The organism is Corynebacterium casei LMG S-19264 (assembly GCF_000550785.1).
GTDB lineage: Bacteria > Actinomycetota > Actinomycetes > Mycobacteriales > Mycobacteriaceae > Corynebacterium > Corynebacterium casei.
Genome location: NZ_CP004350.1, coordinates 1,726,226 through 1,781,880, shown reverse-complemented (window position 1 = coordinate 1,781,880; position 55,655 = coordinate 1,726,226). Strand labels below are relative to the sequence as shown.

Annotated in this window: 59 protein-coding genes and 2 tRNA genes (2 of these 61 running past the window's edge); 33 read left to right on the top strand and 28 right to left on the bottom strand. The window is 55.5% G+C overall.

Going from position 1 to position 55,655, the window contains the following annotated elements:
* The 4 genes from CCASEI_RS08205 to CCASEI_RS08190 all read left to right on the top strand — a co-directional run.
* Positions 1-91: the 3' portion of a type I restriction endonuclease subunit R gene (locus tag CCASEI_RS08205; RefSeq protein ID WP_025387660.1), read on the top strand. 2,996 nt of this gene lie to the left of the window's left edge; 91 of the gene's 3,087 nt are visible here — the last part of the coding sequence; its start codon lies beyond the left edge, outside the window; its stop codon occupies positions 89-91.
* Positions 75-803, top strand: a complete 729-nt coding sequence (locus CCASEI_RS08200) for a M48 family metallopeptidase (RefSeq protein ID WP_006823304.1) — start codon at positions 75-77, stop codon at positions 801-803. The genes CCASEI_RS08205 and CCASEI_RS08200 overlap by 17 nt, the downstream gene beginning before the upstream one ends.
* 81 nt (positions 804-884) lie before the next feature.
* Positions 885-2,606: an ATP-dependent nuclease gene (locus tag CCASEI_RS08195; protein WP_025387658.1), complete on the top strand. Its 1,722-nt coding sequence runs from the start codon at positions 885-887 to the stop codon at positions 2,604-2,606.
* Between the two features lie 2 nt (positions 2,607-2,608).
* Complete coding sequence (locus CCASEI_RS08190) at positions 2,609-4,042, top strand: UvrD-helicase domain-containing protein (RefSeq protein WP_025387657.1); 1,434 nt, start codon at positions 2,609-2,611, stop codon at positions 4,040-4,042.
* Positions 4,043-4,175: 133 nt separating this feature from the next.
* On the opposite strand, the gene CCASEI_RS08185 is transcribed toward CCASEI_RS08190, so the two are convergent.
* Complete coding sequence (locus CCASEI_RS08185; protein WP_025387656.1) at positions 4,176-4,388, bottom strand: hypothetical protein; 213 nt, start codon at positions 4,386-4,388, stop codon at positions 4,176-4,178.
* 609 nt (positions 4,389-4,997) lie between these two features.
* Between CCASEI_RS08185 and CCASEI_RS08180 the strand changes: the two genes are divergently transcribed.
* Positions 4,998-5,861 (top strand): cutinase family protein, encoded by an 864-nt coding sequence (locus CCASEI_RS08180; protein ID WP_038574559.1) that lies wholly within the window; start codon positions 4,998-5,000, stop codon positions 5,859-5,861.
* A gap of 98 nt (positions 5,862-5,959) precedes the next feature.
* Here the strand turns inward: CCASEI_RS08180 and CCASEI_RS08175 are convergent, their stop codons facing one another.
* The gene (locus tag CCASEI_RS08175) at positions 5,960-7,174 is read right to left on the bottom strand and encodes an alpha/beta hydrolase (protein ID WP_025387654.1); all 1,215 of its coding nucleotides are present in this window, start codon (positions 7,172-7,174) and stop codon (positions 5,960-5,962) included.
* A 176-nt stretch (positions 7,175-7,350) separates the two neighbouring features.
* On the opposite strand from CCASEI_RS08175, the gene CCASEI_RS14435 reads away from it, so the two are divergent.
* Genes CCASEI_RS14435 through CCASEI_RS08160 form a run of 3 tightly spaced genes read left to right on the top strand, consistent with a single transcriptional unit; the run spans position 7,351 to position 10,531 of the window.
* On the top strand, positions 7,351-8,622 hold the full coding sequence (locus CCASEI_RS14435) for a plasmid pRiA4b ORF-3 family protein (protein ID WP_025387653.1): 1,272 nt from the start codon (positions 7,351-7,353) through the stop codon (positions 8,620-8,622).
* A 9-nt stretch (positions 8,623-8,631) separates the two neighbouring features.
* Positions 8,632-9,261, top strand: coding sequence for a class I SAM-dependent DNA methyltransferase (locus CCASEI_RS08165; RefSeq protein ID WP_025387652.1), 630 nt, complete (start codon positions 8,632-8,634; stop codon positions 9,259-9,261).
* 40 nt (positions 9,262-9,301) lie between these two features.
* Positions 9,302-10,531, top strand: coding sequence for a benzoate/H(+) symporter BenE family transporter (locus CCASEI_RS08160; RefSeq protein ID WP_025387651.1), 1,230 nt, complete (start codon positions 9,302-9,304; stop codon positions 10,529-10,531).
* A 149-nt stretch (positions 10,532-10,680) separates the two neighbouring features.
* On the opposite strand, the gene CCASEI_RS08155 is transcribed toward CCASEI_RS08160, so the two are convergent.
* Positions 10,681-11,112 (bottom strand): DUF6508 domain-containing protein, encoded by a 432-nt coding sequence (locus CCASEI_RS08155; RefSeq protein ID WP_155894826.1) that lies wholly within the window; start codon positions 11,110-11,112, stop codon positions 10,681-10,683.
* Positions 11,113-11,224: 112 nt separating this feature from the next.
* On the opposite strand from CCASEI_RS08155, the gene CCASEI_RS08150 reads away from it, so the two are divergent.
* Together CCASEI_RS08150 and CCASEI_RS08145 are read left to right on the top strand one after the other, a co-directional pair.
* Complete coding sequence (locus CCASEI_RS08150; RefSeq protein ID WP_025387649.1) at positions 11,225-12,001, top strand: thioesterase family protein; 777 nt, start codon at positions 11,225-11,227, stop codon at positions 11,999-12,001.
* A gap of 633 nt (positions 12,002-12,634) precedes the next feature.
* A tRNA-Glu gene (locus CCASEI_RS08145) sits at positions 12,635-12,707 on the top strand.
* A gap of 119 nt (positions 12,708-12,826) precedes the next feature.
* Here the strand turns inward: CCASEI_RS08145 and CCASEI_RS08140 are convergent.
* Positions 12,827-14,017 carry an HIRAN domain-containing protein gene (locus tag CCASEI_RS08140; protein WP_025387648.1) on the bottom strand — a complete coding sequence of 397 codons (1,191 nt, stop codon included), beginning with the start codon at positions 14,015-14,017 and terminating at the stop codon, positions 12,827-12,829.
* A 480-nt stretch (positions 14,018-14,497) separates the two neighbouring features.
* On the opposite strand from CCASEI_RS08140, the gene CCASEI_RS08135 reads away from it, so the two are divergent.
* Positions 14,498-14,755: a helix-turn-helix domain-containing protein gene (locus CCASEI_RS08135; RefSeq protein ID WP_025387647.1), complete on the top strand. Its 258-nt coding sequence runs from the start codon at positions 14,498-14,500 to the stop codon at positions 14,753-14,755.
* Here CCASEI_RS08135 and CCASEI_RS08130 read toward each other — a convergent pair.
* Entirely contained in the window at positions 14,752-15,192 is a 441-nt protein-coding gene (locus tag CCASEI_RS08130) for a GNAT family N-acetyltransferase (protein WP_025387646.1), read from the bottom strand. The genes CCASEI_RS08135 and CCASEI_RS08130 overlap by 4 nt on opposite strands.
* 377 nt (positions 15,193-15,569) lie before the next feature.
* On the opposite strand from CCASEI_RS08130, the gene CCASEI_RS08125 reads away from it, so the two are divergent.
* Entirely contained in the window at positions 15,570-15,875 is a 306-nt protein-coding gene (locus CCASEI_RS08125) for an META domain-containing protein (RefSeq protein ID WP_025387645.1), read from the top strand.
* Here CCASEI_RS08125 and CCASEI_RS08120 read toward each other — a convergent pair.
* Positions 15,872-16,765, bottom strand: coding sequence for a cation diffusion facilitator family transporter (locus tag CCASEI_RS08120; RefSeq protein ID WP_025387644.1), 894 nt, complete (start codon positions 16,763-16,765; stop codon positions 15,872-15,874). The genes CCASEI_RS08125 and CCASEI_RS08120 overlap by 4 nt on opposite strands.
* Positions 16,766-17,007: 242 nt before the next feature.
* Here CCASEI_RS08120 and CCASEI_RS08115 point away from each other — a divergent pair, with 242 nt between their 5' ends.
* Together CCASEI_RS08115 and CCASEI_RS08110 are read left to right on the top strand one after the other, a co-directional pair.
* Positions 17,008-17,391 (top strand): cupin domain-containing protein, encoded by a 384-nt coding sequence (locus tag CCASEI_RS08115; RefSeq protein ID WP_006823104.1) that lies wholly within the window; start codon positions 17,008-17,010, stop codon positions 17,389-17,391.
* Positions 17,392-17,417: 26 nt separating this feature from the next.
* Positions 17,418-18,587, top strand: coding sequence for a winged helix DNA-binding domain-containing protein (locus CCASEI_RS08110; RefSeq protein ID WP_025387643.1), 1,170 nt, complete (start codon positions 17,418-17,420; stop codon positions 18,585-18,587).
* A 6-nt stretch (positions 18,588-18,593) separates the two neighbouring features.
* On the opposite strand, the gene CCASEI_RS08105 is transcribed toward CCASEI_RS08110, so the two are convergent.
* The 3 genes from CCASEI_RS08105 to CCASEI_RS14425 form a co-directional block, all read right to left on the bottom strand.
* Entirely contained in the window at positions 18,594-19,067 is a 474-nt protein-coding gene (locus CCASEI_RS08105) for a hypothetical protein (RefSeq protein WP_025387642.1), read from the bottom strand.
* Between the two features lie 158 nt (positions 19,068-19,225).
* Positions 19,226-19,558, bottom strand: a complete 333-nt coding sequence (locus tag CCASEI_RS14430) for a hypothetical protein (protein ID WP_025387641.1) — start codon at positions 19,556-19,558, stop codon at positions 19,226-19,228.
* A 466-nt stretch (positions 19,559-20,024) separates the two neighbouring features.
* Positions 20,025-20,675, bottom strand: coding sequence for a hypothetical protein (locus CCASEI_RS14425; protein ID WP_025387640.1), 651 nt, complete (start codon positions 20,673-20,675; stop codon positions 20,025-20,027).
* A 261-nt stretch (positions 20,676-20,936) separates the two neighbouring features.
* Here CCASEI_RS14425 and CCASEI_RS08090 point away from each other — a divergent pair, with 261 nt between their 5' ends.
* Entirely contained in the window at positions 20,937-21,533 is a 597-nt protein-coding gene (locus CCASEI_RS08090; protein ID WP_025387639.1) for an HD domain-containing protein, read from the top strand.
* A 352-nt stretch (positions 21,534-21,885) separates the two neighbouring features.
* Positions 21,886-23,136 (top strand): GntP family permease, encoded by a 1,251-nt coding sequence (locus tag CCASEI_RS08085; protein WP_025387638.1) that lies wholly within the window; start codon positions 21,886-21,888, stop codon positions 23,134-23,136.
* Here CCASEI_RS08085 and CCASEI_RS08080 read toward each other — a convergent pair.
* The gene (locus CCASEI_RS08080) at positions 23,131-24,474 is read right to left on the bottom strand and encodes an IS256 family transposase (protein ID WP_025386927.1); all 1,344 of its coding nucleotides are present in this window, start codon (positions 24,472-24,474) and stop codon (positions 23,131-23,133) included. The two genes, CCASEI_RS08085 and CCASEI_RS08080, sit on opposite strands and share 6 nt — an antisense overlap.
* A 1-nt stretch (position 24,475) precedes the next feature.
* Here CCASEI_RS08080 and CCASEI_RS15035 point away from each other — a divergent pair, with 1 nt between their 5' ends.
* Entirely contained in the window at positions 24,476-24,805 is a 330-nt protein-coding gene (locus CCASEI_RS15035; protein WP_025387637.1) for a GntT/GntP/DsdX family permease, read from the top strand.
* A 100-nt stretch (positions 24,806-24,905) separates the two neighbouring features.
* On the opposite strand, the gene CCASEI_RS08070 is transcribed toward CCASEI_RS15035, so the two are convergent.
* The 4 genes from CCASEI_RS08070 to CCASEI_RS08055 are packed head-to-tail and all read right to left on the bottom strand — an operon-like array spanning position 24,906 to position 28,187.
* The gene (locus tag CCASEI_RS08070; RefSeq protein WP_038574555.1) at positions 24,906-25,694 is read right to left on the bottom strand and encodes an ABC transporter ATP-binding protein; all 789 of its coding nucleotides are present in this window, start codon (positions 25,692-25,694) and stop codon (positions 24,906-24,908) included.
* Complete coding sequence (locus tag CCASEI_RS08065; protein WP_025387636.1) at positions 25,691-26,716, bottom strand: FecCD family ABC transporter permease; 1,026 nt, start codon at positions 26,714-26,716, stop codon at positions 25,691-25,693. The genes CCASEI_RS08070 and CCASEI_RS08065 overlap by 4 nt, the downstream gene beginning before the upstream one ends.
* Before the next feature lie 12 nt (positions 26,717-26,728).
* Positions 26,729-27,823, bottom strand: coding sequence for an ABC transporter substrate-binding protein (locus CCASEI_RS08060; RefSeq protein WP_025387635.1), 1,095 nt, complete (start codon positions 27,821-27,823; stop codon positions 26,729-26,731).
* A gap of 19 nt (positions 27,824-27,842) precedes the next feature.
* Complete coding sequence (locus CCASEI_RS08055; protein WP_025387634.1) at positions 27,843-28,187, bottom strand: cupin domain-containing protein; 345 nt, start codon at positions 28,185-28,187, stop codon at positions 27,843-27,845.
* Positions 28,188-28,323: 136 nt separating this feature from the next.
* On the opposite strand from CCASEI_RS08055, the gene CCASEI_RS08050 reads away from it, so the two are divergent.
* On the top strand, positions 28,324-29,055 hold the full coding sequence (locus tag CCASEI_RS08050) for a Crp/Fnr family transcriptional regulator (protein WP_025387633.1): 732 nt from the start codon (positions 28,324-28,326) through the stop codon (positions 29,053-29,055).
* A 21-nt stretch (positions 29,056-29,076) separates the two neighbouring features.
* Here CCASEI_RS08050 and CCASEI_RS15460 read toward each other — a convergent pair whose 3' ends face one another.
* The 3 genes from CCASEI_RS15460 to CCASEI_RS08040 all read right to left on the bottom strand — a co-directional run bounded on the left by CCASEI_RS15460 (position 29,077) and on the right by CCASEI_RS08040 (position 30,589).
* Positions 29,077-29,250 (bottom strand): hypothetical protein, encoded by a 174-nt coding sequence (locus CCASEI_RS15460; RefSeq protein ID WP_225868389.1) that lies wholly within the window; start codon positions 29,248-29,250, stop codon positions 29,077-29,079.
* Positions 29,251-29,279: 29 nt separating this feature from the next.
* A complete protein-coding gene (locus CCASEI_RS08045) occupies positions 29,280-29,813 on the bottom strand; it encodes an alpha/beta fold hydrolase (protein ID WP_225868388.1) in 534 nt (177 codons plus the stop codon).
* A gap of 92 nt (positions 29,814-29,905) precedes the next feature.
* On the bottom strand, positions 29,906-30,589 hold the full coding sequence (locus CCASEI_RS08040; protein ID WP_025387632.1) for an IclR family transcriptional regulator: 684 nt from the start codon (positions 30,587-30,589) through the stop codon (positions 29,906-29,908).
* A 49-nt stretch (positions 30,590-30,638) separates the two neighbouring features.
* On the opposite strand from CCASEI_RS08040, the gene leuC reads away from it, so the two are divergent.
* The 3 genes from leuC to CCASEI_RS08025 all read left to right on the top strand — a co-directional run bounded on the left by leuC (position 30,639) and on the right by CCASEI_RS08025 (position 33,767).
* A complete protein-coding gene (gene leuC, locus CCASEI_RS08035; RefSeq protein WP_025387631.1) occupies positions 30,639-32,120 on the top strand; it encodes a 3-isopropylmalate dehydratase large subunit in 1,482 nt (493 codons plus the stop codon).
* Positions 32,121-32,154: 34 nt separating this feature from the next.
* On the top strand, positions 32,155-32,766 hold the full coding sequence (gene leuD, locus CCASEI_RS08030; protein WP_006823095.1) for a 3-isopropylmalate dehydratase small subunit: 612 nt from the start codon (positions 32,155-32,157) through the stop codon (positions 32,764-32,766).
* 92 nt (positions 32,767-32,858) lie between these two features.
* On the top strand, positions 32,859-33,767 hold the full coding sequence (locus tag CCASEI_RS08025) for an SLAC1 family transporter (protein ID WP_081748513.1): 909 nt from the start codon (positions 32,859-32,861) through the stop codon (positions 33,765-33,767).
* Here CCASEI_RS08025 and CCASEI_RS08020 read toward each other — a convergent pair.
* Positions 33,764-34,738, bottom strand: coding sequence for an NUDIX hydrolase (locus tag CCASEI_RS08020; protein WP_038575071.1), 975 nt, complete (start codon positions 34,736-34,738; stop codon positions 33,764-33,766). The genes CCASEI_RS08025 and CCASEI_RS08020 overlap by 4 nt on opposite strands.
* Before the next feature lie 151 nt (positions 34,739-34,889).
* On the opposite strand from CCASEI_RS08020, the gene CCASEI_RS08015 reads away from it, so the two are divergent.
* Both CCASEI_RS08015 and CCASEI_RS08010 read left to right on the top strand, forming a co-directional pair.
* Positions 34,890-35,891 carry an NAD(P)H-dependent glycerol-3-phosphate dehydrogenase gene (locus CCASEI_RS08015; RefSeq protein ID WP_006823092.1) on the top strand — a complete coding sequence of 334 codons (1,002 nt, stop codon included), beginning with the start codon at positions 34,890-34,892 and terminating at the stop codon, positions 35,889-35,891.
* Between the two features lie 12 nt (positions 35,892-35,903).
* The gene (locus CCASEI_RS08010) at positions 35,904-36,983 is read left to right on the top strand and encodes a D-alanine--D-alanine ligase family protein (RefSeq protein ID WP_404825303.1); all 1,080 of its coding nucleotides are present in this window, start codon (positions 35,904-35,906) and stop codon (positions 36,981-36,983) included.
* Between the two features lie 95 nt (positions 36,984-37,078).
* On the opposite strand, the gene CCASEI_RS08005 is transcribed toward CCASEI_RS08010, so the two are convergent.
* Genes CCASEI_RS08005 through CCASEI_RS08000 form a run of 3 tightly spaced genes read right to left on the bottom strand, consistent with a single transcriptional unit; the run spans position 37,079 to position 38,880 of the window.
* Positions 37,079-37,651: an EamA family transporter gene (locus CCASEI_RS08005; RefSeq protein ID WP_225868387.1), complete on the bottom strand. Its 573-nt coding sequence runs from the start codon at positions 37,649-37,651 to the stop codon at positions 37,079-37,081.
* Between the two features lie 50 nt (positions 37,652-37,701).
* A complete protein-coding gene (locus CCASEI_RS15455) occupies positions 37,702-37,914 on the bottom strand; it encodes a hypothetical protein (protein ID WP_225868386.1) in 213 nt (70 codons plus the stop codon).
* A 33-nt stretch (positions 37,915-37,947) separates the two neighbouring features.
* Positions 37,948-38,880: a DUF3515 domain-containing protein gene (locus CCASEI_RS08000; RefSeq protein ID WP_025387627.1), complete on the bottom strand. Its 933-nt coding sequence runs from the start codon at positions 38,878-38,880 to the stop codon at positions 37,948-37,950.
* Between the two features lie 28 nt (positions 38,881-38,908).
* On the opposite strand from CCASEI_RS08000, the gene CCASEI_RS07995 reads away from it, so the two are divergent.
* From CCASEI_RS07995 to CCASEI_RS07965, 7 genes are read left to right on the top strand one after another with little or no spacing between them, the layout of a single operon-like run.
* A complete protein-coding gene (locus CCASEI_RS07995; protein ID WP_025387626.1) occupies positions 38,909-39,880 on the top strand; it encodes a thiamine-phosphate kinase in 972 nt (323 codons plus the stop codon).
* Between the two features lie 44 nt (positions 39,881-39,924).
* Positions 39,925-40,551, top strand: a complete 627-nt coding sequence (locus CCASEI_RS07990; protein WP_025387625.1) for a uracil-DNA glycosylase — start codon at positions 39,925-39,927, stop codon at positions 40,549-40,551.
* Between the two features lie 11 nt (positions 40,552-40,562).
* Positions 40,563-41,885, top strand: a complete 1,323-nt coding sequence (locus CCASEI_RS07985) for a DAK2 domain-containing protein (RefSeq protein ID WP_025387624.1) — start codon at positions 40,563-40,565, stop codon at positions 41,883-41,885.
* A gap of 6 nt (positions 41,886-41,891) precedes the next feature.
* Entirely contained in the window at positions 41,892-43,988 is a 2,097-nt protein-coding gene (locus tag CCASEI_RS07980; protein ID WP_006823085.1) for an ATP-dependent DNA helicase RecG, read from the top strand.
* A complete protein-coding gene (gene rsmD / locus CCASEI_RS07975) occupies positions 43,982-44,587 on the top strand; it encodes a 16S rRNA (guanine(966)-N(2))-methyltransferase RsmD (RefSeq protein WP_225868465.1) in 606 nt (201 codons plus the stop codon). Before CCASEI_RS07980 ends, rsmD begins: the two co-directional genes overlap by 7 nt.
* Positions 44,580-45,056 carry a pantetheine-phosphate adenylyltransferase gene (coaD, locus tag CCASEI_RS07970; RefSeq protein ID WP_006823083.1) on the top strand — a complete coding sequence of 159 codons (477 nt, stop codon included), beginning with the start codon at positions 44,580-44,582 and terminating at the stop codon, positions 45,054-45,056. The genes rsmD and coaD overlap by 8 nt, the downstream gene beginning before the upstream one ends.
* Positions 45,053-45,793, top strand: a complete 741-nt coding sequence (locus CCASEI_RS07965) for a sulfite exporter TauE/SafE family protein (protein ID WP_006823082.1) — start codon at positions 45,053-45,055, stop codon at positions 45,791-45,793. The genes coaD and CCASEI_RS07965 overlap by 4 nt, the downstream gene beginning before the upstream one ends.
* Here CCASEI_RS07965 and CCASEI_RS07960 read toward each other — a convergent pair.
* From CCASEI_RS07960 to CCASEI_RS07940, 5 genes are all read right to left on the bottom strand, one after another.
* Positions 45,785-46,552 (bottom strand): amino acid ABC transporter ATP-binding protein, encoded by a 768-nt coding sequence (locus CCASEI_RS07960; protein ID WP_006823081.1) that lies wholly within the window; start codon positions 46,550-46,552, stop codon positions 45,785-45,787. The two genes, CCASEI_RS07965 and CCASEI_RS07960, sit on opposite strands and share 9 nt — an antisense overlap.
* Entirely contained in the window at positions 46,545-47,462 is a 918-nt protein-coding gene (locus tag CCASEI_RS07955) for an amino acid ABC transporter permease (protein WP_006823080.1), read from the bottom strand. The genes CCASEI_RS07960 and CCASEI_RS07955 overlap by 8 nt, the downstream gene beginning before the upstream one ends.
* On the bottom strand, positions 47,459-48,325 hold the full coding sequence (locus tag CCASEI_RS07950; RefSeq protein ID WP_025387622.1) for an ABC transporter substrate-binding protein: 867 nt from the start codon (positions 48,323-48,325) through the stop codon (positions 47,459-47,461). The genes CCASEI_RS07955 and CCASEI_RS07950 overlap by 4 nt, the downstream gene beginning before the upstream one ends.
* Positions 48,326-49,150, bottom strand: coding sequence for a DUF368 domain-containing protein (locus CCASEI_RS07945; RefSeq protein ID WP_025387621.1), 825 nt, complete (start codon positions 49,148-49,150; stop codon positions 48,326-48,328).
* Between the two features lie 62 nt (positions 49,151-49,212).
* Complete coding sequence (locus CCASEI_RS07940; RefSeq protein ID WP_006823077.1) at positions 49,213-49,566, bottom strand: hypothetical protein; 354 nt, start codon at positions 49,564-49,566, stop codon at positions 49,213-49,215.
* Between the two features lie 91 nt (positions 49,567-49,657).
* Here CCASEI_RS07940 and CCASEI_RS07935 point away from each other — a divergent pair, with 91 nt between their 5' ends.
* Both CCASEI_RS07935 and CCASEI_RS07930 read left to right on the top strand, forming a co-directional pair.
* Complete coding sequence (locus CCASEI_RS07935) at positions 49,658-50,860, top strand: amidohydrolase (protein WP_025387620.1); 1,203 nt, start codon at positions 49,658-49,660, stop codon at positions 50,858-50,860.
* 89 nt (positions 50,861-50,949) lie between these two features.
* Positions 50,950-51,759, top strand: coding sequence for a siderophore-interacting protein (locus CCASEI_RS07930; protein ID WP_006823075.1), 810 nt, complete (start codon positions 50,950-50,952; stop codon positions 51,757-51,759).
* A 197-nt stretch (positions 51,760-51,956) separates the two neighbouring features.
* Here the strand turns inward: CCASEI_RS07930 and CCASEI_RS07925 are convergent.
* Positions 51,957-52,030: transfer RNA gene (locus CCASEI_RS07925), tRNA-Leu, on the bottom strand.
* 100 nt (positions 52,031-52,130) lie between these two features.
* Here CCASEI_RS07925 and polA point away from each other — a divergent pair.
* Complete coding sequence (polA, locus tag CCASEI_RS07920; protein ID WP_025387619.1) at positions 52,131-54,725, top strand: DNA polymerase I; 2,595 nt, start codon at positions 52,131-52,133, stop codon at positions 54,723-54,725.
* Here the strand turns inward: polA and CCASEI_RS07915 are convergent.
* Positions 54,722-55,655: the 3' portion of a hypothetical protein gene (locus CCASEI_RS07915; protein WP_025387618.1), read on the bottom strand. Its footprint extends 215 nt past the window's final position; only the last 934 of its 1,149 coding nucleotides appear in the window; its start codon lies beyond the right edge, outside the window — the gene reads right to left on this strand; the stop codon is at positions 54,722-54,724. The genes polA and CCASEI_RS07915 overlap by 4 nt on opposite strands.

The window sequence follows — 55,655 nt, the reverse complement described above, 5'->3', positions numbered from 1 at the left end:
TACTCTCGCGCTCAACTTTCCTGGTGTATTGCAACCCTCTGACATGAAGGAGCTTCTTAACCTATTGGCGATGCATGATGAATTCCGCTAGTTCCTACCTCACTGTTTCCGGTTTTGATGTTGAGCTGGTCTACAAAGACATCAAGAACATGCACCTGTCGGTATACCCGCCGATGGGGCGTATCCGCGTGGCTGCACCCGCCCGGCTCGATGAGGACACGATCCGCCGGGCCGTTGTACAGCGCTTGCCGTGGATCCGGCGGGAGCGTGAGCGGTTGCAGAGTGCGAACCGCCAGTCTGAGCGGCAGATGGTCTCAGGGGAAAGCCACTACGTGTGGGGCAAGCGCTATCGTCTAGATGTTTCGAAGCACAGCGGCAACCCGAAGGTAGTCGTCTCGGGCGACACTCTCTGGCTCTACTCCCCGGAAGGATCGACACCCGAGGATCGGTTCGGGATACTCGATCGCTGGTACCGCCGGGAGCTGAAAGCTGCGCTCCCACTTCTGATCGAGAAGTGGGAGACTGCGATAGGCGTCAAGGTGAACCAGGTGTCTGTCAAACGTATGAAGACAAAGTGGGGCTCCTGCAATCCGGACAGTCGGAATATCTGGTTTAACCCAGAGCTGGCGAAGAAGAACCCACGGAGCTTGGAGTACCTAGTGGTCCACGAGCTTGCCCATCTGATTGAGCGATCTCACAATGCGAAGTTTGTGGCGGTTATGGATCAGTACTTACCGGACTGGACAGCTCGACGTGATGAACTGAATGAAGCACCGCTGGCAGCTGAGGAATGGAATCTTTAGACCAACAGTCCGGCGACAACGCCGATCGCGTCGCATGAGTTCGATCAATAGAATCTGTATATATAAAAAAGGAGAAGCGCGTTGCAGGTACGCCGATTGCTAATAGAAAACTTTCGTGGGATTAAACATCTTGACTGGATTATGCCTATCCACCAAAAACTCATCACCCTGGTTGGGCCTGGGGACAGTGGGAAATCTACGACACTTGTAGCTTTAAACTTCCTGCTGGGAGATCGATGGAACATCCCCTTCTCTGATACAGACTTCTTTGAAGTCGATACATCCCAGAACATTAGAATCGCTGCCATCTTGACAGGAATTCCGAAGCCCCTTTTAAAGGAGTCTGCACTCGGACTTTGGCTTCGGGGATTACAGGAGGACGGCAATATAACCGAAGACCCTGAAGATGGAACGGAGCCGGCACTCACAATCCAACTAGTAGTAGGTGATGACCTGGAACCTAGCTGGGAGGTTTATAAGTCGGGCCGAAGCCAGCGTCTAACCTCTAGCCAGCGCAGAGAATTTTCCACCTTCTTAGTGGATGAGCGTACTGATGCTCAGCTGCGCTGGAGCAGAACTTCGGCTCTGGGACGACTATCTGCCAAGGATGGCGCTGATCGCTCAGTTCTCGCGGAAGCTAGCCGGGCCGCTCAAACCGCGCTCCAAGAATCTGAAAACTCATCACTGCTTAATATCTCCAATAAAGTGCAGGAGCGGGTAAACAGGATAGGTGGTGGAGTATTTCAGGATATTAAACCTGGGCTCGATACCTCCCGATCTTCACTAGGAGCTGGACTTGCCCTTTACGATGGCTCCCTACCCTTGGCGAGCTATGGTCTTGGAAGTAGGCGCTTAGCAAGCCTGGCGATCCAGCAGATGGCTGCAGGTGATAGGTCCATCGCAATCATGGACGAGATCGAATCGGGGCTCGAACCTCATCGCGCAGTAAATCTATTGCGCTATCTGCAAAATGATCAAGGCTATTCTCAAATTTTCGTCACCACACATGCTCCGATAATAGTCGAACAAGCTGACCTGGAGAGCCTGTCTGTAGCCCAAAATGATAAAGGACAGCTAAGAATTAAGTCGTTGGCTGGATCGCGTAGTCGCCTCCGGGCCTTGCGCCGTTCGAGACCCTCCTCATTTCTTGGAAGGAAGATCTTGATCTGCGAGGGAAAAACAGAGTACGGATTAGTGCAAGCCTGTCTTGATTATTGGGATGAGGCTCAGAACCTACTGGGTGAACCTGTGGCCGTTGGCCACGGCTTCGTTCTGCAGGATGGTGCTGGTGGTTCCGAAGTAGCTTTACGATGCCAGGAAATGATGAATCTTGGTTTTCAGGTTGCGGGACTCCTCGATCATGATGACAACTCAGTGCAGAAAGCTGTTGATAAGGCGCGGGGTGCAGGAGTTCCTATCCTTCAGTGGGACCAAGGGAATAACACCGAGTCTCAAATTTGCTCATCTCTCTCGTGGAGCATGCTAGAGGAATTCATAAAGATTGGAGTTGATTGTCGATCCGGTGAAACTACTGTACTTACGGACCTTCATAAAGCCGGACTTCCAGGGGGGCAGAAGTCTCTTGAAATGGAATCCTGGCGGAAATCAGGCCTTACAATTGAAACTGCTCGAAGCATCGTCGCTCAGGCCGCGAACAAGTCGGAGTGGTTCAAAAATATTGACTCCGGAAAGATCCTCGGGGAATGGCTAACTGCCCGATCAAAATCTTCAGAGCTAGGCGGCGTTTGGACAGTATTGAATCGGGTCCAGGAGTTTATATACTCTGATATCGAGGAGGGCTAGCTTTGGACGCCCAGCTATCAACCGACGCATCTACGCTCCTTCGATCCGCTCCCTGCTCAGTTGAACTTCCGGCTGGAGCCGGGAAGACGCACCTGCTTTGTGCTTCAGCTTTTCTTGCAGGCAGTCAAGGTTCACGATCTCTTATTCTCACACATACAAACGCCGGGGTCGATGCAATCCGCAAGCGCTTGGTCGAGTTTCGAATACCTCAAGATATGGTGAGAGTAGAGACCCTCACCAGCTGGGCATTTACACTGGTTAAGTCATACTCTCATCTGGCTGGAGTTCAGATTGGAGATCATCCTGACTGGTCGAAGTCTGATAGCTACCTGTCTGGGGCAGAGAAAGTGGTCAGCGCGGAGGCAGTGCAAACAGTACTGAGATCTAGTTTCGACTACTTGATAGTGGATGAGTATCAAGACTGCACGCTACAACTGCATGGCTTCGTTCTAGCACTAGCAGAATCGATTCCGAAGACAATCGTTTTAGGGGATCGAATGCAAGCGATTTTTGGATTTACGGGTCCGCTAGTCGATTGGAATGATGACGTCCAGCGAAGTTTTCCTGCGGTCAACGTTAACTGGTCTCCTCATCGATGGCAGAAACACAATCAGGCACTGGGAGCCTGGACTTTGTCTGTTCGTGAAGATCTACTACCGGGGAATCTTTTTGACATACGGAAATACTCCGTTCCTGGAGTCAGCTTTCTTCCAAAGCAAAACGGCATGGGTCTAAGAAACTCCGCGTTTATGAACCGACCTACCGGGGAGAGTATTTTAATTCTCGGCAATTTCCCGAATGATGATGGGGTGATCGCCAGTAGCTTAGGTGGTGCGTTTCATGTCCTTGAGGACATCCAGGGTCGATTTATTAGGACGCACCTAAACAAGATTCCTGCCGAAGGCGATTTTCTGCTAGCCTCGTGGATTGTCGATTTCATCAAAGAATGTGCAAACGGTGTTGCCGACCTGGACTCTACTATCCGACGCAAACTTCTAGACAATAAGCCGATCGCTCACCTGAAGAGAAGTTCGATCCAAGACGTGGTGACTAGCTTAGACGGTCTGCGACAACAGCCATCATATCAAAACCTACTTCAGGCCGCTAATATCATCTCTCGAAATCCTTCGGTGCGCATCTACCGGAGAGAAGCATGGCAAGACGGCCTCCGGGCAATTAAAGAGTGCCTCGAGTCTGCTGAGGAATCTCCCGTAGATAATCTCGCAAAGGTTCGGGGTCGACTAAGGAATTCTAGTAGAAAAATATCGCAGCGCGTAGTTTCTCGAACTCTATTGGTGAAAGGACTTGAGTTTGACCACGTGATCATTTCAGATCTGCAGAAGATGAACAGTCATAATCATCTATACGTGGCGATATCGCGGGCTAAGAAGTCTGTTACGTTGATCGGTAGTAACCCCTTTGTGAAGCTGGAATAGTTAGCTTTATATCAAATGTTGCGCACGACGCACAGTGGGGCGCGACTCAATGCGTGCCGACTACTGCTGTCAGTTCCCTTCACCCCGTGCCCGCCCTCGCGCAATTAGCTCGGTTCTCGGACTAGAGAGAAAATTAGAGCTCCACACCATCTTCCTTACGCTGCTGACGCGCTTCATTAACGCTCAATATAATTTCCTGGATCTCGCTCCGACGAAGATCCCAGAATTTTCCAAGTACTTCGTAAACTTGGCGCTCATCGACATTTGCTTCGAACAGTGCGTCAGCGGTTCGGCACATATGTTCGACAAATGTTACGTTGTTCATGTCTTCGCGGAAGTAGGCCATCGGTCTCCTCGGGGTAGTTTATGTGTATTCTAGATGATCTAAGATGCTGGGCGTCTATTTTGAAGGGGTTTCGGTCACCAGCCTATTCTTTTGGTATAAGTACCACCCTCTATGCTCGTCTCGTGACGAGAATGTCTCCAATATGATCTAATCTGAACTCGGAAGTTGTCTAGGTTTTCGACTGAGATATTTATTTCATTAACCCTGGTAGATTGGCCGTTTTGAATAGTTCGGCCGCACTTGACAGCACCTCGTATATGTTGTGCGATGCTTGGCGTACAAATTAAGAACGCAGTCTGGTTATAAACCGGCTGCGTTTTCTGCATTTTTACCAGAGGACCCATCTAAAATTTGTAGTTTAGAGGAGCTCTTTCTTCTTCGGGTTAGTCCGAACTTCTGAAATGTATCAGTGTGAAAGTGATAATCTCCTTTTATGAATGGCAAACAGGTTCGGCTATTTCTAGTTGACGGGACCGTAGGAAGTCTAATGACCGCGGAGATCCTGAATTGGACAGGGCACATGCTTCGAGCTCGACGTAAGGATCTGGGACGACTTAAAACCCGTGCTGTTAGCTTGCTGGCAGTTGCCTGTTGTCGTAGATTTAATGCATGAGTATTTGCCGCCGGGGAAGTGTGTTGGGCGTTGTGACCTGCTTCGTGCTTGTTGGGTTGAGCCCGGTGTCGGGGGATGCTGTGGCGCAAGAGCGGGTTTGCCCGGATATGGTGGTGCTGGCGGCACGGGGGTCTGACCAGAATGAGGAATATGGGGAGTACTTTGGGCCGCAGCGGTACTCGGAGAATGCTGCGCTGTCTAATGGTTATGAGGGGCCAAATTTCACGGCGTTATTTCATTCGGTAGAGCAGCGGCATCCGGGGACGATGGATAGCATTTATGTGTTGGCGTTGGATGATGAGGCTTACCCGGCCAATATGGATTTGCCGCCGTTGGCTGAAGAAGGTGAGAACATTTCGGCTATTGAAATGGTGCAGCGGGCGGTCGGTATTACTCAGCAGTATCCGATTGGGGAGTTGCTGCATTCGGTAGCTTTTGGGTTGGTGGATAGTCTTCGTGCTGGTGTTACCAATGCGCCAAAGGTTGTGGAGGAGTACGAGGCTGCTACTGGTTGTAAGCCGCGGTATGTGGTGGCGGGGTTCTCACAGGGGGCGTTGATAACAACCAGTGTGGAGAAGTACCTGGCGGATACTGGGCGTCTTCACGGCGCGGTGACAATTGGTAACCCGCTGCATAAGTATCTGTGGATGATGGAACGGGCGGTGCTGCCGGAGGATAAGCGGGTGGATTACTGCTTGGATGGAGATTTCGTGTGTGACTTCTCGTTGGAGGCGGCGAATGATGCTTTATCGACTAAGGCAGAGAAGCATGCGTCGTATTTTCTCAACGAGCTGAGTGAGCAGGATATACGCGTGATTGATGAAGTGGCTGCGCTGCTTAGTGATGGTGCGGGTGCCTAGCGAGTGCGGCTATTGAATGAGTGAGCGCCCCGCAGTAGTGGATACTGTGGGGCGCTTGTCTTAGTTCGGAGAACTAGCGTTAGTGCGCGGAGCTGGCGTTAGTAGAGGGCGGACTTGATGCCGTCCCATGCTGGCTGCAGTTGCGGGCCAAACATGATCCAACTGTGTGCACCCGCGCCCAAGTAATGCGGGGTGTGCTCGATGCCAGCCTTTGTTAGAGAATCAGAGAGATTCTCCGTGCACTTGAGTGAGCCTGCCTCTAGCAGTGAACCTGCGATCTGGTCGGTGATCTCCCTGTCCGCGTAGAATTCGCGTTCTTCGTCGGTAATCTCACCGTTTGCAGCAGACAAGTAGATCTGAGTTCCGCGAAGTCCTTCAGGATTTAGAACCACGTCGTTGCGTTCCCAGGCTTCCTGGGTGGACCACATATTGTTCGGGTCGCCGCCCTGGTTGCCCACGGTGAGTTTGATGGTGCCGCTGCCGATGGAATCGGTAGTTGAGTAGCAGCCGGAGATACCAGCAACACCATCAAAGAAACCAGGGTTGTTGTTGGCCATCATGACAGCGCCAGAGGCGCCCATCGACAAGCCGATAAGACCGCGCTTGCTGTTATGAGAAACTTCGTCTTCGACGATAGGAGCAAGTTCTTCGGTTACGAAGGTATCCCACTTGTACCGACCGAGCTTCGGATCATCGTTGTCCCAGTCCTGCCACATGGAACCCGCTGCTTGTGTGGGGATCACGATGGTGGCGTTGGTGCCTTCGAAGACATCTTGTGCATAGCCCTCTCTGAACCAGTTGGAGTTCTTCGTAGCGCCAATGCCTTCAAGCATGTAGACCATTGGACCGCCGTTGCCGACGAGAACTTCGACCTCTACATTGCGGCCCATAGAAGGTGATGCAACGATCCAGCGCTCGATACCCGGCTGGTTGTGAGCCGTGCGGGAGATTAGCTCGGCAGTGGTGATGGACTCATCGATAGGAAATGGATAGATATCTTGTTCTGACTTCCACAGGTCAGTGAGGATGGTGGAGTTATCGCCAAGCAGGCCCAGAATTCCGAAAGTCGTATCAATCGCGGCCAGAGACGAGCCGTAGTTGCGGCTAAACTCCTGATGGGTTTCTGGCAACGAGGAGCCTGTAGAAGACAGGTTGCCTGAAGAAAGACCTTGGGTCAGGCCGCTGGAAAGCTCACCATTGGAGGAACCCAGGGAAGACATCCAGCCGGTGGAATTCGCGCTAGATTGTGCATGAGCAGCAGGTGCCAGGGTAAACGCAAGAACTGCTGTGGCCAGCGCGGGGAGAAGACGCATGGGGTCACCTTTCAAATACGGGGAATCAAATACAAGTATAACCTGAAATCTGCGTTTTATAGCAATCAGCTGTGTGTTTTCTGTGGTGTTCTGTTCGTGGTGCGCTGGCTGTGGTGTTTTGGTGGGGCGTTGTTTGTGGCGGCGCTGGGTGTGCCGCGCACGGTAGATTGACGGGTATGTATCTCAAAGTCCGTGTGAGCCTGGAAACCGCGCAGCCGCGGGCGACTCGTCTCATTGCTATTGACCCGGCGTTGACGCTGGACCGCGTGCATGCGGTGCTGCAGTCCGCGTTTGGTTGGTCCAATAGTCACCTGCATCAGTTCACGCAGCGCAATTGCAGGTTAGAAGATAGGAAGTTCTTCATCTATCCCTACTGGGAGCCAGACATGCTGGAGGTGGGTAGCTTCGCTGATCCAGAAACTGACGTGAGCATTGGTGAGGTGCTGCGCGAGGCAGGGGATTTTTGCTACTACGAATATGACTTCGGGGATAGTTGGGTGCATCGGCTAGAGCTAGAAGGCCAGGCTGAACCCGCGGACTTTGCTTATGTCATCGAGGGTGCGGGGCAGGCACCGGAGGAAGATAGCCGCGGTAGGCAGACGGATAGGGAGCTGCCGGTGCATGTGCTTTCTCGTGACGCCCTTGCTGAAGTCAACGCCAGAATTGAGGCAAGTTCTAATCCGCGGGTTTCTGCTGATGTTGCGTTGGTCTTCGGTGACCGTGTTGGGCCGATTTTTGGCGCTACGTGGGAGAGGATAGTTGATGCGCGAAATCAGGAACTCAATGACTTGTGTGTGGCATTGATGAAGCAACCGGTGCCGCAGCTGACCCCGGAACTACAGCAAGAACTTGTTCAAGTTCTTGCTCCGTGGGCGGACTTTCTGGATGAGGCTGAGCGGGAGATTCCGCTGACAAAGTCGGGTTACCTCGCGCCGAAATTTACCGGTGGCTTTGTGGAGAAGTGGAAGATTAATGCGTGGACGAAGTCGCTGCGTGAAGTTGATATTCCGCAGATGTGGCGGCTTCATGAGGTCTCCAAGGCGGCGAAGCTCAGGCGCAAGTATCGCTCAACACTGCGCTTGAGCAGTACCGGTAAAGCAGCCCGTAATGATCACCCGGAGTTAATTAGGCGCCTTAGCGCGGCGTCGTTCGCTAGATACTCAGATGCCTTCTTTCGTGATGCCATGGTGCTGGGGCTCATGCTTGTTGCGACAGGCGCGCAAGCTTATGTGCCTGTGGGCGCCAGGGTGGACGGCCGTGAGTTACGCGAGTCGGTTGCCGAATGTTTGGCCGCTATGGGTTGGATGATTGATGGAGTGACGCCGAATTCCTATCACGTGACAATGGCTACCGAGGCCTTGGAAACGGTCCTCGACCCGCTTCACCAGCATGTCGATCCCTCACCGGAGCTTGCGCTGTATTGCGCGTGGCAAGCGCTCAAAGCGTAAACTGCGAGAATGATTGATCACCGCCATCACTTCGACGAACAAGCAGCCCAGTGGGACAAAGACCCCAAGAAGATTGAGCGCGCGCGTCGTACAGCACAGCTGATTGTGGACACCGTCCAACCGCAAGGAAATGAGCGCGTCTTCGAGTTCGGCGCGGGCACCGGTTTGGTTTCGCAGACTCTCGCGCCACACGTGGGCACACTAACGTTGGCGGATAACTCCCACGGCATGCGGGAGGTAATCACGCAGAAGATTTCAGCAGGCACGCTTATCGATGCCCACCTTTCCCACTCCGACCTCGTCGGCGGCAAGCTGCCGGAGGAAAAGTATGACATCGTGGTGGCGTCGTTAGTGCTGCACCATGTGGCGGATGTCCCAGCTTTAATGGCCGCATTTTCCAGCATCCTGGTGCCTGGGGGAGTAGCGTGCATTATCGAACTAGATGATGCGGGTGGCAAGTTTCATGCTCACATAGACCACTATGACGGACATGACGGGTTCAAGCGGGATTCTTTCGAGCAATCTTTGCTGGGTGCAGGCTTCACGGAAGTTCAATTCCACGATGCTGGAAAGATCGAACGCGAAGACGGCGAGTACTCACTTTTCCTCGCGAATGCTCTCACCAGCAAAAATGGCTAGAATGTATTGAGGTTAACGCACAGATAAGGAAGGGATTCATTTGCCTAAGCCAGGGGCATCGCAAAGCTCTTTGTCTGCCATCGCCGGAATCACGACCGGCCTGGTGGGCTTTTTAAGTTCATTTGTCATCGTCATCGCGATGATGCAGAACCTCGGGGCTACCGACGGACAAATCGCCAGCGGCCTGCTGGTGGTGTGTTTTGCCATTGGTATCACCACGCTATTTCTTTCCTATACCTCGAAAGCACCGATTACCATCGCGTGGTCGACCCCTGGTGCCGCACTGATTGCTGGCGCCTTTGCCGCCGGCGAGGGCGATAGTGAGATGCTCGCCCGCGCCATGGGCGCATTTATCGTCGCCGGCATTCTGCTTATCGCTACTGGTCTTATCAAGCCCCTAGCGGCCCTGGTATCACGCATCCCCAGCGAGATTGCGCAGGCGATGCTCGCCGGCTTCCTGCTTGCCTACTGCACCGAGCCGATACTTGTGCTGGCCTCCGAACCCTGGCTAGCCGGCCCAGTCATCGTGGTCTGGCTGCTCGCCCTGTGGCTCGCACCGCGCTGGGCCATCCCCGCAGCCTTCGTCGCCTCGTGCGTAGTCATCGCGCTGAACTTCAACTCCGAGGCCGTCGAGGGAATCAGCATCCTTCCGCACCTCGAATTCGTGATGCCGTCCATCGACGGCGCAGCGATTGTCAACATCGCGCTACCGCTGTACCTGGTCACCATGGCATCGCAGAACCTGCCCGGCCTCGCCATCTTGAAGGCCTATCACTACAAACTGCCGTGGAAGCGTTCCATGGTCACCACCGGCTTCATGAGCTCCATCATCGCGCCATTCGGCGGGCTGACCATCAACCTGGCCGCAATTTCCGCAGCACTGTCCGCCGGCTCCGAATCCGGTGTTGAGCACCTCAAGCGCTGGCGCAGCGCCATGTGGAGCGGCTACACCTACATCACCATCGGCCTGTTCTGCAGCGCCGTTGTGGTCATCATCTCCGCCGCGCCTTCCGAGGTCTTTGGCACCCTCGCCGGCCTCGCTCTGGTGGGCACCTTCGCCGGCTCCGTAGCCGGCGCATGGAAGAACCCCGCCGAACACTCCCGCATGCCGGCCGCCGTCACCTTCATCATCGCCGCATCCGGTGTGACCATCCTCGGAATCGGCGCCGCAATCTGGTCCATCGCCGGTGGTCTCATCGTCCGCGGCATCATCCTCGCCCGCAAACAGGCGCAGGAAGACAAAGCTGAAACACACGCCGAGCACCAGTGATCGCGATAGCCTAACATGGTCGGTCGCCAGCAGACCTACGCTGCATCATTCTCTAACCGCTCGCTGCAGGCCTTGCGAGCCGTAGAGGAAATCTTTCTGGGAATTCAGCAGGGAGCGACCATATCCTTAGCGATCTCGAAAACGTCGACCTATTGCTTCCGCGTGGCTTCTGGCGGATAAGAAACCTCACCCGCGGCAATGAGTTCTTCAAGGCGCTTCACAACTGCGTATAACCCACCATCGGAGATTTGTTCTGCTAGAAAACCGTCGCAGAATCGTTCGCCGCGAGACATCCAAGTGAACCAAGTACTCAAATCACCTGGCAAAGCAGACGATACGCTCTTGTCCCTGACGGCATCAACGTTCTCTTGATAGTTATAGTCCGCTCCGAGCAGCATGTTCGCCGCTTCAATCCCATCCCAGATTTGCGGATCATAGTTGTACCAACCCAACTGGATTGTGTCGTCGTGGAGGCGTTTCGGGGATACGAACTCAGCTCTGTATCCCTGTGCGAGTAGCGCCGACAAATTGTGAATATGCTGAATCAGCTGCATTCCTTCATCATGATTTGTCGTGTTCACACGGCCATAGTACCGAAAAGAAACTGGGGTTTGGATACTTAGCACCGGAGATTGAGATAGCCTAGCCAGGTTGGGTATCTCATAGAAAATAGTGGTCAAAGGATAGAAGTATATGGCTTATTTCATTCGCAAGGATGAGAATGAATTCACGGCGACTGGGGCTGCAAGTGGTGCTTGGAATACCGAAGAGCAGCATATTGCACCGATGATGGGCCTTATGACTCACTTGACTGAGTTAGACCACGTGCGGCGTGATACCGAAGGGGTAATGCTTCCTGGCCGCATCAACGTAGAGATACTTGGAACGCTGAGCTTCGATGCGTTTCACATCGAGACTGAAGTAGTCCGCCCAGGCCGTACCATCGAGCTTGTCGAGGCCGTCTGCATCCAAAACGGCCGCCCCACCGTGCGCATGCGCACGTGGTTCATGGCTTCGGCCGACACCGCATCAATCGCCGGCACTGCCTTTGCGTCCATCCCCGGCCCGACCGAGCAAGCTCTTCCTGCCCTCGGCACCGATTGGGGCGGGGGATACGTCCAGTCCATCACCGGCTTCCGCCAACAATCCGAACCCGGCCGCGGTATCGCCTGGTGGCGCACAGACACCCCGCTTATTGAAGGCGAGACCGTCTCCAACCTTGCCTACTTCATGAGCCTTCTGGATATGGCCAACGGTGTTGTCGTCCGCGAAGACCCACGCAAAGTCGCCTACCCGAACCTTGATCTGACCGCGCACTTCTTCCAGCTTCCCGATGGCCCCTGGCTCGGCACCGAAACCCATGTCAGCTTCGGCGCCTCCGGCATAGGCGAGACCCACTCCGTGATTCACGACGCCTCCGGTCCTATCGGCACCTGCTCCCAAATCCTCACCATCCGCCGGCGCGGATAGCATCGATTAGCAATCTCTTGCGATGTCCTGTACAGTTCCTAACGTTTGTGCAGCACAGCGATAGTTTCGGGGGAAATTAACCAACTGGTATCTACCCACCCCTCACCAGTGCCACATACGCCCAGTTGAGACGCGCGTCACTTCCAATACCAGGGTTGAGACCACCGAGATTTCACGCAAAGTACTTCCCCACAAAGTGGGTTCGGGTTAGGCTGCAGTCATAACAAAGTTACCTACAGCAAAGGAGATTAGATGAAAGAAATTACACATCATTTTTCCCGACGCAACGACGGTGAGCATCCTTCAAAATAGAAGCGGCATAGCCATAATCCACAACTTCTAGCACACCAACAATAGTCGAAGTATAGGAGCTACTAAGGATGCACAACGCGAACAGCGTCATCCCGAATCATCCTCAGCAAGCACAGTTCTAACCGGCCAATCATTATCTTATAGATAAGAAGCGGAATAACCACTGATTCGATCCGCACCCCGGCCGCAGCGTAGTGCACCGCAAGTTGAGACACATGATTCGGGATTTTCAATTCTTCAAACGCATAAAACTACCGATAACCTGCAAATTTGTTTAGCAGGTTATCGGTAGTTTATTCTTAGCTAGTCCGAAAGGCACATGCCCCGTTCGTCTAGTGGCCTAGGACGCCGCCCTCTCACGGCGGTAACACGGGTTCAAATCCCGTACGGGGTACGCGAAGCGCCAGCATATTTACATTCTATGCTGGCGCCATTTTCGTTTTCAATGTTTTGAGTAAAGTGATAAGACTCCTGACTAAATAGTGCCCATGCTGATCGGGATTCGACGTTTTACTAAGAATTTTTGCGCATGTTCTGAACTATTTTCTTAATGGTGTCTCTCTTCAAACCCATTTGCTCACCAATTTCGCGATGAGAATAGCCATCCTGATTCAAATGCATAATCGCAGCATTTCTTTCCTGAATAGTGGAAAAACCTTGATCCTTAATAGAAAGCTTTGATTTGCCGGATTGGCTGCTTTTAATTGAATTACGTTTCTTTTCTTTAGGCACAAAGTCCGTAGGTCGAAGTTCACGAACAATCTGACCAACAGTGGCGGGCTTAAGTCCAAATTTTTCTCCAATCTCCCGGTACGACATTCCATTTGCGGCCAGTCGGATCATTTCACGGTTGCGGCTTTTCCGTTGTCGGATGACGGATTCATTGTGAGATATTCTGAGGTCTCTCAGAAATCTGTTCCAGACTAAAGGGATAGAATCTTCAGGTGATCTTCGATTGTATGGGGCATACAGGGGGTAAGCGCTCGCATAAGCGAGCAGGGCTTTGGCGCTCTGTCGCTCGAAATGGAAGTGATTGTCTATTACCTTTTGTCTCAAATCTGTTGGTAAAGACTCCCAAAACGCATCTATAGGTTTAGAGCTTTCAGATTGGACAATCTGATCAATTTTTCTAATTGTGGGTAAGACAACTATTCCTGAGTCGAACCTATCAACCCTGCCTGGGACGTATAGCCTCTTACCGGATTGTTTGAACCCGAGTACAACGCCTTGGAAAAACTGTGCTATTGCGGCGCTTATGTATCCAATCCGATGTCCATTTGAGACAACTGCAACAGCATTTGAGTCGAATGGGTTACTGGGTTCCGCTTTGAGCTCAAAATAGGAATCCCCCAAAACTCCGGCGAGTTCTTGCTCTTTACGGTAGTGCTGTATCCCGCGAATGCCAGCCTTGTAGTAGTCTATGTCATCCCAATCTCGGTTCGAGTCAAGTTCGGCGGACCGTAGGACATCGAGCTCGGCCAGTCTCTTGCCATTGGGAGGATTTTTCGGTGGGGTCTTTTTACTCTGATGAACTTTGTTTCGCTGATGGTAAGCACTCAGCATCGACTCTGTATCCAATTGAGTAGATTGGCCACTTTCTGTGAAAAGTTTCCTATAGAAGCCCGGCAGATTTTTGGTTTCCCGTTCCAATTTTGATTTATCAACTTTTATGTGAGGCGTTTTACGTTTTCTTGAAAAGAACATGAACTTATATTAGCCATTTGACATGCGCCCAACTAGTTTGATTCGGGCCAAGCAGTTGAGAAAGTTCGCCGTTTGGTGGTTGAAGAGTTGGCAGTTAAAAGTCGCCGTGAAGCGTGTGTCAGCGAGTTTTCAAGGGAGTTGCTGAGATGAACAATTTCGACGCGGAATAGAACGAAGTAAATTAGAAGAGACTTTCCAGATCGGTCGCCCCTGTTGGAAAACCTAACTGTGTTGGATTAATTAAATACTGGGATGTCTTAAAAGGCTTGGCGGATATTGTTGACGAACCGGAACCGCGCAGGATCTCCAATGTCTTTCTCCGGAGCGGCAGGATATTGGTGATGCATTTTAGCTGTGAGTTTGACCTTTGGCTGGGATTCTAAATTAGAAAATCAATGCGACGAGCTGGAAAATTTGAAATTGAACTAGTCAGGGGCGAAACCTGCAAGCTGGAGGGAATTAGAGGAGAGTTGAATACCGATGAATGTTTGGGACGACATTTCTGACACCATTGAAGAAGCTGAAAATCTAAAGGTGCGGGCAAAATTCATGCGCGCAATTCGCGATGAAATCAAGAGCCGGGGCTGGCAGCAGTCAGATGCTGTAGCTAACCTGGGGCTGACCCAACCTCGAGTGTCTGCTCTAATGAACGGAAAGATTAGCCAGTTCCGCCTGGATGCGTTGGTAAATATTGGGGCCAAGCTTGGCGTCCATGCAGAGGTGGTCCGGAGAGGCTAGAGCTCCATGGTGATGTGCAGGATGCCGTCTTCGAGGAAGACATCGCTGACTGGTGTGAAGCCGAAGGAGCCGTACCATTTTTGTAGAGGTGCTTGGGCATCGAGCACCACCTTGGAGTTGGGGTCTAGCTGCTTGCATCGGTCCAGGGTGTAAGCGAAGAGTTCGCGGGCGATGCCGGTGCCTCGGTGATTCGGGGAGGCGACAACGCGGCCGATTCGTAGAGCGTCGTCGTCGTGGAGAATGCGGGTAGTGCCGGCAAGTTCGCCGTCGACAGTGGCCCAGATGAGTTCGCAGTCGGGCTCGAGGTCGCGGCCGTCGAGCTCAGGGTAGGGGCAGTTCTGCTCTACGACGAAGACATCGGTGCGCAGTTTGAGTACTTCGTACAAGGTGATCGGGTTCATCTCTGCGATGTTGCTGCTGTTGAACTCAGTGCTCATGTCGTGCTCCTAGAAGTTGATTGGGGCGAATGGTTGCATTGGCAAAGACTTTACCGGGGGATGGTATTGATGATTGTTCGCGCTTGGGTGAGGTGGTGGATCCTGTTTAGGCTTCGTTGTGGCGCGTTAGGTTCCAAGTTATATTCAACTCAGTTACCTGCGGATATGGAAATTCTCTAGGCTTTTAAGAATCAATATTTGGGCAAGGGCTTGCGCATCTTCAAAGCGGTGCTATAGTAGTTATCAGTAGACACCCTGCCCCATTCGAGAATCCCCCCCGAGTTTCGAACAGCGCGCGCGGGGTGTCTACCCATTTTCACACTTATACGGCTCCCTCGCTGCGGCGGGGGAGCTTGTTTGTTGCCTAGGCTTGAGCCATGAACAGCACGGAGAACATGGACTCATTTGAAGGCACGTGGGGCAGTCCGGAACCAGGCGAGCCGCACCTGCAGTTTGCCGCCGATGGAACGGTGGTTGGCAGTGATGGATGTAATCGGCTGATGAGGAAGTGGACGCTGGAGGACGGTGTTATTTACTTCCACCAGATGGTGTCCACGATGATGTACTGCGAGGGCATGGACACGTGGCTCCAGGCCGCAGCGTCCGCACGCCGGCAGGGTGAAACGCTACAGGTCTTTGACCGTGCCGGCGTGCAGATTGGTGTGCTGCCGAGAAGCGCCTAAGTAGTGGCCAACGTGCGCGGCTCAGTATGGACCATGGACTCGGAGTTGGGCAGGGCGTCAAGGATGGCGGCTTCGAGGGCGTCAGCAAGCTCATGCGCGTACTCAACAGTCCAATCACCAGGCACCGTCATGGTCAGATACACCAGCCGCTGACGGCCAGAGGCCACAGTGCGCAGGTCCTCAATGCCCACGCCGTGCTGCGCTTCAAACTTGGCAAGCACGTGCTTGAGAACATCCACGTCCTCCGGCGGAAGAGCCTCACTAATGAGATTGCTCAACGAAGACTTGAGCAGCTTATATCCCATCCACAAAATGTTGACGCCAACCAGCAGCGCGATAACTGGGTCCAGCCACACCCATCCGGTGAGAGCGACCGCTGCGATGCCGGCGACGACGCCGACGGTGGTCCAGACATCCGTTAGTAAATGATGTCCATCGGCATTAAGCGCCGCCGAGCGATAGTGCTTGCCCGCCCGGAGCAAAGCCAAGCCCACGCCCAAGTTAATCAGCGTTGCCACGATGGACAGGAACAGACCCACACCGACTTGCTCCAGGGGAGTGGGATCTAAAAGACGACCAATAGCCGTGTAAATGATCAAGGCGGCGGCCACGAAAATCATGGCACCTTCCACCAGAGCCGAGACATACTCGGACTTGCCGTGGCCAAAGTTGTGGTTGGCATCGGCAGGCTTTGCGGCAATACGGATAGCGATAAGCGCCACGACCGCCGCGATGAGGTTAACACCGGACTCTAGGGCATCCGAAAGGAAACCCACCGAGCCGGTAAGAATAGCCGCGCCGCTTTTCAGCGCGATAGTCAAAATTGCAGCAGCGATGGACAAGAGCAGGAAGCGTTCAATGATCTTCTGCTCTTTTGCATGATTTGTCATTGCGAGACCTTATGCAAAACGGGTGCCGGGAGAGTTCCTGCCCGACACGAGGAATACGGGCAGAAGGTCTCGTTCGCTCAACGCTGTGAGCTGGTGGCCGGGCTTTCGCCAGTATGTCGACCACTCATCGCCATAAAATATGGGTGTGAACTACTCCCCTTCGAGGGCACTACTTTACACGGGCGGGGTAGAGATGCAAAGGGTTAACTTCTGAAGCTGTATGCCTGGGTAGGGTAGGCATTATGACTGAGCAGACGCAGAAGCAGTTCCCACAAGTAGTAGGCGACGTTGCCGAAATACTCTCCGCGCCTGCCGATGCCTCCGGCTCGATTTGGAAGCTGGAACCGCACACCCGCGGCTTGGACTGCAACATCATCGCCATCGCACCCGGGGAAGAAATCTCCCGCCACGAAGGCCCCGACCTAGATGTGGTGATTGTGGTCCTGGACGGATCCGGTGTGCTGGAGACCGAAACCGACTTCATTGACCTGGTAAACGGCTCCATGGTGTGGCTACCGAAGCTGTCCGTACGCCGCTTTGTTGCAGGGGAGAATGGCTTGCGGTACTTCAGCGTGCACACCCGCAAACGAGGCCTTCAGATTGGCCGGCCACCGGCCCGCGACTAGGTCAGGTGTTCGGTAGAATCTGCCGCATGGTTAACAAACCGCTCGCCCGCGCCCGCCTTGTCACCCAAGGTGTTGCGACGCCCATTGATGTTGGTGTGGATGCCGGAACACCGGAGCATGCCCAGGCGATTGCTGCCCGTTTCGGTGCAACCCAGGGCCAGGACTTTCCCGGCGCGATTTCTTCTTTGGCCTACCGCATGGGCACCGCCGGAGCGGTTAACGCGGTCGACGCAGTTAACGCGGTGCGCGAAGCTTTTAATACCGGGCTTATCGTGCGTGGCTATCCCATGCGCGGCACAGTCTTTGTGACAGCTGCCAAAGACCTCGCCTGGATAACCCAGCTCTGCGGTGTGCAGAACCTCAAGTCCATGGAGCGAAACCGCCCCAACTTGGGCCTAGACAACTCGCACGTTGACCAAGCGGCAGAAATTGTTCACGAAACTGCCGGTGCGCGCGGCGCCACCCGCGCCGAGCTTTTTAAAGCCTTTGAAGCAGCCGGCATCCCCATGGGACCCGGCAACGGTTACCACCTCGTGCGCTCCATGCTGCACGCTGGCACCGTGGTCTACGGACCGATTGCCGAAGAATCCACCCGTGTTGAAAACCATGTGATGCTCGCGAAAGACTGGCTTCCCGCCGGCACCGACCTTGAAGGCACCTTCAACGGTGACCAGCACGCAGCAATTACCGAACTGCTCCGCCGCTACCTGGATAGCCACGGGCCCGCGACTCTGCGCGACTTCGCCTGGTGGTCCAAACTACCCTTGGGCAAAATCCGCAAAGCCTTTGCTGACATTGCATCTAACTACGTCTCCTGGCACGCTGTGACGGGCGCGCCGGGCAGTACTGCTCCTGGCGAAGAACTCTGGGTGCGCGAAGACGCCCTAGAACTTATTGCTGAACACGAAAAGGATGCAAACAAGCCGAGCCTTCTGGCAGCCTTTGATGAAATCATCCTGGGCTACCAAGACCGCATGTACATTGTCCCCGAAGACCACCATGCTGCACTAGTACCGGGTAACAACGGCGTATTCCGCCAAGCGGTGTACGCCTCTGGCGAAGTCGTGGGCTTTTGGAAGAGGCAAGGTGCTGCTTCCAAGCGCAAGCTGGTCATCGAAGAATTCAAGCCGCTGAGCACCACCCGCGCAAAGCAGGTGCAGACGCGGTTTAAGGCCTATCCGTTTGCCAGTGCTTAAAGCGGACTAGAAGAGGTAGACCGCTGCACCGATACCGCCGTTGCAGGTAATCAGATCATCCTGGCCGGTTACGCACTTCATGTCATAGTCCTGCTTGGTCACTGGACTATGCGCATTGACGGTGGTTGGCGTGAAATTACGCAAGTTATCTTTCGGGGTGGCGTCTCCGATGAGCTCGGCGAAGACCTCGCCCGCGAATTCACAACTGGTGTTGGGGCCTACGGCCAGTGCGCGGATACCGTAGCCATCGCCCATCATGCACAAGGTGGCGTCACGCTCACCAAGTTTGAATGAGTCGCCTTGGCCGGCCTTGCCATCTTTGAACTGGTCATAGACCTGGCCGTACAGCGCCTTGGTCGCAGGAGGATCATTGTTGACTTGATCAGATTCTGCGGCGCCGGCCAGCGCAGGAACACTCAGCCCCGCGGCAACAATGCCAGCGAGCAGAATCTTTGAAGTCTTTCGCAATTCCGTGTTCATAACACCTTAGGGTATGCCATCAAGCTGGCAACCAGGCTTCTTTTGGGTAACGGCGCGGCGGCGTTTCCGCAAAGCTTGATTCCACTTTTGCTTGTGCGAAAACGCCTATTGGCCGTGGGACTATCCCGCTGGTGCGGGACTCGCTTTTACTTTAGGTCCTAGCTGATCTTGCGGAATCCAATCGGATCGTCGGTAGAAACCAGCAACTTTGCGGTTTGTCCGATGAGTTGGCAATGCTCTGGTGCACCAGGTACTGCGCCTTCAAATAGAGTCACCTTAATTTCTCGTTCGGTCTCTTCAAGGTCGACTCGATAACCTGAGCACTTGAGGTCTCCAGCGTTGAAGGTTACGGCAATCTCTTTCTCTCCCGTAGGCAATGCAGAAATCCACTCCACGGGCATTTCATCAACGAGGTTTTCCGAGGCTTCAATGACATTGACGTTGTTCGAAGAAGATGCGCTGCTGGAGCCAAGATCTATGTGCGGGGACATAACTCCTAGCGACCCCAGAATGGCAATAATCGCTCCAAAGGTTCGAGACAAAATCGAGTTACTGCTACCAAAAAGTTTCATGACCCTAGTTCCTTAGGAGTTTAGAAGTGCGGATAAACAGAGAACTTGCCATTGCGGATCATGAAAGTATCCCGATGTCCTGCTTACCCCGATTTCAGTGGCCGTCTGACCACCGTATACACGATAGCACCGCGGATCATTTGTTTCTAGATAACAAATGATTCATTGAGTTTATCACCTCCTAAGGGAGGAGTTCGCGCTGTCGAGGCGATATAAGACAGTGCAACTTACAATCCATTGAGCCAGTTGAATTTTGATTCGTACGATCCCGAGGTGGGTGGGTAACGGCGCGGCGGCGTTTTCGCAAAGCTTGCTTTTGCTATTGCTTGTGCGAAAACGCCTATTGGCCGGGGGACTATCCCGCTGGTGCGAGATTGGTGCTGGTTTAGTACATGTAGACGACCGCGTTGTCGCCACCTACGCAGGTGATGAGATTGCGTTCATCAGCAGCACAGTCCATGGTGTAGGCGCGATTGGTAGTTGGGCTTCCGGCCTTGACTGTTTGTGGCATGCTGTCGCGGACATTGTCCTGCGTTGGATCGGTGTCACCGGTGGTTGCCATCATGACATTCTTGGCAAACTCACATGAGGTATTCGCACCGGCAGTGACAACATTGAGCCCGTAGCCATCGTCGTGGACGCATAGTTCGGTTGGCTGGCCATCGATAGTAAATGTGTCACCGATGTTGCCGTTGTTGCGCATCTCCTCAGCCATTATGTTTTGAAATTCTTCGGCGGACTGATCTGGTTGCTCAGGCTGTTCCGGCTCTTGTGGTGTTTCACCATCTGGCGGTGGAGGAGTGCCGTCACCTGAAGGGGCAGTGCCTTCCGCGGCTTCTGTTACACCGTCGGCGCTGTCATCGGAGCCGTCGGTCTCAGTTGGGGAATCGGTGGCTTCTTCTGTGACTTCTTGAGTAACAGTGGTGGTTTCAGCGGCGTTTTCTGAGGTTGCCGCAGCTTCGTCATCGGCAGGTGCACCGCAGGCACCCAAGGTGAGCGCTGCAGCAGCAGCGAATGTAGCAAACGTGCGTTTCATGATGAGGTCCTTCCTCTTGCTCCCATGGGAGCGCGACGGATGTCTCTTCTGTGTGTAGTTTGCGGGGCGCCTCGAAGATCTCGCCGGGTGGAAGTCAGTTGATTTCAGCGTCCCTACTTAAAACATCGCATTCAATTCCCGGGGCGTTAACACCGGACACATAAACGGAGTTGATGCGATAGTGCGTTCGCGCCGACGGTCTCCGTGGCGCCCAAGTGTATCGGCCCAAAGTAGAAATGCTTCTGGTTAGACTTAAACTTTATGGAACCGAGACTCTTCCGTGCCATCAACGTTGCAGCCTGGGCACATGCTGGGCAGATGCGTAAAGGCACTGAAATCCCTTACATTTCGCACCCCTTTGCTGTCATGCATCTGGTCAGTCAGCAGCCCGGAGTAGATGAAGATACGGTCATTGCTGCGCTACTACATGACGTTTTAGAAGATGTTCCGGAACGCTATTCCCAAGAAGATATGGTTCGTGATTTTGGCTCTGTAGTAACGTCTTATGTCCAGATGGTTTCTAAGGATAAATCACTTCCATCCTGGCAAGAACGTGCAGATGACTATCTAATCCGTCTGCGTTCGGCTCCATTTTCTGCACTCGTGATTATTGCATGCGACAAGTTTCATAACTTGGGTTCCATCATGGCGGACTATGAAAAGCACGGCGAAGCATTATGGGATCGTTTCAATTCTGGAAAGCAATCACAGCACTGGTGGTACCAGACAGTGTACGAAACCCTGGAAGAACGCTTACGTGAGATGCCAACAGCGGAGCTTCCAATTCTGGAGGAGTACCGCAAACTTGTGGACGAATTTGAGAAAACCTTGTCGGGCGGAGCATCCAGGCAAGATTGAGTGCAACAAGCGGCTGAAGCCTAAGCGCGGATCCATTGAAGTGCGATTGGGCATTTGCTCGATGAGGTATTCCGCACGGGGGTGGTGTGTGCGGTTAGCGGACGAAGTTGTGCGGGAACGATCGTACTTTAAATTCAACAAGCACAATCACATCCAGTGTGCAGGTAAAACTCAAATCTAAATGGATTAAGTAGTGACCATCAGGGGCGAAGTTGCACTGAGCGTGGCCCCTCACGCGAAGTGAATTATATGCGTCAATTCACAAAATTGTTAAAATCGCCAAGTTGGAAAACTGTTGGCCATTCAGGTGCACCCGTGAATGACAACTGCAAAATTTTAGAAAGGGGCCGCCTTGGTAGCCGCCCATACACTCATCGCGATCGTCGTGGTCGTATTGCTCATTATTCGTTTCAAGGTGGATCCAGTCATCAGTCTGGTGCTGGGTTCTGTCTACTTGGGTCTTGCCACAGGTGTTGGCCTTGGTGGAACCATTGAAGCCATCACTATCGGTTTCGGCGAAATCATGATTGAGGTCGGTCTGCTGATCGGCTTCGGCGTTCTTATCGGTGCATTGATGCAATCAACCGGTGCATTTACAAGACTTGTCAGAGTCTTAGTCCATAAAGTCGGTGCACATCGCCTGCCATATTCCATGGCCTTATTGCTGTCCATGATCATGCCCTCAATTTATGTTGACGTGCAGGTTGTTCTAGCTGCACCTGTTGCACGCTCCGCAGCACCGGCACTGGGCAAGCGTGGTATTCCGTTGATGGCTTCAGCTATTGGTACCGGTATTTTCTCCGGTTACGTGTTTGTTGTTCCTGGTCTTGCTGCCATCTCCATTACTGGTTTGATGGGCATTCCACTGGGTAACTGGTTGCTTTTCGGCCTTGTCCTAGGGCCACTGACTGCCGTGCTAACCACGTTCGTCATGAAGATGATGCTGCGTACCACCTACTGGAAACCGGAATCAGATGAGGATGAACCGCTAGCCACCGAGTTTGCAGAGGTTGCTGTTGGTGAAGGTCAGGCGGAATCTGAGTCTGGATCTGCGGGAACCGTGGGCTCGGCTGGAGCTGGCGATAACGGTGGTACTGGTACTGGTGGAGCGACTCCGGATGGTGGTGCGGAGAGTGAGCAGTCGAATGCGCGTGAGTTGCCATTGTTCGTGCTGTTCCTGCCAATTCTGGTGCCGCTGTTGCTTATTGGCTTCGGCGCGTTTGCTGGCTTGTTTGGCTTTGCTAACCCGGTCATTGAGTTCTTTGGTGATGCAAATATCGCACTGTTTATCGGTCTGTTGGGCGCATACATCTTGTCTCGCGCCACCGATGGAAATGAGACCACTGGTGATGCAATGCAGTCTGGTTTCAGCACTACTGGTGAGATTCTTTTGATTACCGGTATTGGTGGCTCCCTGGGTGCAGTCATTGGTGCCTCTGGTCTGGACCAGGTTCTGGAAGATCTGTTTACTGCAAATGAGAACATGCCTACCATCGCCATCATCCTTCTGGCATGGTTTGTGGCCGCAGTTCTTCACTTGGCCATTGGTTCGGAGCGTGTCAAGTATTTTGTGTGTGGGGCTTTCGGGGTTAGTGATTTATAGGTAGTTGGTGAATCGTTCGGGGTAGGCCACGGCCATTTGGTTGATGGCTTGTTTCCAGTTGGTGACCTTTCTGCCTTCGATGAGTCTTCCGCTGGTAGCAGCAGCTTTCTTGCCCTGTTTTGCGCGTTTAGCCGCGCGTTTATCCTCAATATTGCAGATCATCAACCACAGCGTCTTAATCGCGGAATCATCATTGGTAAATTGCACGCGGTTACGGGTAGCTTTACGCAGCTCGTTATTCATCGACTCAATCGAGTTTGTCGTATAGATGACCTTTCTGGCCATCGGCGGGAACTGCAGAAACGGCACGAAACGCTCCCACGCATCCGTCCAGACCTTGACTGATTGGGGATATTTCTGGCCCAGTTCTGAGTCGGCGAATTCATCCAACGCTGCACGTGCGGTTGCCTCTTCAGGCGCGGTATACACCTTCTTCAACGCCGCAGATACGGTCTTACGATCGCCATAGGCCACCCACCGGTTTGCTGCACGAATCAAATGCACCACACAGGTCTGCACCATCGAATCCGGCCACGTTGCTTCCACCGCTTCCGGCAGGCCTTTCAAACCATCGCAGCAGACAATAAACACGTCCTGGACTCCACGGCTTGCCAGGTTCGCGCACACATGAGCCCAGAAGGAGGCGCCTTCTTCTTTCGCCAACCAGATACCCAGGATGTGTTTGATCCCGTCCATATCCACGCCGATAGCCAAAAAGGCGGACTTGTTAACTACTCGTCCACCGTCGCGAACTTTGATACGCAGGGCATCTAAGAAAATTACGGGGTAGAACTCGTCTAGCTGACGGTTTTGCCAGATCATGACTTCATCTAGCACCGCATCAGTCACTGCGGAAATCGTTTCATGCGAGATATCAACCCTCATGACCGTGGCCATATGATGCTGGATATCGCGCACTGTCATGCCACCGGCATACAAACTGATGATCATGTCATCGACATCGGTTAACCTGCGTGAGCCTTTCGGCACCATCGTGGGCAAGAACGTGCCCTGCCGATCACGTGGGACGGTGACATCGACCGGGCCGTAGTTCGAATCAACCTTTTTGACATAGGAGCCGTTGCGATAATTATCGCCACCACCGGCCGCTTTGGCCTCACGATCGCCTTTGGAATAACCCAGGTGGGCATCCATTTCGGCTTCCAAGCCACGGGTGACCGAAGCTTGCAGTAATCCCCGGACTAGGTCGTTGGCGTCCGTTGCTGTGGTTCCCAGCTCGTCAATGAGCTTGGATATCTCCGGGTTCGCGAGCAGTTTCTGCTCGATCGCTTTAATCTTCGCGGAATCTTCCGGATCTCGTTTCGCCACAGAATCCATTATGGTTTATCTCCTTCATGTAAGGGAAACCCCTCACACACAAACCATTAGACACTCTCTTGGTTCGGTCTCTGTTGCTGCCATTGCCGCGGCCGGCATCATCGCACCAATTCTTAGTGCTGTTGCCGTCAGCCCAATCGCGATGGGTCTAGCCATCGCCTCTGGTGCACTATTTGCACTGCAGGTCAACAGTAACTTCTTCTGGATGTTCAAGTCCTTGCTTGGTCTGACTACCAAGGGAGCACTAAAGACGATGACAATGGCGACCACCTTGTCCTCGGTCATCTCGCTGCCGTTCGTAATGATTCTGGCGCCGGTTATCCCCGCCTAGAATTTTGGTCTGTTAAGGGCGCTCTTGATACTGGAGTGCTGAAAATAAAGAAACTGCTCACCGTACATAGCGTGTGGTGAGCAGCTTTCTATTGGTCCTACTATTCGACCTTGAGCGGGATGATGGCGGGATAGGTGCGAGCATCGATGTCGATCTCCGAGATGGCTATCTCAACGCCGAAGGTGGACTGCAGGTTCGCAGCAGTGATGACATCCTTCGTTGAACCAAAGTGCGGAGGTTTAGAAGGACGTAGCAGAAGGGCGGAGGTGGAGATTCTTAAAGCGTGAGCGGGGTAATGCGTATTCATGATCACTAGCAGCCCGCGAGCTTTAGCCAGTGACTCAAGTAGATTAAGGACTATAAGCTGGTTGCGAAAGTCCAAACCGGTTTCGGGCTCATCCAGAACCATGATCTTTGGATCACCAGCTAGCGCACGGGCAATAAGAACCATCTGGAACTGCCCACCGCTCATCTGGCCGCACAGCTTGTCCGCAAGATGAGAAATTCCGATTTCCGCCATGACGGCCTCGGCAATTTCACGATCTTTAGGGCCAGGTTGAGACATTAGTCCAAGGCGCGCTGAACGGCCGATTGTGACCATATCCAGTCCCGTTAGGGATAAGGCACCAGCATTGCGAGCCTGAGGGACATAAGCGATCTGGCTCCATAGCTCTTGTGAGCGCAAGGTGGAAATATCACGGCCATCAATGAGTGTCTTGCCGCTGGACCACGGCAGCAGGCCAAGCATGCAGCGCAGCAGCGTAGTCTTACCAATTCCATTTGGGCCAAGGATGGCAAGGAGTTCACCATCGCTCATAGACACATTGATGTCCTGTAAAATGGGACGTGAACGGGTGTAATAGAAACTACCGTCAATAATTTCAATCATGACCAACCACCACCGGTTTTGCGCAGCAGATAGATGAAGAACGGTGCACCAACCAGGGCAGTCAGCACAGAAATGGGGATTTCTGCCTCCGAAACGGAGCGGGCCAGTGTGTCAATGAGAACGAGGAACATGGCACCCAATAGGAGACTGATGGGGACGACAAATCGGTTATTGTTACCGCATATCATTCGCGCGCAATGGGGGATGAGCAAACCTACCCAGCCGACTTGGCCGCACATTGAAACGACAGACGCGGTGGTTAATGTAGCAGCTACAATCACCATTCCGCGGACGAGCCTGACGTTCATGCCGGCCGCTCGAGCTTCATCATCACCCAAAGCCAAGATGTTCAGCCGCCAGCGCAGCACCAGGATTGTGATTATGCCGAGCAGGATAAACGGTGTGCCTATTGCGAGGCTGCGAAGGTTTGCACCCGCCAAGCTTCCCATCAGCCAATACGTGATTTGTGGGAGTTTCTCATTAGGGTCAGCGACATACTTGAGGATAGAAATGACGGCGTTGGCCAATGCTCCGACAATCACACCGGACAAGATGAGCATGACGATGCCGACGCCCTTCTTGCTCTTTGCAATCATGATGGTGAGAAAGATGGTCCCAATTCCCGCCACGAGCGACATCAGTTGCATGCCGATCAATGGCAGGTTCCACAAGATTCCTAGGACGGCCCCTACGGACGCCCCGGCGGTGACACCAAGGGTGTCTGGGGTGGCCAGAGGGTTACCGAAGAGACTCTGAAAGGCTGCCCCAGAACACGCGAGCGCGGCGCCCGCGAGTGCAGCTAGCAGAATTCTTGGTAGCCGTAGATTGAACACGATTGAATCGATCGGTTCTCCGAAACTCATTCCGTAGATGCGATACCAAAACGAGTTGTAGATATCTGACCAACTCAACGTATAGCGTCCAAGCATCAGGCTAAGCAGCATCACTGCAACCACACCTAACGCCAGTGCCACTAATGTTGAACGCCGCAGTCGGCCGTCTTTCACCGCAAAATTGTTCATTGTTGTTTAGTTCTATGAATCAGATCCGCGAAGAATCTCCTCGGCTTTTTGCTCACTGAGCTCATAGCCGTACATTTCCTGGTAGTAGTCCTGCACCACCTGCGTGAGGTCGACATCTTCAAACTGTTTAGGGTAGATAGTTGCGCCGATCCAGTTGGCGATTACAGGTGCATCCGGGTTAGGCGTGAACCAGCTCCACAAACCAAGTTCATTGGAGTAAACATTGTTCTCTTGCGCCGCGCGGAGACCACTGAGGTCGAGACCTTCGGCGGTGCCATCAATGACTTCATCGACCGTGAGGTTGGCTTGGCCGGCACCTCCAACGAAGACGAAGTCCGGGTCCCACTCGAAGACTTGCTCGGCCGTGACTGGAGTTAGTGGCTGATCCGCACCGACGGCGGCGTTTTCCGCGTTGGCAGTTTGCAACCAGTAGTAGCCGAAGAATGGCGGCTCACCAGCAACGCGCATCGTTCCGTCAGAATAGTTGAAGATAATCATCGCGTTGTGACGATCCGCGTCTGCTACTGTTGCGGTGCGTGACTGGGCGTCAGCGACAAGCTCGGCCCCGTAGTCAATCTTGTCGTCCATCCTGCCTGGCTCCTGGAATACTTCCTCCAAAAGATTAAGCCACTCCGTGTAGACAACGGCTGGATCGCCCTGTGTAGAAAAACCGACGGCGGGGATGCCAGCTGCCGCAAATTGTTCACCGTGCTCGGTATTGTTCGCGTTGTAGAAGACGACATCTGGATCAAGATCCAGCAAGGACTCGACATTGAGCTCGCCATCAGCGTAGTAGCCAGTTTCCACGTCGAGGAGCTCGGGCGCCATGTCGGCGACAACGGTATCTTCCAACGCCGTGACTACAGATTGAGACATTCCAACCATGTATGGAGCTGCCCCATCGTGGTATGCCAAATAGGTTGAAGCGATAGGGATTTCATCGACGGCTACGCGTTCGATATCGGTAGGGATTTCGACCTCGTTGCCCGTGTGGTCTGTGATGGAGACAGTTTCTGCCACGGGTGTGGCTTCGTCTTCTTCCGGGGCACTACACGCAGTGATGCCAAGCGCTACGGCGATGAATGGAATGAGAGTGCGGGTTTTCATTATTACGGAACTCAGTTTCTTAGATTTCTAATGGTAAAAAAGTGACGATGACATGGGAGGGCTCTATCGAATGCACTGCGTGGGGGACATCCGCGGGAAGTTGCAGCATTCCACCGGCATCCAGACGGTACGGTTCGCCTCGCACGAGGAAGTCGATGGAACCGTGGGGAACCTGGACGAGGATCGGCGACGAGGTGGCATGTTCTTTCAGCTCGATATCAGCATCGAAAGAAATGTGCGTGACGCGACCCTTCGATCCTTCAAACAGTCGTTTGGCTGAGTATGCGCCCTCTTTAATTGGGTTGTTTCGATTAAGGTTTTCTACACCTGCGGTAATAACTGTTGCTAATTGTGAATCCGACATGAAGCTCCTTTTCAGGGTGACTAGTATCATGACCAGTAAAACGGGTCACGTGTTAGGCTTGCCTTTGCTAACCAAAATAAGTATTCACGGCGCAGTCTGATTTGTCTGTTGCCGTGGCAACGCAAAGGAATCTCACATGGCAACCCAAACTGGAGGCGACGTTTCAGCCTTGATTGGTTCGTTGTCCCCAGCAGTCTTTCGGGGCTTTGATGAAGAAGAGATTGCGCGTGTTTCACGCTGCCTAGGCGTTCAGTTCAGAAGCCTCGGAGATGGGGAAATTCTCGCCCGGACTGGTGAACGGCGAGAGAATATCGGCATAGTCATTGAAGGTGCGGTGCTAGCCCGCAACATCGATGCGGACGGTGATACCTTGTTGCTCGACGTCAATCGACGCGGCGAGGTATTTGGAGCCGATATTTTGTGGACCGACGATAACCGGACTCACTACACGGTTTCGGCGTCTGGTGACTGTCTGGTTCTGTTGGTTGGGATGGACAAGATTCTCCATGCTGAAGGGGCGTTATGCGAGCTTCGCACGCGCGTAGTTGAGAACCTGTTTTCTGTGATGACTGAGAAAAACCGCAAGATGGAAGAGCATTTACGTCTGGTGTCCTTAAAGTCGCTGCGTGGCCGACTGCAGTATTTCTTGCGGTCAAAGGCGCAAGAATTTCAGTCCTCGACTTTTACTGTTCGGCTGAGCCGTCAGGAGATGGCAGACCATCTTCATGCTGATCGTGCTGCGTTATCGCGCGAACTCTCACGTATGAAAGCTGATGGGTTAATTGACTACTACCGCAATAGCTTCCGTCTCATGGACGGTGATGCTGTGGTCACTGCCGCCGACTTTGCATTACGTCCTACTGCCTAAGTCGTAGTGGGATTCCTCGGGTTAGTTTACTTCGGTGGCGGCGTTGCCGATGAGTTCAGCTAGTTCCTCGGGGCAGGACCACATTGGCCAGTGACCGGTGGGAAGATCGATGAGCTCCACGTGGTCAAGCTTCGGTACTTCTGTGAACATGGGGTGGTTGGCCGCAGCGAGTTCCATGATTTTTGCGCTTGCCATTGAGGTGCAGACGAGGACGGTTGGGACGGCTAGGCGTGCGTCGTTGTTGAGGCGCACTGGCTCATGGATAACGGTTCTGGTTGGGTAACGGCTTTCTCACGAAAGATATGTAGCTGGTCATTGCTAATGCCCTCGAGGCTGGCGTGGGTATTTAACTCCTCGAATGGTGGTAGGGGAAGTGACTTTGCGGACCTGGGAAAGTCAGCATCGAAACTAGTACCCGGGGTCATGGGGCCCGAGTCAACCCACACAACCTTATTGATGTGCTGCGGGATTCGGTCGAGCGCCAGGCTGACAGGGCCATTAGCGCCGCTGTGGGCAACAAGGATGACGTTGCCGCCCTCAGCGTCGATCACTGATTCAATGGCGGCAACTTGGTCATCGAGCGTGCGGGTGGCGCGCTTCGGATCATGCTTATCTAATCCGGGAAGAGTTATCGCGATGGTGCGAAAGCCGGCTTGGGTGAGATGTTCAGTGACGTGGTCCCATGCCCAGGCGCCGAGCCAGTAGCCGGATATCAGAATTATTGATGGCAGATCGGACTTTGGTGTGTCGGAGGTCATAGACCCAGTTATGCGCCGATCTGCTCAGGGGGCAGAAAAGAAGCTGCTCACCGATTATTGCGATGGTGAGCAGCTACTGAGGGTGTGGAAGGTTAGAGTCCGGAGCTGAGTTTCTTTGCGGCTTGGTTGAGTTGGTCGCCGAACTTTTCAGCAGGCGATGGGCGGAAGCGGTCCACGGAGCCAGAAATGGATAGGACTGCGACGAGCTGGCCGTTGCCATCGGTGACAGGTGCGGAAACAGAGGCTAAGCCGGCTTCACGTTCTTCGATGGACTCGGAGTAGCCGGCTTGCTTGGCGGCCTTAACGTCAGATTCGCTAAACGTGGCGTCATCCACGGTGATATCGGCGAAAGCTGCGATGATACGCGCAGCGGAGCCGGAAGTCAGGGGCAACTGACTGCCCACGGGGACAACATTGTGCAGGCCCTGCGTTGGCTCAGCGGTGGCAACACACGTACGTGCCGTGTCCGTCCACTGATACAGCTGAATAGATTCCCCGGTATCTTCCATCAGCTGCTGCATGATTGGCTTCGCGGTGGTCAGCAAATCATCGCGGTTGCCAGGGAAGGCGGGGCCGATGGTCCACTTGCCTTCCGGGGTGCGTGCTACCAAGCGGTGAGCCTCTAATGCAGTGGCCAAACGGTGTGCCGTTGCACGTGGCAGGCCGGTGGTTTCGCACAAATCATTGAGCGTGGATGGTTTGCTGGCGGCGGCCATCATAATCGCAACTGCGCGATCGAGTACCTTAATGCCAGACACTGCGCTATAATCTCCCATATATTGAAACATACGTCCCAATTAGTGAGATTTCAAGTGGAGTAGTGAAATGTCTAAAAAATTGACGCTGGCAGAGAAAGTATGGCGCGATCACGTGGTAACCCCAGGTGAAAATGGCGCCCCTGACTTGATCTATATTGACTTCCAGCTCCTGCATGAGGTTACCAGCCCGCAGGCTTTTGATGGCCTGCGTTTGGCCGGCCGCAAGATGCGCAACCCCGAGCTGCATCTCGCGACCGAGGACCACAATGTCCCCACCCTGGGTATTAAGACCGGTAACCTGCTGGAGATCCTGGACAAAACATCCCGTACCCAGGTATCAACACTGCGCGATAACTGTGAAGAGTTCGGAGTGCGCCTGCACTCCATGGGTGATGCCCAGCAGGGCATTGTCCACACCGTGGGACCACAGCTGGGCATTACCCAGCCAGGCATGACCATTGTCTGCGGTGACTCGCACACCTCAACCCACGGCGCTTTTGGTTCCATCGCCATGGGTATTGGTACCTCCGAGGTGGAACACGTCATGGCTACCCAGACCTTGTCGTTGAAGCCTTTTAAGACCATGGCCATTGAAGTCAAGGGCTCCTTGGCTGAAGGCGTGTCCGCAAAGGACTTGATCCTGGCTATTATCGCCAAGATCGGTACCGGCGGTGGACAGGGCCACATCATTGAATACCGCGGTGAAGCTATTCAGAAGATGTCCATGGAAGCACGCATGACCATCTGCAACATGTCCATTGAGGCAGGCGCACGTGCAGGCATGGTTGCACCGGATGAGACCACCTTCGAATACGTCAAGGGCCGCGAGTTCGCACCGAAGGGTGAAGACTGGGACGCCGCCGTTGAATACTGGAAGACATTGCCTACCGATGAAGGCGCGGAGTTCGACACCGTTGTTGAAATTGATGCAGATAGGCTGACCCCATTTGTTACCTGGGGTACCAACCCAGGTCAGGGTCTGCCTTTGGGCGATGTTGTTCCAGACCCAGAGCAAGCTGGTGATGACAACGCGAAGTCCGCTATTGCTAAGGCGCTGGAGTACATGGACTTGACCCCAGGTACGCCACTGCGTGATATCTCCATTGACACTGTCTTCTTGGGCTCATGCACCAATGCGCGTATTGAAGACCTGCGCGCAGCGGCAGAGGTTCTGGAAGGCCGCACCATCGCAACTGATACCCGCATGATTGTGGTTCCTTCTTCTGAGGTTGTGAAGAAGCAGGCCGAAAATGAGGGTCTGGATAAGATCTTCACCCAGTTCGGTGCCGAATGGCGCACCGCAGGCTGCTCCATGTGCTTGGGCATGAACCCAGACCAGTTGAAGCCAGGCGAGCGCTCTGCATCCACCTCCAACCGTAACTTTGAAGGCCGTCAGGGCCCAGGTGGACGTACCCACTTGGTATCCCCTCTGGTTGCTGCGGCAACTGCGGTAACTGGTCACCTGTCCTCGCCGGCTGATTTGGATCCGGTGGATCCTGCGGCTGCTGGCACCGGCGCTGCTGGTGTTGAGCAGGACAAGGCTTCTTAAAGGTTCGGGCGAGGAAGAGTTTTAAGGAAAAGACATGGAAAAGTTCACCAAGCACACTGGCATTGGCGTTCCACTGCGATACTCCAATGTTGATACTGACCAGATCATCCCAGCGGTCTACCTGAAGTCCGTCAAGCGCACAGGCTTTCAAGATGGCCTGTTCTCCAACTGGCGCAAGGATGAGAACTTCGTGCTCAACCAAGAGCCATACAAGAACGGCACCGTGCTGTTCGCAGGTGCAGACTTCGGCACAGGCTCCTCACGTGAGCACGCGGTGTGGGCATTGGGAGACTACGGCTTCAAGGCTGTGTTCTCCTCGCGTTTCGCAGATATCTTCCGCGGCAACTCCGGCAAGGCTGGCATGCTGACTGGCTTGATGGAGCAAGAAGACATTGAGCTGATTTGGAAGCAGCTGGAATCCGGCGATGTTGAGGTCACCGTGGACCTGGAAGCACGCACCGTGACTGTCGGCGGCAACGTCTACAGCTTCGATATTGATGACTACACCCGCTGGCGTTTGATGGAGGGCCTCGATGACATCGGGCTGACCCTGCGCGATGAAGACGCTATCTCTAACTTTGAGTCAGCGCGCGCAGCATTCAAGCCAGCAGTGGCACCAGGCTCCGGCCCAGTAACTGAGGCTTAAAATCAGCCACCTTTAGTGCCCCAGGGAGCAGTTCAGAATAGATTCTGAGCCTTCCTGGGGCGCTTGTTGTTGCGAGTACTACTATGAGTGACGTGCCAATTCAGAGATCGATCATCCCACCAGCGGGTCCAGCATGGACTGGATCTCTCATGGGTACCTCGATTATCTCGACGTTGCTCAAGATTCATGGAGTGGCTTCTGCCGCGGTGTTCTTCGCGGTCATTGCCACCGGTATTTTGGCCGTGACACTCTATGGCTTAGTGCGTTACCGCACCCCACGCTTTATCCCTGAACACATGGGACCGTGGGGCATGTTCGCCATGGGTGTTATCTCTTTGGGCTCCGCGTGGTCAGTGGTTACCGGCGACATGACCTATCAGCTCATTGGCTATATCACCGGCGGGTTGGGAGGCTTTGTCATCGCCATTAACCAGTGGCGTAAATTTGTCGGCTCGCCAAATTTCCAGTGGGGATTAGCCCTTGTGGTGCCCATGGTGGCCTCAACAAGTGCTGCGCAATTAGGGTTTATCAACTTAGGTCGCTTTGGCTTCACCCTGGTGTGGATAATTGGCGTGCCGGTGTTTGTCTACGTGTACTTCTCGTTGATGCGCGGGCGGGCATCTATCCCGGTGCTGCTGGGCAATACGGCGTGGATTCCAGTCGGTGTGATTGGCCAATCCACGGCAGCAGCGCAGCTGCTCTTCCCGCATGACTTTGGATTGTTCTATGCCTCCGTGATGCTGCCACTGGGCGTGGCAGCGAGCATCTACGCGCTGTTTCATGAGATCCGCACCGTGCGTGCCTGGACGCCCTATAACCCCGCGTGGTGGGGTGCCACCTTCCCGGTGGGCACCATGAGCCTGGGCACGCACTTTGTGGCGCTCAATGCCCAAAACCATATTTTTGACGTGATTAGTCAGGGCTTTTTGGCGCTGCTGATCTTCAACTGGGCGCTGTGCGTGGCGAGATTCCTCACCTGGTGGTTCGAAGGACGCGATTAACGCACAGGCAGCGGTGAGGCGAGGTAGTCGGCGCCGGTGAGCTCGCCGTCGTGGAAGCTAAGCACCCAGACAGAGGCCTTTTTTACTTTGAGGTCATCGGTGTCCATGAACTTCGGTGCCAGCTGCTCAATGACCGATGGGATGGTCAGCCCCTGGGAGACCACCACGGGGGTGCCGCCGCGGGCAACGATGGCATCGAAAGCCAAGCGGGCTTTGATGGGTTGGTCTAACCAGGCGTCATCGCCAAGCAAGGCGTCAACGTGAACTGGAAGATTGAGCTCATCGGCTAAAGGTGCAGCAGTTTGCAGACAACGGTCTGGTGCCGCGGAATAGATGGCGGTGGGCTGATAAGGGGACAGCTCCGCGATGAGCATCTCCGCCTGGCGGCGGCCCTTCTTATCCAGCGGGCGCAGATTGTCATCCCCGCTCCAGGTCTTGCGGTCATGCGCGCGGGCATGGCGAACATACAACACCATGGTCTCCGGCATCAGCTGCAAACGCTTGAGCGCTTTATCCAACACGTCCTCATCCAGCTTGTAAGTCACGCGCTCACGGGCTTCGGCGATGGGCATCCACACCAGCTCATCGGCTTCTTCATTGGCGGTGAACTCACCGGACATTACCTGTGCCAGCCAGTAATAGACCACCTTGGTGCGACCCTGCACCGGGTAGGTCACCTTGCCCACCAGCTTGCCCAGCTTGACGTGGTAGCCGGTTTCTTCCCACAACTCACGCGCCACGGTGGCAGGAAGAGACTCGCCGGGGTCAACCTTGCCCTTGGGAAGTGACCAATCGTCATAGTGGGGGCGATGAATAAGGGCTACCTCTGGGGCAGCGGGGTTACCGCGCCACAAGATAGCGCCCGCGGCAAGGGTGGTGCGCTCAAATTCGGCATTGGGATCCACGGGAACCTGCTGCAAGCGGCCGGAGATGAAAGTGTCACACTGGATGTCCTTATCGGTTTCGTGCATGTCTTTAACCTTGGGTGTCTTGGCCACAGCGTGCTCCTTTGGGGGTGGTTGGTTCCTCCTAATCCTAAACCCTGTCAGCAGTTGTGACAGGGTGAAGGGCTTGCATGTTTTATGATGGGATGCGATTGATACGTTTGTGAAAGGTTGTTTAATGGCACAGGTTGCAGTGATGGGCGCGGGTTCTTGGGGAACCACGCTGGCTAAGGTCTTTGCTGATGCCGGCAGCGAGGTACGCCTGTGGGTACGTCGCGCCGAGTTGGCTGAGACTATTGCCACCACGCGTATTAATGCTGACTACCTGCCAGATATCTTGCTGCCTAAGGCTATTGCTACCACCACTGATGCCCAGGAAGCCTTGGAGGCGGCAGACATTGTGGTCTTTGCGGTGCCATCGCAGACCATGCGCGATAACTTGGCCAGGTGGTCAAAGCATTTGCCTGCCGATGCCACGTTGGTCTCCATCTCTAAAGGTATTGAGACAGAAACTCTCAAGCGCATGAGCGAGGTCATTGCGGAGTGCACTGGCGCGTCCGCTAACCGTGTTGCGGTGTTGTCTGGTCCGAACCTGGCGCGGGAGATTGCTGATGAGCAGGTCGCTGCCACGGTGATTGCGTGTCCGGATGAGGACCGCGCGAAGGCCGTGCAGCTTGCGGTGTCCGCGCCTTATCTGCGCCCGTATACCAACACCGATGTCATCGGTTGTGAAATCGGTGGCGCGTGTAAGAACGTGATTGCTTTGGCCTGTGGTGTGGCCACCGGCATGGGCATGGGTACTAACACCATGTCCACCCTGATTACCCGCGGCCTGGCGGAGATTACCCGCCTGGGTGAGGCACTCGGCGCGGACTCGCGCACCTTTGCTGGTCTTGCTGGTTTGGGTGACTTGGTGGCCACTTGTACTTCGGAGCTCTCCCGAAACCGCACCTTCGGCTACCGCTTGGGTAAAGGTGGCAGTCTAGAAGAAGCCGCTGCGGCTACTAATGGTCAGGTGGCTGAGGGCGTGTTCTCCTCGGCCTCGGTCTACCGTCTGGCCATGGATCATGGCGTGGATATGCCGCTGACTCAGGCTGTGTTCGGCGTGTGTCATAAAGATTTGTCAGTGGATGACATGACGACGGCACTGATGGGTCGCAGCAAGAAGTCAGAAGTTTAATCGCTACACTTAATCGCTATGACTTCAAAGACGCGCGTAGCTGTCATCTATGGTGGCAAAAGTACTGAACACTCTGTCTCTTGCGTAACTGCCGGCGCCATTATGAGCAATCTGGACCCAGAGCGCTATGAGATTGTTCCCATAGCCATCACCCGTGAGGGCACCTGGACCATTGGTGTCACGGAAGGTTTGGAGATCACAGACGGCAAGCTGCCTGAGGTAGAAGAAGCCGATGAGCTGACTGTTTCTTTGAATCCGGTGGGCGCGGGTCAGATTCACAACGTCACCCGCGGCACCCTGCACGCCGAAATTGACGTGGTCTTCCCAGCACTGCATGGCGTTAATGGTGAGGACGGCACCGTCCAGGGCGTCTTTGAAATGGCCGGTATCCCTTATGTTGGCACCGGCGTGATGTCTTCTGCTGTGTGCATGGACAAAGAGTTCATGCGCAAGCTCATGGTGGCTGAAGGTCTGCCCGTCACCCGCGACGTCATCCTGCGCGGGCGTACTGAGCTGACCGCTGAGGAAAAAGAACACCTAGGTCTGCCGGTGTTCGTAAAGCCCGCCCGCGGTGGTTCTTCCATTGGTGTGTCCAAGGTCAGCACCTGGGAAGAGCTCGACGGCGCTATTGCAGAGGCTGCGTCCTTTGATGACAAGGTTATTGTGGAAGCAGAGCTGCTCGGCGCTGAGGTAGAAGTCGGCGTGCTGGAATACCCCAACGGTGAGCTCGTGGCCTCTGTTCCGGCAAAGCTTAACGGAACGGAAGATTCCGATGAAGGCTTTTACGGCTTTGACACCAAATACTTGGACAACACCGTCACTGCGACCATCCCGGCACCCTTTGATGAGTCCACCACCAAAGCCATTCAGGACCTAGCGGTTGACACCTTCAAGGCGCTGAACTGCGAGGGACTATCCCGCGTGGACTTCTTTGTCACCGAACAAGGCCCCATGATCAATGAGATCAACACCCTGCCTGGTTTCACCCCGATCTCCATGTACCCGCAGGTATTCCTCGCCTCCGGCGTGAGCTACCCAGAGCTGCTGGACACGCTCATTGCTACGGCTCTTGCCAAAGCTGCAAATATCTAATGTACTAGCTATTTGCAGTAGCAATTGGTTAGATACCCGCAGCGAGTAAAACGGAATAGATATTTTCTAAAGCTCACTGTGGTGTGGGGGTCTGTCTATGTTTCTTTGTAGACAGGCTCGCGTGCCGCGGTGAGCTTGTTTTTCTTGTGGGAGCTGCGTGTGGCAGGGCCCAGCGACAGGACCAAGAGCGACGCGCAGATAGCGGCCATGCCAACCCAACCGATGGGGGCGAGGCGCTCGCCAACAATGACGACGGCCAAGATGGCGGCGATGGCTGGTTCTGCCAGAGTGAGCGTGGTGGCAGTACTGGCGCTAACACGGGTGAGGCCGTAGCCGAAGAGCAGGTAACCCACGAACATGGGTACAAGCGCCATATATGCGCCAACAGTAAATGATTGCGTGCTGGCAATAAGCGGGGCGCCTGTGATGATGAGAACGGGCATCAGGGCTAGTCCGCCGAGTCCGAAGATAGCGCCCATGGCGGCAGCACGTCCAATAGTCCGACCAATCAGATTGTGGGCACTCCAGGAGTACAGCGCATAGGTAGTGCCGGCTGCGAGTCCAAGAATGATGCCGGCGATGGGGGGCCATACTTCAGCAGGCGCGTTCTGCATTTTGGCTAGGCACAGGATGGCGCTGCCACCAATGCCCAGTGCGGCGGCGAGCATCCACCGCCGGCAATGACTGTGCCGATATTGGCGCGCACTGCTACCCGGGCTCAATACAGCGCGGGCAGTGCAATGAGTGCTTGAAGAAGGCCGCCGATGCCCAGTGCGGCGGCGCCCATGGCCAGTGGCCCGACCTCCGGGGCGAAGGTCGCGGCGGTACCAGTGGTGCCCCAGAGGGCTGCAGCGCCCAGGACAGCGAAGATTCCCAGCAGTGCACCTTGTGGAGCTAGCGACTGCGTTGCGGTGGGCGAATGCTGAGTCATGAGCTCTGTGCCGGTTATTGCGTCGTGGACTGGTTAGTCTTGCTCGGCGGTGTTGGCGGAGATGATCTCGCCCAGTTCGACCAGGGCAGTGTTGGCAACGCCTTGTGGGGCAGACACGGCGATATCGGTGGCGCGGCCCAGCGCGTACCAGGTGCCGGCGGTGGTGCCTTCGCCCAAGGTGGTGTCCTGGAACCACGGGATGTCATTGATCTGCTGCAGTTGCTCGCCGGGTTCGTAGCCGGCGGGAGGGGCGACACCGCAACGGATGACAATTGGCTCAAAACCAGGGGCGGACCATGCGGCGGTGTTTTCTTCGGGTACCTCCATGCGTTGGTAGTTCTCACCGAGGGTGTCGGGGAGGGCATCGGCAAGCGGTGCGCACACCTCTTCTATGTTTGTGCTGTCGCTTGTGTTGCTGCTGTCGGCGGCAGGAAGCTGAGACAGCGGGGCGGGACGGGGTTCTTGGGCGCGTGCTTCGAGTGCATTGAGGGAATCAGACAGGCCTTCTGGTTGCTCATCGCCGTGGGTGGTCACAGCAACCGCCGGGGAGTAGTCCACGTTGTACCACGTGGTCAGGGCAGATCCTTCGGTCATGTCACGGACCTCCAGCCAGTTGGAGCCGTCGATTTCAACTGGCTCGGAGTAGTCGGTGTACTGCAGAGGCATAGACACCCCGCAGCGCAAGACGGTGGCCATAGAAGAAATATCGGCCCAGGCGGCCACCCCCTCGGGTGCGGGCTCAATAAGCTCTGAACGCTTTTCACCCATAAACCGCTCCGGCAGATTGCTCACCAGCTGCTCACACAGCAGGGAGGAAGACTCCGGCGAATCAATCGCAGACACCGAAACCGGCTGGCGCGCGACGTTATCAAAGAAGTACTTCGTACCAAACAGCACGCCAATCACCAGCACAATAGAGAGCCCAAGTGATATCAAAACAGCCGTGCGATTAAATTGGGTATTCATAAAGCCACATGTTACTGAAAGGCACTGCGTGAAAAACACTCCGACCCTCCGCGATGTCGGCGAACACGGCGTCATTAAAGAAATTGTCGCCGCCGCCCCCAGCTCCCTCAACGGAGACGACGCCGCCGTGCTTTTACCCATGGCGCCCAACTCGCGCACGGTAGCCACCACAGACATGCTGGTCGAAGGACACCACTTCCGCCTCGACTGGTCCAGTCCCTTTCAAGTCGGCATGAAAGCCATTACCCAAAACTATGCCGATATCGAAGCCATGGGGGCCCGTCCCTTAGGCGCGCTCATGGCATTAGGCGCGCCTTTGGACACACCAGTGTCGGTAGTGCGTGAAATCGCAGAAGGGATAGCCAAACGCACCGGCGACTACAACACGGAACTGGTTGGTGGGGATGTCACCCAAGCGGAGAAGATCACGGTCTCTGTCACCGCTATTGGTGCCCTGGGCGGGGATAGGCAACCCCTGGCATTAAGCTCCGCACGCGCCGGGCAGAAATTAGTTGCCCACGGGCGCATCGGATGGTCAGGTGCTGGATGGGCATTGCTTGAGCGCTTCGGACGGGAACTGCCAGATCCAGCCGTTCAGCCGCTGGTGGACTTTCACTGCGCGCCAGAAATAGACCCGGGCCGAGGCGTGATTGCGCGCGCGGCGGGAGCTACCGCCATGACAGATAACTCGGATGGATTAATGCATGACCTGATGAGCATCGCTAAGCGCTCCGGCGTGCACATCAATGTCTTTGCAGACGCCATTGCTCCGGATGAACTGCTCGTGCGCGCGGGCGAGCTACTAGAGCATGACCCATGGGACTGGGTACTCGCCGGCGGGGAAGACCACACGCTACTTGGCACCACCATGAAAGACCCGCCATCTGGTTTCCGGGTCATTGGGGAAGTCACCCGCCGCAACGGCGCTGACTATGCCACCGTGGACGGCAAGCCTACCCCATACAGCACGGGATGGGAATCTTTCCCGCAGGGATTGTAAGGATATTGGGGTAACTGAGAACGAGACAGAAACGGAGGAATTCTATGCACCCGGATTGGCAGCCGATTATCCAAGAGGCCTTGGATAACATCAGCCCGGATATCTACGGTCCAAATACTTTGCCGCCGCGTGATGATGTCATGCGCGCATTTGAGCTAGCACCCGCGGACGTCAAGGTGCTCATAGTGGGCCAGGACCCGTACCCCACGCCAGGCCACGCCATGGGGTTGTCCTTTTCCACACAGCCAGGGGTGCGCCCGCCGCGCTCCTTGATCAACATTTATAAAGAGCTCGAATCCGATCTGGGTATTGAGTTGAGTGCGCAAGGGCGCGGTGATGGAGACCTGACCGCCTGGTTTAACCAAGGCGTCATGCTGCTCAACAGAGTGCTCACCGTAGAAGCCGGTAACGCCGGCTCACACCGCGGCATGGGATGGGAAGCCGTTACCGAGGCAGCCATCAAAGCACTGAACCGTCCAGAGCTCGTAGCCATCCTGTGGGGCAAAGACGCCCAATCCGTCGCACGCTTTATCCCTGACGCCACCATCATCGCCTCACCGCACCCATCACCGCTGTCAGCGCGCCGGGGCTTTTTCGGCTCACGGCCGTTCACGCGAGCGAATGAGGCATTGGTCAAGGCCGGGTCGCAGCCAGTGCAGTGGCAATTGTAGACTTATCCACCATGGCCATTAACCACATTGACGCAAAAGCCCTCCATAGCTGGGCGAAGCGATCCGTGGCTGAGCTTTCCCTACGCCGTGCCGAGCTCAATCAGCTCAACGTCTTTCCAGTACCTGACGCTGATACCGGCTCGAACATGGCGCACACCATGGAAGCAGCAGTGGCAGAAGCCGATAAAGGCGGCGATGTCGCAGAGGCACTTGCTGTGGGGTCGGTGCGCGGTGCGCGCGGAAACTCCGGCATGGTTTTATCCCAGGTGTTGCGCGCGGTGGCAGATTCCTCGGCAGATTCATTGATTGATTCGCACACTCTGGTCAACGCACTGAAGCTGGCGGTGGAGCTGGTGGACCGCGCGATTGCCACGCCGGTTGAAGGCACGGTGGTCTCCGTGCTCAAGGCTGCAGCAGTAGCCGCCGAAGAAGCATTTGAACATTCCGATGCGCTGGTGGATGTTCTTCGCGCCACCTGCGATGAAGCGGTTAAGGCATTGGCTAACACGCCTTCGCAGCTCAAGGTCCTGCGTGATGCCGGGGTAGTAGACGCCGGGGGCGCAGGGCTGGTTATCTTGCTCGAATGCCTGCTCGCAGAGGTCACAGAGACCGAGCAGCGCGAAGGCATTGCCATCCCGGAGACTATCTTCGAGTTGGAGGTGGTGTTTTTCTACCGCGGGGACATCGACAAGCTGGAAGCTGCGATCAGTGGATTGGGCGACAGCCTGGTCATTGCGCGCGCCAGTGAGCAGGAAGCCAATGTGCACATTCATTCCCCGCGTGCCGGTGAGGTGATTGAAAAAGCTTTCGCCGCAGGTGCGGTGAGCAATTTGCGTCTCGAGGTGTTGCCCGCCCGGGGTGTGCAGCAAGAGCAGCTTGCCGATGCCTCGCCGAAGGTCTTCGTCGCCACCCGGGACACGGAAATGGCGAAGCTTTTTGCCTCCATCGGCGCGAGTTTGTATTCCGCGGGGATGACCTTGGGTGAAGACGATATCTTCGTGGGCAAACCCGGCGGGCTGAACCTGGGAGATGCTCAAGTGGTGGCGGTGTCCAGCAATGTGGAAGCAATAGCGGCGCTATCCGTGTATGCCCCTGGCCCTGATGCGGCAAGCACCATGGCTGAAGTTGCTGGCGGTATGCGCGTGGATAAGCCAAGTGATGAAACCGTTGGCGCCATCATTGCCTGCTGCAATGACCTGCTACAGCAAGGCGGGGAGCAGCTGACCATCCTGACCTCCCTGACGCTAGACACAGATCAGCTCTCGCGCCAGCTGGGCGTGGAAGTCATTGTGGTGAACATCCCCGGCCTGCGCACCGAAATCGGGGTAGAATAAGCGGCCATGTTGGGGTGGAAAGATGACCGGCCGCTTACAGAAGTGTTGCCGGGCAAAGTTGCGAAGGCGCTGACCAAGAGCTTCGGATATTCCACCTGCGGGCAGCTGCTGATGAACCACTACCCGCGTGATTACATCCGCCAGGGCCGGGACTTTCAGGCCTTCGCAGAGCGCGAGGCGCCCGAGGGCTCTTTCATCACGATCTCCGGCACGGTGACGAATGTTTCGAAGCGGCCGATTCGCAATGGTTTCGTGCTCAATGTGACCGTGGATGATACCTACACGGCCGTGTATTTCAATGGCGTGTGGCAAGAACGAGTGCTGTACCCGGGCATGCGGGTGCTGTTTTCGGGCAAGCTCAAATTTTTTAACAGCCAGGCGCAACTGCAGCACCCCGAGTTTTTAATTCTGGATGCCCCGCGCGGGGAAACTTCGGTGTCCAAGCGCTGGGGTGGAACGCTGAAGGCGATTTCGCAGTTCGTGGATGTTGAGGAGCTGCTGCGCGAGAGGGAATGGTTGCCGGTCTATCGGGCGTCGTCCACGTTGAAGACGTGGACAATTATGGCGGCTATTCACCATGTGCTGAAAACCCTGCCGCCGATTCAAGATCCGCTGGATATTTCAGACCTGACCTTTGACAAGGCCATTCGGGAGATTCATGAGCCAGGGCCGGAAGGCCCACAGCGCGCGATTGACCGGCTGAAGTACAACGAGGCCTTAGGCATCGGTTTGGTCATGGCGCTGCGCAGACGCGATACCCGCCACTGGCGCGCTTTTGCCATGCCACCGGCTGATGATGGCTACCGTGCGGAGATGCTGGCCAAGGTGCCCTTTGACCTAACCTCTGGGCAAAAGCAGGTGCTGCGCGATATTGACCGCGATATCTCCGAAGCCGTGCCGATGTCGCGGCTGTTGCAAGGTGAGGTCGGCTCCGGCAAGACGCTGGTGGCGGTCGCGGCGATGCTCTCGGCTGTCGATGCCGGGCGCCAAGCCGCCCTTCTCGCGCCCACCGAAGTGCTTGCGCACCAGCACGCGCGCTCCATCTCGGCGATGTTGCCGGATGATATTCGTCTCACGGTGCTCTCAGGCTCCATGAAGACGGCGGAAAAGCGCCAGGCGCTGCTGGATATTGTCTCCGGTGAGGCCGATATCGTGGTGGGCACGCACGCGATTATTCAGCAGACCGTGGAGTTCTACTCGCTCGGTCTGGTGGTTGTGGATGAACAGCACCGCTTCGGCGTGGAGCAGCGCGATACGCTGCGCATGAAAGCACCAGAGGGCACCTTCCCGCACGTGCTGGTGATGACCGCGACGCCAATTCCTCGCACCATTGCCATGACGGTCTTCGGTGATTTGGAAGTCTCCTCGCTGCATGAGCTACCGGGCGGGCGCAAGCCCATTCAGTCCTCGGTGCTGCCGGAAGCAAAGGCTTCGTGGGTGCGCCGAGGTTGGGAGCGTATCCGCGAGGAAGTCGATGCCGGGCGCCAGGCTTATGTGGTCTGCCCGCGCATTGAGGGTGAGGGAGGCGTGCTGGAGCTCGCCGAGGCGCTCGAAGAAGGCCCGCTGGAAGGCCTGCGGATCATGGTGTTGCACGGGCGCATGGATGATAAAGATGACCGCATGGCGGCCTTCGCACGTGGGGAAGTAGACGTGCTGATTTCCACCACGGTTATCGAGGTCGGCGTGGACGTTCCCAATGCCACGGTGATTCTCATCCGCGAATCGGAGAACTTCGGTGTGAGCCAGCTGCACCAGCTGCGCGGGCGCGTGGGCCGTGGCGGCAACGCCTCCCTGTGCCTGTTCCACACCCTGGCGGCACCGAATTCGCCGAGCTTTGAGCGCATCTCCAAGATCGCTGCGACCTCCAGCGGCTTTGAGCTCACCGAGCTGGACATGGAATACCGCCGCGAGGGTGACGTCCTGGGTACTCGTCAGTCCGGGCGCCAACGTACTCTGCAGCTGCTGGACTTGTCGCAGGATTTGATGATCATCGAACGTGCCTATGAAGACGCCTACGTCCTGGTGGATGAAGACCCAGAACTAGCCTTTGAACTCACCGTGGAAATCCGCGAAGAGGAACAGGAATACTTAGACAAATCCTAAACCGGCCATGCGTTAGGCTAGATGCCATGACCAGAATCATCGCCGGCCAAGCACGCGGTCGAACCATCATCGTGCCCACCGAAGGCACCCGCCCCACCTCAGACCGCGCTCGCGAGGGGCTTTTTTCTTCGCTCGCTGTCCGCTGGGGCTTTGAACAATCCCGCGTCCTGGACATCTTCGCAGGCTCCGGCGCACTGGGTCTAGAGGCGGCGAGCCGTGGGGCAGAGGAAGTCCACCTCGTAGATGCCAGCGCTGAGGCCGTGAAAAACATTAAGCACAACGCGCAAGTAGTCGGCCACCCAAAGGTCACCGTCCATGAGATGAAAGCCGGCACCTACCTGGATCGCATGGCGCCGCGCGAGTTCTTCGACATGGTGCTCGCGGACCCGCCTTATGATTTCGATGATGTTGATGGCCTCATCGCCAAAATCACACCCACCCTGGCGGATCATGCCATCGTGGTCATCGAACGCCACATTGACAGCCCGGAGCCGCAGTGGCCGGCAGAATTTACGCCCACGGGGCAGAAGCTGAAGAAGCGCACCTACGGTATCGCGCGCATGGACATGGCCATTTTTGAAAGGGACAGCAATGACTAAAGCAGTTTGCCCAGGTTCTTTTGACCCGATGACGTTGGGGCACCTCGATATTTTTCATCGCGCCGCAGCGCTTTTCGATGAAGTCACCATCCTCGTCACCGGTAACCCCAACAAGCAATCCGGGCTCTTTAGCATCCACGAGCGCGTGGACTTGATCAAAGCCTCAATTGACCTGCCGAATATCACCGTGGATTTCCACGCGGGCCTGCTGGTGGATTATGCCTCCGAGCGCGGCATTGATGCGATTGTGAAGGGTCTGCGCTCCTCACTGGACTACGAGTATGAGCTGCCCATGGCGCAGATGAACAAGCGCCTCTCAGGCATTGACACCGTGCTGCTGCTTACCGATGAAAAGTACGGCTACATTTCATCCTCGCTGTGCAAGGAAGTGGCTAAGTACGGCGGGGATATCTCTGGCTTCTTCCCAGAACCAGTCGGCAAAGCCGTGCTGGAGAAGTATCGCGAATGATTGTTGCCCTTGCTGTCCTTCTCGCCATCGCTGTGGGCTCGTGCATGCAGCGTGTCTCTGGCATGGGTGTGGGCCTGATTTCGGGCCCGATTCTCTCGCTCATTCTGGGACCGGTGGAGGGCATCATGGTGCTCAACATCCTCGCCTGCCTTAATGCCGGTGCTACCACCGTGGCAGTGCGCAAGAACGTCGTGTGGTCGCAATTCGCGCTCATCGGTTCGGTGATGATTCTCGGCTCAGTGCCCGCAGCCTTCCTCATCGCCGCGATGGACACCGCACCGCTGCTCATCCTGGTAGGCGTGGCACTGCTCATCGCGCTCGCGGTGGTCACCTTCGGCAAGAACCTCGTGCCACCTGTTACCGGCCGTGCGCCCGCGCTCACCGCCGGGGTAGTGGGCGGATTCACCAACACCCTCGCTGGTATCGCCGGGCCAGTGTTCACGGTGTACTTCTCCGCCGCGAAATGGTCCCAATCCCACTACGCTGCCACCATGCAGCCGCTGTTCATGCTCGGCGGCGCTATTTCTTTCCTCGTCAAAGCGCTCGTTGGCGCCGCCGCCATTACGAGTATCAACTGGATGGTGTGGCCAGCCGGGCTTATCGGCATGTTCATTGGCATTAGCGTCGGCGGGCTCATCGCCGACAAGATCGACCAAGCGGCGGCCCGAAAGTTCTCACTCATCGTGGCCGCCGCCGGTGCTGCCGCGGCTGTTATCCGCGGGTGGACATCACTTTAGAAGCGAAGACAAAAACTCTTTTGTCCTTGGCTGCTGGGGATTATCCAGCACCTGCTCCGGGGTGCCCATCTCCACCACGGCGCCCTCGGCCATGAACACAACCTTGTCCGCGACCTCGCGGGCAAAGCCCATCTCGTGCGTGACCACAATCATGGTCATACCACCGGAAGCCAAGTCCTTCATCACGCGCAGAACTTCCCCGACGAGTTCAGGGTCAAGAGCGGAGGTAGGTTCATCGAAAAGCATAAGCTTCGGATCCATGGCCACCGCACGCGCGATAGCAACACGCTGTTGCTGACCACCCGAAAGCTGCACCGGATAAGCATTCGCCTTGTGCGCAAGACCAACCTGGTCCAACAACTGCATAGCCTTCGTCTTCGCATCTTCGGGCTTGATGCCCTTGATGTGAATCGGCGCCTCAATAATGTTCTCCAGCGCGGTGCGGTGGCTGAACAAGTTGAAAGACTGGAAGACCATGCCAATGTTTTGCCGCTGCAGTGAGGCATCCTTTTCAGAAATCTCATACAGCGTGCCGTCTTTTTCGCGGTAGCCCACGAAGTCACCGTCGACATACAAACGGCCAGCGGTGATCTTCTCCAAGTGGTTGACACAGCGCAAGAACGTGGACTTACCGGAACCGGAAGGCCCGATGAGGCACATGACCTCGCCTGGCTCTACCGTGAGGTTAATACCCTTGAGCACCTCGAGCTGGCCAAAAGACTTATAGACGTCGATGGCGTCGACCATTGGTTTATTCATTGCGGTCTACCTCCGGGATGACGGAAACGTTGCGGGGGATGTTGCCCTCGGCATCTGCCAAAGCTGCCAGCTGACGGCCGGTCAACTCACGGGTCGCGCCCTTTTCGTAGTACTTCTCCAAGTAATGCTGGCCCACCATGAAGATGGAAGTAATCACCAGGTACCAGGTCGCGGCGACCATGAGTAATGGAATCGGCTCAAAGAGTGCGGCGGAAATATCAGTCGCGCGGCCGAAAATCTCATGGGTATAAGGAATTGCGACAACCAGGGAAGAGGTCTTGAGCAAGGAAATGAACTCATTGCCAGTTGGTGGGATGATAATGCGCATGGCCTGCGGCATCACCGTGCGGCGCATGGTCATCCACCAGCCCATGCCTAAGGCCTTCGATGCTTCCTTCTGGCCTTCTGGCACCGAAGAAATACCCGAGCGCACAATCTCCGCCATGTACGCGGCCTCATTCAGACCCAGGCCGATAACGGAGAGGAAGAATGCCGAGGACAACACGCCCTCGAGCGAAATCTCGGCGAAGCCCAAGTTGATGGACTGATACAGCGCACCGAGCAGACCCCAGAACACCAGCTGAACATAGATTGGGGTGCCACGGAAGACCCACAAAAACACCCAGGAAATAGAACGCAGCACCGGGTTAGGGGACATGCGCAGTACAGCCAGGATGGCGCCGCCGACCACACCGATGATCATTGCCAATAGCGTGATGGCAAGAGTATGCAGGGCCGCGATAGCAATGCGGGTGTCCAGAACATACGCGAAGTAAGTATCCCAGCCATAAGCCTCATTGCGGGCGGCCGAAATCACGAACCAGATGGCTAGCGCCAGGACAATGAGGGCGAAAGCCCAGCGCCAGGGATGGCGAAGCGGCTTAGCTTTGATCCTCTCAGGGGTACTCATGAAATGGGCCTTTCATTAATCATTGCCGTGTCGATGAGGCCGTCTTCAATACCCCACTGGGCAAGAATTCGGGCGTAATCGCCGGTGTCGATCAGGTGTTGGAGGGCAGCGGCCATTGCCGGGCCGTATTCGGAATCTTTCGGCACAGCCATGCCATAAGGCGCAGCATCAAAGATGTCGCCGACGAGTTCCAGCTTGCCTTCGGAACGGTTAACGGCATATGCAGTCACTGGGGAGTCCGCAGACAGGGCATCCGCACGGCCAGTCAGCGCTGCGATGGCTGCGTTATCGGAGGTGTCATAGCTCAAAATCTCCAGGTCGCCATCGCATGCTTCCGCCTTCGGACGAACGTCATCAGTTTCAGAGACCGTGGTGCGCTGCACCGCGACGGTCATACCACACGCGTTGGCTGGGTCCACGTCCTCTTCGTTCGTGGTTGGCTGCGCCCACTGAATACCGGCGTAGAGGTAATTGACAAAGTCAAAGTTCTGGCGGCGCTCTTCAGTGTCCGTAAAGCCGGAGACGCCAATATCAATCTGTCCGCCTTGAATAGAGGGCAAAATCATGGCGAAGTCCTGCTCCACGGGACGGAAGTCCAAGCCCATGATGCTCGCCATCGCGCGCGCCAAATCCATTTCCACGCCCACAATCTGACCATTTTCATCTTTGAGCTCAAAAGGCGCGAAAGGAGGGTTGGTGCCGGCGGTGAGGACGCCATCTTCGTCATCGACAAGCGCTGCGATTTCATTAACCCGCTCGGGGGTGATCTCTTCCCAGCCTTCCGGAAGCACAGGCTCCGAGTTGGTCACGCAACCGCTGAGCACGCCGACTGAAGCCAACGCGGCTAAAACCTTATAGCGCATCTACGCGGCCGCCTTCTTCTTGGCAATCTGCGTATCTGCAAAAATGAAACCGCCAACGATTGCGCCGCCAAGAACCAACATGGCAATAATTGGCAAAGAGCCGGCATCTTGGCCTTCACCCCAAGGCCACAGCGCGCGCAGCGAACCGAGCATGAAACCAGTCATGACGGCAAGGGTTGCGCCGCGGTGAGAGTCCAGGAGGTAATTCAAAGTGCGCACGAAAGCAGCAAGGCCGCAGATAGCGCCCACGATGAAGACAATGATGACGGTGAAATTACCGTCGGACACAGCTGCGATAGTCGGCTGGTACAGGCCCAGCATCAGCAAAATGAGGGAACCTGAAACGCCCGGCATAATCAGCGCGCACACAGCAACAGCGGCGGCGAAGAAGATCACAATGAGATTCGGGTCTTCGACTGCTTCGGATGTAAAGCCCGTCATCACGAAAATCACCACGGCAGCAACCAGGGCGTAAATCCAGTACTGCGGCTTTGCGCGGTCTACCTTACTCATCATGGAGATAGGCACCAGCATGGAGACAGCAACCATGCCCATGAACAATGCATGGGAGATGGAGAAGTTATTGTCCACGAAGGAGGACAACACCGTGGACATGCCGAACACGGCAACGACCATGCCAACGCCAACCGTGAGCAGAAACAGCCAATCAACCTCTTTGATCTTGCCCTTAATAAGCAAGTTAGCGTTGTGCAGTGCGCGCTCATAAATGCCGACGATCAGCGCGACCGTGCCGCCTGAAATACCCGGTACGAGCTCCGCGGATCCAATCAAAGCACCGCGAATCAAGTTGAGAATATGCTGCAAAAGTAAACCCCTTAACGTGTATAGATCAACGCTTCACCGTACACGTATATGCGCATAAAATCCTAGCCGCGTAGGAACGGCAAAACGTCATAAATGTTCACGGTTGGCAGGTTCGGCGCAATCACTGCACCGTAGATGGAACCGAGCACAGCCCAGACACCGAGTGAGATCACAACATCGAGGAGGAAGTTCTGCTCAGGGGAGTCACCCATTCCGAAGGTTGGCAGGGAAGAGGTGCCGGCACCATTTTCAGAGGAGGTTGGGACTTCCAAGCTTTCTGCGCCCTGAGAGGATTCTGCGGAGGACTGCTCCAGAGTGTCGCTAATTTCGGATGAAATATCCTGGGCATTGGCGATCGAAACTGGCGCGACAGCGACTGCGGTTGCAGTGATCAGGGCGGCGAGCTTGGTGCGCATAGTGTATCTCCTGAAAAGATGGTTGGAATTATCTTCCATTAGGGTACTGCACCACGCCATTCAATGTGAAAGAAAGAGTACTTTGGGCCACATGTTGAACTCGACTTTGTCCCAAGTAGCAACCGACAAGATGATTGCAACCTACCGTCACTTGCACCAAAACCCTGAGCTTTCCATGCAGGAGCACAAGACCCAGGAATTCATTGAGGCGGAACTCGATGACATCGGCCTGGAGCATTTCCGCTGCGGCGGCACTGGTGTGGTGGCCATCGATAAGTACGGCGATGGGCCCTTGGTGGCTTTTCGCGCTGACACGGACGCTTTGCCGATTAAAGAGGCGACGGGGGTGGAGTATGCATCGGAAAGCACTGGCGAATTAGGCGGTGCCACCGTGCCTGTCATGCATGGCTGTGGCCACGACTCGCACGTGACCGCAGCATTGACGTCCGCGCGCCTTATCCATGAGCAAGCCGACGCCTGGGCCGGCACCATCGTGTGGATCTTCCAACCGGCGGAAGAAACCGCTGAAGGCTCCCGCGCCATGGTCGATGACGGCTTGTGGGACAAGGCTCCCAAGCCGGACATCGTGATGGGCCAGCACGTGTTCCCATTTGAATCCGGCACCATCAACTACACGCTCAACGCGGCAATGGCTGCGGCCGATTCGCTGAAGATCGCCCTCTATGGCGAGCAATCCCACGGCTCCCAGCCGCAAGACTCGATCGACCCGATTGTCCTCGGCGCACACATTGTTACCCGCCTGCAGACGATTGTTGGCCGCGAAATCGCGCCGCTCGACTCCGCCGTGGTCACCGTGGGCACTTTCAATGCCGGGCTGAAGGAGAACATCATCCCAGACCGCGCGGAGCTCAAGCTCAACATCCGCACCCTGACCCCGGATGTGCGCGAGCACGTGCTGGCCTCGATTACCCGCATTGTCAACGCCGAGGCCGAAGCTTCCGGCGCGCCCCAGCCAGACATCGAAGAGATGTACACCTTCCCGCAGCTCAAAAACGACGCCGAAGAGGGCGCCAAGGTTGCCGCAGCACTTCGCGCAGAGCTTGGCGATGCCAACGTCATCGAAACCCCACCGCTCATGGGCTCTGAGGACTTTGGCCACCTCGCTGAAGCCATCGACGTGCCCAGCATGTTCTGGTTCTTCGGCGGTGCCGCTGCTGGCGATGACAACCCCGCCAAGAACCACTCGCCGCGCTTTCTGCCTGTCGAAGACCCCACCCTTGTCACCGGCGTACGCGCCTGCGTCGCTGCCATCGGCGCGTATGTGAGCAAATAGACTGCTGCGTTCCCCGAGGCAATTCATTAAGGTAAGGCTTGCCATAACTTGCAAAGGGGAACAGTATAAATCCGGAACAACTCATCGGGGTGCTCAACAGTCCACAACATAAGCAGGGGATTGATGACCGCTGCTGGACCATCACCGGGATTGAACAACGCACCGAGGATCTAGTGCGCGTCGCTGGCACGGTCTCCGGTGATAATGACTTTGCCGCCTGGGCGCTGCCTAATCCCACCATCCGTATCTCGCTGGGGGAGCAGCCCGTGGAATTTGCCGGCATCCCGTGCGCGCCAACTGCGACCTCGCGGGTTTACACGCTCGCTGAAGTCGACGTGGACCGCCGGTTGATTGAGGTGGACATAGTCAAACAGGGTGAAAGCTCTGCCGCCATGCGATGGCTGAACTCTCTTGCCATCGGCGATGAGATAGCCATTGTCGGCCCGCGCCCACCCCGCGTGCCCACCGATGCCCCCTCGCGCATTCTGCTCGCCGACTCCTCCGCGCTACCCGCTGCCGCACGCATACTGCGCACCATGAACTTCGACGGCCCAACCCACCTCATCGCCGCCGTGCCAGCCGATGAATTCGCCATCGTCCAAGCAGAACTCACCGGCCGCAACGTGGAACTGCAGCGCGTAGACACAACACTGTCTGAAGCCTTCGCCGCTCTCGACGTTCCCGCTACCGCGAGTGTCTGGGCCTCCAGCGAACGCGACGATATCCGCGAAATCCGCCGCCGCTGCAAACACGACCTCGGCATCACGCCCGAAAACATGCAAGTCTTCGGCTACTGGAAACGCGGCACCACAAACACCGCCATCGACATCGCACGCCTCACTGCAATCGCAGCCGGCGACGGCTCCCTCGAAATCGATGACTTCGACATAGACATCTAAATCCAGCTTCTGAAGAGATGTTCAATTTCCAAGCCCATGAAAAGTCGAGATTGAAATCCTTCATTTACGCGGCTTAGAACTGAAACAGTTACCGGCGACAAGTCCTCCAGGGTGGGATAGCTGGTTTCCTTATGTCTTGGGGAATGCACAACACCCCGCCACCAGTAAAAGAACTGATAAGCGGGGTGTCGAAGTTGTGCCCCTGGTGAGACTCGAACTCACACTGGACGGGTTTTGAATCCGTTGCCTCTGCCAATTGGGCTACAGGGGCGCACAAAGAGATAGTAGCGTAAGTAGTTCGCAAAATTAAAATCACCATGCCTACACTGGTAGACGTGACTTCAAAGCTACTTCTCATTGACGGCCATTCCATGGCCTTTCGCGCCTTCTACGCCCTGCCGGTAGATAAGTTCTCAACCTCGGGCGGGCAGCACACCAATGCTGTGTATGGCTTCATGTCCATGATGGCTTCGCTGGTAGGCGAGGAAAAGCCAGACTCCATCGCCGTTGCCTTCGACGTGGGCCGCAAGACTTTCCGCACGGACATGTTCCCGGAATACAAGGCGCAGCGTGAATCGGCGCCGGAAGAGTTTAAAGGCCAGGTGACCATCATTCGCGACATCCTGGACAAGGCGGGTATTACCACCTTGTCGCGGGAGAACTTCGAGGCCGATGACATTCTGGCAACTTTGGCCACCCAGGCCAGTGACATGGCTGGCTTTGACACCTTGATTGTCACCGGTGACCGCGATTATCTGCAGTTGGTCAATGACTCCACCACCGTGCTCTATCCCATGCAGGGCGTATCCAAGCTGCACCGCTTTACCCCGGCCGCAGTGGAGGAGAAGTACGGGCTGACCCCTGAGCAGTACCCGGATTATGCGGCGCTGCGCGGTGATAGCTCAGATAACCTGCCGGGCGTGCCGAAGGTGGGTGAGAAAACCGCGTTGAAGTGGATTTTGCAGTACAACGATCTGGACAACCTGCTGGACAATGCGGATGCCATTAAGGGCGTGGTGGGTGAGAACCTGCGTGAGCGTATTGAGCAGGTGCGCCTGAACCGCACCTTGACGCAGATGATCACCGACATGGACTTAGAAGTCGGTCCGCAAGACTTGGCTTTCAAGCCCGTGGAGGCAGCCACGATTGCAGAGCTTTTCGATGAACTCGAATTCGGCGTCAACCTCCGCGAGCGCGTGGTGGATGCTTTCCCGAATATCGCGGGCGTAGTGCCGGAGTCTGATAGTGACGTCAAAGTGACTGTTAGTGAGGAGAGTCTAGCCAAGTGGCTTGACGGGAAGAATGGCGTGGCCGTGTTCATCACCGGTGATGGTCGTCCGGGTCAGGGTGATGCGACGAGTATTTCGCTTGTGGATTCCGCCTTTGAAGGCATCCACGTTGAACTCGCCGAGCTTTCCCCGGAGGACGATAAGGCGCTGGCAGCGTGGCTGGAATCGGATGCAGAAAAGTTCCTGCACGAAGCCAAAGCGGCGTACCACATGCTTCAGGGTCGTGGCATCAGCTTGGGTGGCATCGCGCACGATACCGCGCTTGCGGCCTACCTGCAGCGTCCTGGACAGCGAACCTATGAGCTCACCGATGTCTATCAGCGCCACCTGCGTAAGACGCTGGATTCCTCCAGCGAGCAGTTGTCTTTGCTTGATGACACCGGCGGAATCGACTCCGCAGCAGCGATTATAGAACTCACCGTGGAGTTAACCAAGGCGCTGCAGGAGATTGATTCCTACCAGCTCTATGTGGAACTTGAAATCCCACTGGTGTCCATCTTGGCCAAGATGGAAGCCGTGGGCATTGCGGTTGACGTGGACATCTTGGAAACTCAGCAGGAGGTCTTCGCGGACCAGGTCGCAGCGCAAGAAAAAGCTGCGCGTGAACTGGCTGGAGATGAGAAGCTGAACCTAAACTCCCCGAAGCAGCTGCAAACAGTCCTGTTTGAGACCCTTGATTTGCCGAAGACGAAGAAGACCAAGACTGGTTACTCCACGGCGGCGAAAGAAATTGAGCAGCTGGCTATCAATCACCCGCACCCTTTCTTGGATCATCTGCTGGCGCATCGTGAGTACCAGAAGCTCAAGACCACGCTCGAAGGCTTGATTAAGACCGTGCAGCCTGATGGCCGCATCCACACGACCTTCAACCAGACTGTGGCCTCCACGGGACGTCTATCCTCGACGGATCCGAATCTGCAGAATATCCCAGTGCGCACGGAATCTGGCCGCACGATTCGTTCGGCGTTTATCGTCGGCGAAGGCTATGAAACCTTGCTGACGGCGGACTATTCGCAGATTGAGATGCGCGTGATGGCGCACCTGTCCCAAGACCCAGGTTTGATTGAGGCGTACAAGGAAGGCGAGGACCTGCACAACTACGTCGGCTCCCGCGTCTTCGACGTGCCAGTCGATCAAGTGACGTCCGAACTACGCCGCCGCGTCAAGGCCATGTCCTACGGTCTGGTCTACGGTCTATCGGCGTTTGGTCTGTCTCAGCAGCTGTCCATTCCTGCCGGCGAGGCGAAGAAAACCATGGATGCCTACTTCGACCGCTTCGGCGGCGTGAAGAAGTACCTGGCGGACGTGGTTGAGCAAGCCCGCAAGGATGGCTACACCGCAACGGTCTTTGGACGTCGCCGCTACCTGCCGGAACTGATTTCTGACAATCGGCTGGCACGTGAGAACGCCGAGCGCGCAGCACTCAACGCCCCAATCCAGGGCACCGCCGCGGACATCATCAAAGTCGCGATGATTCGCGTCGACAAAGCCCTCAAGGGATTCAAGTCCCGCGTGCTGTTGCAGGTGCATGACGAATTGGTCGTCGAAATTGCTCCTGGTGAGCTCGACCAGGTGCAGGAGATTGTGGAGAGGGAGATGGATGCATCGATTAGCTTGCGCGTCCCACTCGAGGTCTCTGCCGGAACCGGCGACAACTGGGATGCTGCCGCGCACTAGCCCTTCTGGTTATTAGCCATGTCGTGGGCAGTGCCGCGCCAGCCTTCATAAAATATCGGCCGCGGATTATAGAAAATCGGATCGCCAGGGCGAGGTTGATAGCCCGGCCATCCGTTTTCATCCCGGATGATGCGGCCATTTTTCGGCGGTGCATTGGGATTGTCATCGTTAGCCGCATTATGCGGGGCACATGCGTTGGCGAGGTCATCCCAGCTGTGCTCTTTCTTGCGCACATAGGCATAAGCGTCGATGTGGTGCGCTTGGCACGTGATCGCGGGGCGCCCGCAGCGCGTGCAAGTCAAGGTCTCGAGCATGACTCCCAGGCGGTGCTCGCCAGCGGAGAAACGAGTGCGAATAATCGGGTGAATGAAGTTGAGCTGCGCACGGCCATCTTTGACGCTGGTGTGCGCCACATAGCCGGTATCCGCGAGTGCGAGGTTCACGGCTTCTTCAATCGGGATGGAACCTCCGGATAGCGTGTTGACGTGCCCACGGGCATAGTCCACATTTGGGTCACCGGTAATGATGATCATCGGCTGATACTTCTGCTCGCCCTCGCTGCCACCGGACTTGAGGGTTTTCATCATCCAGTTCGCGAACAGCTGGTCATACTGCAGGTGCGGATATTTCTTCTTGCTGCTCGCAATGTAGCCCTGCGCCAGTGCCTGGATTTCGCGGGCATCGTGCTCGCGTAGAACGCCTTGGATATGAATCATCCCGTTCTCGTTGGCTTCTTTCGCGAAATTCACGCGATTGACGCGGGAAGGCTTGTCTGGGCGGTTGCACTTGCTCAGGATGGTTTTCAGGTGCACGGCGGCATCCGCGACCGTGTTATTCGCACAGGCGCGCAGCATTACTTCCAAAACCTGGCCCGGGTTATTGAGACTCTGATTAACTTTGCCTACGGCGACTGAAACAATTTTCAGGTGG

Bases quoted from the DNA above. Each gene is read 5' to 3' on its own strand.
- CCASEI_RS08200 (WP_006823304.1), top strand. From the start codon at position 75: ATGATGAATTCCGCTAGTTCCTACCTCACTGTTTCCGGTTTTGATGTT.
- CCASEI_RS08185 (WP_025387656.1), bottom strand. From the start codon at position 4,388: ATGGCCTACTTCCGCGAAGACATGAACAACGTAACATTTGTCGAACAT.
- CCASEI_RS08180 (WP_038574559.1), top strand. From the start codon at position 4,998: ATGAGTATTTGCCGCCGGGGAAGTGTGTTGGGCGTTGTGACCTGCTTC.
- CCASEI_RS08175 (WP_025387654.1), bottom strand. From the start codon at position 7,174: ATGCGTCTTCTCCCCGCGCTGGCCACAGCAGTTCTTGCGTTTACCCTG.
- CCASEI_RS14435 (WP_025387653.1), top strand. From the start codon at position 7,351: ATGTATCTCAAAGTCCGTGTGAGCCTGGAAACCGCGCAGCCGCGGGCG.
- CCASEI_RS08165 (WP_025387652.1), top strand. From the start codon at position 8,632: ATGATTGATCACCGCCATCACTTCGACGAACAAGCAGCCCAGTGGGAC.
- CCASEI_RS08150 (WP_025387649.1), top strand. From the start codon at position 11,225: ATGGCTTATTTCATTCGCAAGGATGAGAATGAATTCACGGCGACTGGG.
- CCASEI_RS08140 (WP_025387648.1), bottom strand. From the start codon at position 14,017: ATGTTCTTTTCAAGAAAACGTAAAACGCCTCACATAAAAGTTGATAAA.
- CCASEI_RS08135 (WP_025387647.1), top strand. From the start codon at position 14,498: ATGAATGTTTGGGACGACATTTCTGACACCATTGAAGAAGCTGAAAAT.
- CCASEI_RS08130 (WP_025387646.1), bottom strand. From the start codon at position 15,192: ATGAGCACTGAGTTCAACAGCAGCAACATCGCAGAGATGAACCCGATC.
- CCASEI_RS08125 (WP_025387645.1), top strand. From the start codon at position 15,570: ATGAACAGCACGGAGAACATGGACTCATTTGAAGGCACGTGGGGCAGT.
- CCASEI_RS08120 (WP_025387644.1), bottom strand. From the start codon at position 16,765: ATGACAAATCATGCAAAAGAGCAGAAGATCATTGAACGCTTCCTGCTC.
- CCASEI_RS08115 (WP_006823104.1), top strand. From the start codon at position 17,008: ATGACTGAGCAGACGCAGAAGCAGTTCCCACAAGTAGTAGGCGACGTT.
- CCASEI_RS08110 (WP_025387643.1), top strand. From the start codon at position 17,418: ATGGTTAACAAACCGCTCGCCCGCGCCCGCCTTGTCACCCAAGGTGTT.
- CCASEI_RS08105 (WP_025387642.1), bottom strand. From the start codon at position 19,067: ATGAACACGGAATTGCGAAAGACTTCAAAGATTCTGCTCGCTGGCATT.
- CCASEI_RS14430 (WP_025387641.1), bottom strand. From the start codon at position 19,558: ATGTCCCCGCACATAGATCTTGGCTCCAGCAGCGCATCTTCTTCGAAC.
- CCASEI_RS14425 (WP_025387640.1), bottom strand. From the start codon at position 20,675: ATGAAACGCACGTTTGCTACATTCGCTGCTGCTGCAGCGCTCACCTTG.
- CCASEI_RS08090 (WP_025387639.1), top strand. From the start codon at position 20,937: ATGGAACCGAGACTCTTCCGTGCCATCAACGTTGCAGCCTGGGCACAT.
- CCASEI_RS08080 (WP_025386927.1), bottom strand. From the start codon at position 24,474: ATGGATTCTGTGGCGAAACGAGATCCGGAAGATTCCGCGAAGATTAAA.
- CCASEI_RS15035 (WP_025387637.1), top strand. From the start codon at position 24,476: ATGGTTTATCTCCTTCATGTAAGGGAAACCCCTCACACACAAACCATT.
- CCASEI_RS08070 (WP_038574555.1), bottom strand. From the start codon at position 25,694: ATGATTGAAATTATTGACGGTAGTTTCTATTACACCCGTTCACGTCCC.
- CCASEI_RS08065 (WP_025387636.1), bottom strand. From the start codon at position 26,716: ATGAACAATTTTGCGGTGAAAGACGGCCGACTGCGGCGTTCAACATTA.
- CCASEI_RS08060 (WP_025387635.1), bottom strand. From the start codon at position 27,823: ATGAAAACCCGCACTCTCATTCCATTCATCGCCGTAGCGCTTGGCATC.
- CCASEI_RS08055 (WP_025387634.1), bottom strand. From the start codon at position 28,187: ATGTCGGATTCACAATTAGCAACAGTTATTACCGCAGGTGTAGAAAAC.
- CCASEI_RS08050 (WP_025387633.1), top strand. From the start codon at position 28,324: ATGGCAACCCAAACTGGAGGCGACGTTTCAGCCTTGATTGGTTCGTTG.
- CCASEI_RS15460 (WP_225868389.1), bottom strand. From the start codon at position 29,250: ATGGCAAGCGCAAAAATCATGGAACTCGCTGCGGCCAACCACCCCATG.
- CCASEI_RS08045 (WP_225868388.1), bottom strand. From the start codon at position 29,813: ATGACCTCCGACACACCAAAGTCCGATCTGCCATCAATAATTCTGATA.
- CCASEI_RS08040 (WP_025387632.1), bottom strand. From the start codon at position 30,589: ATGGGAGATTATAGCGCAGTGTCTGGCATTAAGGTACTCGATCGCGCA.
- leuC (WP_025387631.1), top strand. From the start codon at position 30,639: ATGTCTAAAAAATTGACGCTGGCAGAGAAAGTATGGCGCGATCACGTG.
- leuD (WP_006823095.1), top strand. From the start codon at position 32,155: ATGGAAAAGTTCACCAAGCACACTGGCATTGGCGTTCCACTGCGATAC.
- CCASEI_RS08020 (WP_038575071.1), bottom strand. From the start codon at position 34,738: ATGCACGAAACCGATAAGGACATCCAGTGTGACACTTTCATCTCCGGC.
- CCASEI_RS08015 (WP_006823092.1), top strand. From the start codon at position 34,890: ATGGCACAGGTTGCAGTGATGGGCGCGGGTTCTTGGGGAACCACGCTG.
- CCASEI_RS08005 (WP_225868387.1), bottom strand. From the start codon at position 37,651: ATGCTCGCCGCCGCACTGGGCATTGGTGGCAGCGCCATCCTGTGCCTA.
- CCASEI_RS15455 (WP_225868386.1), bottom strand. From the start codon at position 37,914: ATGACTCAGCATTCGCCCACCGCAACGCAGTCGCTAGCTCCACAAGGT.
- CCASEI_RS08000 (WP_025387627.1), bottom strand. From the start codon at position 38,880: ATGAATACCCAATTTAATCGCACGGCTGTTTTGATATCACTTGGGCTC.
- CCASEI_RS07990 (WP_025387625.1), top strand. From the start codon at position 39,925: ATGCACCCGGATTGGCAGCCGATTATCCAAGAGGCCTTGGATAACATC.
- CCASEI_RS07985 (WP_025387624.1), top strand. From the start codon at position 40,563: ATGGCCATTAACCACATTGACGCAAAAGCCCTCCATAGCTGGGCGAAG.
- CCASEI_RS07980 (WP_006823085.1), top strand. From the start codon at position 41,892: ATGTTGGGGTGGAAAGATGACCGGCCGCTTACAGAAGTGTTGCCGGGC.
- coaD (WP_006823083.1), top strand. From the start codon at position 44,580: ATGACTAAAGCAGTTTGCCCAGGTTCTTTTGACCCGATGACGTTGGGG.
- CCASEI_RS07965 (WP_006823082.1), top strand. From the start codon at position 45,053: ATGATTGTTGCCCTTGCTGTCCTTCTCGCCATCGCTGTGGGCTCGTGC.
- CCASEI_RS07960 (WP_006823081.1), bottom strand. From the start codon at position 46,552: ATGAATAAACCAATGGTCGACGCCATCGACGTCTATAAGTCTTTTGGC.
- CCASEI_RS07955 (WP_006823080.1), bottom strand. From the start codon at position 47,462: ATGAGTACCCCTGAGAGGATCAAAGCTAAGCCGCTTCGCCATCCCTGG.
- CCASEI_RS07950 (WP_025387622.1), bottom strand. From the start codon at position 48,325: ATGCGCTATAAGGTTTTAGCCGCGTTGGCTTCAGTCGGCGTGCTCAGC.
- CCASEI_RS07940 (WP_006823077.1), bottom strand. From the start codon at position 49,566: ATGCGCACCAAGCTCGCCGCCCTGATCACTGCAACCGCAGTCGCTGTC.
- CCASEI_RS07935 (WP_025387620.1), top strand. From the start codon at position 49,658: ATGTTGAACTCGACTTTGTCCCAAGTAGCAACCGACAAGATGATTGCA.
- polA (WP_025387619.1), top strand. From the start codon at position 52,131: ATGGCCTTTCGCGCCTTCTACGCCCTGCCGGTAGATAAGTTCTCAACC.